Below are 56,678 nucleotides of genomic sequence, written 5' to 3'. Positions count from 1 at the left end.
CCGCCGGTCGCGGTCATCAGGATCAGCCGGCCCTGTCCGGTGCCGGGCAGCGCGGGCGCCGGGTCGCCCGCGTGCCGCACCCCGGTCACCTGGTACCGCTGCTGGCCCTGGCCCGTCGTGACGGTGATCGGGTCCCCGGCCTTCAGCTCGTCGATGTGGTTGAACGGGCTGCCGTAGCCCCACTGACGGCCCATCACGATGCTGGTGCCCGGCTGGCCCGGCAGCGGGGTGTCCCTGCGGTGCCCAGGACCCGACCTGAGCACACCGGACGTCGTGCCCTGGAAGACGACCTCCTTGAGGCCGATCGCCTTGATGTGCAGCACCGCGACCGGCGAACCCAGCGGCACGGGCTCGCCCTTGTCGTCCAGACGGCCCACCGGGGCCGTGCCCTTGGCGAGTTGGGCGCGCAGGTCGGCGTAACCGGTCTGCTGGGCGCGGGCGTGCTCGACGTGGCCGAGCAGCGTGAGATTGACGACGAATCCGAGCAGCAGCGCGGCCAGCAGGGTCAGTGCCGCGCCCGGGATGACGAACCAGGCGGCGGGCGGCTGTTCGGCCGCCCGACCTTTCTGCGGCTCGGCCGGTTCCGGCGGCGGCCCGGCGGCCTCGCGGGACGGTGACAGTACGGCCACGGGTGGCGCTCCTTCGCGTGCGTGCGTTTCGCTGACGTGCTCGGACGGGGGGGTCGGCGCCGCGGTCTCGTACGCGGCCCCGACAGCGGTCGTACGGACCGGTCGTAGCGGTCGGTCGTAACGGCCGGTCGTACGGCGGCAGTACGGCCGGTCGCCGGGCGGCGGACGGTCGGAACCGCCCGCCGCCCGCCGCCCGGCGTACCGCGTACCGCGTACCGCGTACGGTCAGTCGCGCGGCGTCGGACCGAAGGTGAGCAACTTGCCGTCCCTGCGCACCCGGTAGGCGGCATAGCCGCCACCGGTCACCATCAGGAACGCCAGCACGCTCAGCGGGACGACACCGGTGGCTCCGGTGGCCGCCAGCGGGCCGTTGCCGCCGCCGGAGCCGCCCGACGTCCCCGACGAACCGCCGCTGGACAGACCGCCGTTGGCCGCGCCGCCGTCGGTCGACGTGCCTCCGCCGTCCGCGCCGCCGGTGTCGGTGGGAGTGTCGGTCGGGGTGTCCGTGGGCTCGTCGGTCGGGGTGTCCGTGGGCTCGTCGGTCGGCGAGGTGCCCGCGCCCGCCGTGAACGCGAACGTCTGCTTGATGCCGCTGGTCGCGCCGGTCAGCACCAGGGAGTGGCTGCCGTCGGCGAGGTCGGCGGGCAGGGTCACCGCGTAGTTGGCGATCTTGCCGCTGTTGTCGGCGGTCGCGTCGGCGGCGGCCGGGGACCCGTCCAGCGCGAAGGTGATCTTCTCGCCGTTCCCGCCCGTGGGGCCCGGCAGGAACCCCTCCGCGGTGACCTTGATCTTCTGGCCCTTGGTGAGCGCCGGGGTGTCGTGCAGTTCGGTCCCGGAGTCGTCGAGCACGGTCAGGTCGGGCTCGGCCACCACGGGATACGACACCCCGTTCTGGCTGGCGGCGAACTTGAGCGGGTCGCTGGGCGTGAACTGCGCCGAGAGCGTGATGACGCCGGGGTTGCCGATCCCTGGAATGCTCGCCGTCGCCACGCCGTTGACCAGCGGAATCATGTTCCCGCCGGTGACGGGCACGGCGCCCTGCTTGAAGGTCACGGTGCCTTCGGCGGTGTCCGGCGTTACGGTGGCCTTGAGGGTGATCTTCTTGTCCGCCACGGCCCGGCCCGCCGGGTCGACGGTGAGAACGACGGAGGTCGACGTCGGCGGGGTGACCGTCTTCACCGCCCAGTCGGAGCCGGTGATCTCGATGAACGTGGTGAAGGTCGGCAGGTCCCCGGCGGACGGGTCGGCGGACTTGCAGACCACGTCGATCGGATACGTGCCGTCGGCGAGTTCCACGCTTGACGCGTCGAACGCGGAGCTGATCGACCGGAGGATCGTGCCGTTGCCCCCCGAGGCCGGGAGCCGCGCGGTGATGGGGGCGGTCGAGAACGGGGCGCCGTTGGTCAAGTGGGTCGCCAGAAGCGACTCCGCGCCGTCGAGGACGATGTACACGCTCACGGCGTCCTGGTAGTTCGCGGGGCATGCCTGGTCGACCGAGACCGACGCGAAGGCCGGGGAGTCGTCGACGGTGCCGGCGGCGGGCGACAGCGTCACGTTCCCGGCCAGATCCGCGTTCGCGGTCCCCGCGGTGGTGAGGACCAGGGCCCCGGTGCCCAGGACCAGTGCGAGCACGCTCAGCAGCGCCGCGTGCATTCTTCGTTTCATGTCTCCTCGTCCCCTCGGGGATATGCGTCGGTCGTACGAGTCGTGCGGGTCGTGCGGTGGCGGTGCCGGTACTGCGGTGATGCGGTGCTCAGGTCGTGCGGTGGCGGTGCCGTTCCCGCCGTGTCACGGCGGCAGCCGGGCATCTGGACGATGCCCGGCCGGTGGTACGTCTGTGCTGGTCAGCGCTGTTTCGCGGTCACTTCGTGGTGAAGGTGAAGGAGACCTGGACGAAGCTGCACAGACCGGTGAGGGTCAGGGTGTGGGAGCCGCGGGCGATCAGCTTCGGCACCGTCAGGTCGTAGCCGGTGACCGAGCCCCGCGCGTCGGTCGCCACCGGGGCGAAGAGCGCGAGGGCGTTGGACACGAACGGCAGCACCTGCTCCTGGCTCTGCGGCAGGAAGCCCTGCGCGGAGACCTTGATGTGCTGTCCGGGGGTCAACTGCGGGCTGTCCCCGAGGGCGTTGCCGTCCGCGTCGGTCACCGTGACGGACGGCGCGTTGACGAACGAGTAGCTGAGGACCGAGTAGTCCTGCGCGTAGGCGAGTTGGTCGGCGGGGATGAAGACCGCGATGTAACTGCGGACGTTCGGCGCGGTGTTGGCCGGCGGCTGGAAGGTGGCCACGCCGTTCACGACCGGCACCGGGGTGTCGTACACGGTGACGCCGTTGTCCGCCTCGAACTGGACGGCTCCGGGCACGCCGCCCGCGACCTTCGCGGTGAGCGTGAAGGGCTTGCCGACCTGGACGTGGTGGGCCGGGTCGGCGCTGAGCCTGACGCTGGTGGCGACCGGGGCGGCGTGGCCGGAGACCTGCCAGGTGTCACCGGTCACGTCGATGAAGCCGGTGAACGTCGGGTGCTCGGGGAAGTTCGCCCGGTCGGCGTTCGCGCAGGTCACGTGGATCGGGTAGGTGCCGTCCGCCACCGGGACACTGGCGACGTCGAAGGCGGTGGCGATCGACCGGACGATGGTGCCGTTGCCCGACGCCTCCGGGACCTGCGCCGTGACCGGGGCCTTGGCGTACGGGGCACCGCCGGTCAGGTGGGAGGCCAGGAGCGACTCCCGGCCGTCCGGTACCACGAGCGACACCGTGAGGGCGTCCTGGTAGTTCGCCGGGCACGCCTTGTCGACCGACACCCGCGCGAACGGCGAGTCGTCGTCGATGCCGGTGCCGCGGGCGGTGAGGGTGACCGTGCCCGAAGTCGCCGTCGGAGTACCGGTGGTGGCGTCTGCGGTGGCCGCCCCCGCGAGCAGCGCGCCCGTGCCCATGGCCAGTGCGAGCGCGCCGACCAGAACGCCGCGCAGTCTTCGTCTCGTCATTGTCTTCTCTCCCCCTGAAGGAGTCCGGTGTGTACGTGGCACCGCGTCGCGGTGCCGGGAGCGGCCGGGCGCCCCCGAGGGACGCCCGGCCCGGCGGACGGTGGTCCGCCGCTGTGACGGGTCAGACGACGGGTCAGACGAGGTCGCGGCTGACCAGGGTGGTCGCGTTGCCGCAGTTGGTGTCGGTGCCGAAGCCGTACTTGTTGATCACCGTGGTGGTGGAGTCGTACTTGGCGGTGCACACCTTGGAGGCGCTGCCGACGAAGGTGTTCTTGATGAGCGTCTCGCCGGTCACCCGGCTGTCCGGGATGACGTTGTAGACCTCACGCGTGACCGGGAACGCGGTGTTGAGGTTCCCGCTCGCGTTCAGCGGCGCGGTGGAGTTGACGGTCTTGAGCACCGCGCCGTTGCGACGGTCGGTCACGCCCGGCAGGGAGCGGCCCTGCGCGATGTGCTGCGCGATCGAGAACGGCATGAGGTCGTTCGGGCCCTGGAGGGCGCTGCCGTTGTGCTCCTGGACGGCGGCGCCGTTCGCGGCGGTGTCCTTGACGCAGGACGGCAGGGTGGTGGCGTTGAAGCCCAGCGTCGAGGCCCAGAACTTGCGGGTGCCGGAACCGGCCTGCGGCACCAGCGGGTGGACGGTGACGCCGCCGATGGTCGGGTACGTGCCGGCCGGCAGCGGGTTGCCCGCCGTGTCCAGGCAGTTGTAGACCCGGGTCAGGTCGGACGTGGCCTTCTGGGCGTTCGTCAGGGAGGAACCGCCGGCCAGGTAGGTGAAGTTGGCGGGCAGGTTGGTGGTGGTCGCCGTCGCCGCCGTCACCGCGTCCACGGCGAACGGGATGAAGGTGAACTGGCCCGTGGCGTTGGGGGTGGAGGAGGACCGGGCGAAGTCGATGCAGTGGCTGCCGGCCGCGATGTCGGCGCGCAGCGCGTTGACACCGGCGCCCGAGCCGTCGGGGCGGGTGACCGACGCACAGGTGGTGTCCCGCGTCGAGATCGTGGAGGAACCGGTGGCGTCGTAGGACGCGATCAGGTTGCCGTCCGAGGAACCGGTCGGGTTCGGGTCGGCGATCTTGTTGCCGAGGCCGTTGAGCACGTCCTGCGTGGTGTCGGAGCCGACCGCGACGAGCGTGCGGTGGACACCGGCCGCCGGGTCGGCCTGAGCCGTACCGGCCACGATGGTGACACCGAGGGTCGCGGTACCGACCACGATCGCCGCCCGCTTGGCGAATTTCACGTTCACTGTATTTCCTCCGAGTCGATGCGGATGGAATTTCCAGACGTGTGACACGCAAGGAGAATTAATAATTCCCCCCAAAAGACCTGACCTGTCGGTCCGGCCATGAATGATCCTGCCGATCCCCCCAAGAAGTGGCAACCAAAATTACCGCCCCGCAAAAGTGAACAACGGGTATTCCAAATTCTCTTTTATTTTCCTTCCAAGGGGCGCCCAAGTACCCGTCACACCGGTTTCCTGCCGCGGACGACGCCCGCGCGCATCAGCAGGGGCCCGGCCAGGGAGCCCGCGATGCCCGCGATGAGGACGATCAGCAGCACCCAGCGGACGGCGCCGAGAATCGCCTGGGGGGTGGTGCCGCCGGTCTGGGCGACGTTGCTGACGGGGGGCGAGGCGGCGGGTCCGCCGGTGGAGCCCTTGGTCGTACCGGCCGCGGGGGCCGACGACGACGGGGACGCGGGCGGTGCGCCGCCCGGACCCGGTCCCCCGCCGGTCGCCCCGTGGCCGGCGTCGCCGCCCGTACCGCCGCCGGTCGTTCCCGTACCGCCGGGGCCGGAGCCGGAACCGCCGTTGGAGGACGTGTCACCCGGTCCCGTGGCCGGGGGCACACCGGCGATCAGCGCGGACGCGGCCGTGAGGGCCTGTTCGCGCAGGGTGGCGGTCAGGGGTGCGTAGCCGAGCGGCAGCAGGCCGAAGCCGATGCCCTGTCGCTGGCCGGAGCCCGCCGCGTACCGGATCAGCGCGGCGTAGGTCTTGCGGTCGGCGGCGTCCAGCGAGGTGGAGGCGGCGGCGTAGGTGACGGTGGTGAGCGGGTAGGCGCCCGGTGTCTTCGCGGAGGGGTCCGCGTCCAGGACGCCCGGGGCCTTGGCCGCCTTCATCCCGTTCACCGCCCTGGTCATCGAGTCGACCGTCGGGGCGACGAACTGGCCGTCGGCGTTGAGGAGTTCGGCGGTGCCGAGCCGGTAGCGGGCGGCGCTGGCCGCGTCCGTCAGGCCCATGATGAAGTTCGAACCCGCGGGCTGCGTCTCGGCCTTCGTCAGCGCCGGGGGCGTGGACGTGGGGTTGAAGCCGGTGATGCCGCCGTTGTTGGCCTTGCGGACCGTCCTGGCGTCGTCGCTCAGACCGCTGCCGTACGGGTTCACGCCGACGGCCGTCAGCCGGATGTCGGGGAAGCGGCTGTCGGGCGCCCACACCGTCGGGTCCGGCTTGTCGAAGCCGGACGGCGGGGTGCTGACCGGTGCCAGCTCCAGGAAATACGGATTGATGACCGTGCCCCACGGGTCGGGTTTTCCGGAAAGGAAGCTGCGCGCGTCGGGGTCGGAGAGCAGCCATTTCCACAGCTGCCCCGCCGAATCGCTCGCGCCCTGCGGGACCCCGATACCGAATCCGCAGGAACTGCCCACGGGGTAGGGCACACCGGCGTTGAGCCGCGCGAATTCGGGGTCGCGCTCGATACCGAACGGGTTCTTCGCCGGAAGTCTGCCGCGCGGGAAGTCGTTGCCCGGCAGGTCGCACTGGTAGGACTCGGTGAGCATCTTCGCCACGAGCCGCGCGTTCAGCCGTATCCGGGGCACCTGTTGGGACGATCCGGCCACCTGGACGCTGTAGCCGATGACGAGCCCGGAGACCGCGACCGGCGCGTGGACGACCGGTGCCACGTCCGGCTGGGGCAGCACCGGGTTCTCGATGAAGGCGAGTCCGGCCGAGCCCGTGCCGGGGCTGCTGACCTGCGTACGGGAGAAGTCCTCGAGCTGCGGAACGTATCCGTAGGTGACCTTCTGCGAGGTGCACAGGGTCGGCGCCCAGGAGCTCATCGCCTCGAAGATCATCTCGGAGCCGATGGTGGGCTGTTCGTCCTGGCCGATCGGGCAGGGCGAGTCGGTCGGGGCGAAGTCGAGGCGGAACACGATGCGTTGGGCCCAGTTCCCCGCGGACAGCGGGGAGCTGATCAGTCCGTTGGGCGGCGGCGCTTCGGAGCCGTCGGGTTCGTGGGTGCCGCGGGGCACGACCACGAGCCAGCACGGCTCGGGCGCCTGACCGGTCCTCGCCACCGTGCCGCACCCCAGGATCGGCGAGGTGTCCGCGTCCTCCGCCTGGAAGATCGTCTGGCCGCTGCCGTCGACGCCGGTCGTGGCGAGGTCCTGCTCATTGGTCGCGTACTGCGTGAAGAACTGGTTGACGTCGGTCGAGCTGGCGCCCTTCACCGTGGTGAAGGGCACGGTGTGCTGCGCCGGCTCCAGCGGGTCCAGATTGCCCACGCTCCGCCCGACGTTGAGCACGCCCGTGTTCGGCGGCGGGTTCCCGTACTCGCACTGCTCCGGGGTCGGGCCGGTCGCCGCGTCACCCCAGCACTGCATGAGCTGGAGGTAGTTGCCCGCGTTGTTGGGCGAGCTCTTCACCCCGCCCGCCCATGAGACCTTCAGTCCCTGCGTCCGCAGATTCCTCGTCTGCTCGACCGTCACCCTCAGGTGCGAGAAGTCGTCGTAGGGACCCTTGGTGCCGGGCTTGGTGACGGCGGAGCCGGTGTCCGTGCCGGTGTCCGCGTGGGCCTGTCCGCCGCCCGCCGACGGCGGCAGCAGGGTCAGGCCGACGGCGGCGAGCAGCGAGGTGAGGAGCGCGCCGAGGCGGACCGACAGGACGCGGCCTCGGGCGGCTCCGGGGTGGTTACGCGCGGCCATCACGCCTCCCGTTCCTGGTCAGCCGCCTGGCGAGGGTGGGCGGGGCGAGGACGACCAGCAGCAGCGCCAGGGCGGAGAGCCCCATGAGCCAGGTCCGCATGCCCCAGAAGGTCTCGTTGCCGACGCCGACGCTGGAGGCGACGATGTCCTGGTTGCCGCCGGTGCCGCCGGAGTCGCCCGCGGGCAGTCCGGTGTCGGGGTCGACGCTCTGGCCGGTGCCGCCCGTGGCGGTCGTACCGCCGGTGGCGGCGCCGCTCGTACCGGCCGTGGTGCCGCCGGACGTGGTGCCCGTACCGCCGCTCGCGCCCGCCGTGGTGCCGGACGAGCCGCCGCCCGTACCGCCGGAACCGCCCTTGCTCCCACCGGAGTTGCCGCCGTTGGAGCCGCCGCCGGAGGCGGCGTTGGCCTGCGGCTTGACCGAGGTGGGCTGCCTGGACGCGCCGCCCGTGCCGTCGGAGCACTGCTGCGTGCCCTGCCGGTCGCACGCCTTGGGGAACGGCGCGTTCTTGGCCAGGGTGTTGGTGCCGTCGCTGGAGAAGGTCGGATTGTGGCAGCCCGCCAGATTGATGGTCTGGGCCTGCACACCGGGGACGCGTTTGAGCTGGTCGAATCCGGCCTGCACGAGGTTCTTCGGCAGCGGCGAGAAGCCCAACGGCTGTGCCTGCGACTGGCCTTGGCACAGGAAGTAGTAGCCGAACGCGCCGAGCGTTCTGCCCTTGTCCTCGGTCAGCGGCGAGTCCAGCGAGGTCGGCAGGATCATGTAGCTGTAGCTGGACAGCGGATACGTCCGCGCGTCCTGGTACGCGTAGACCTTGTCGAGGATCTGCGTCAGATACTGCGAGGAGTTCTCGTCCTGGTTGATCTGCGCCTGGGTCAGCGCCACGGCGACGTTGGAGGCGGTGGGCTCGGTGTAGTAGCCCTTGGCGTTGAGCACCTTGGCGACCGGGAAGCCGGTGGTGACCGCGTAGGAGTACTCGACGTAGGTGATGGCGCCCTCGGCGTAGTTCTGCCGGGTGTAGCCGGACACGCCGAGCGAGCCGGACTGGGCGATGAAGCCGGAGCCGGGGATCACCGGGTAGTACGACGTCAGGCCGCACGGGGTGGGCTTGTTGGCGCGCTTGCAGTAGTCGTTCCACACCGCGCCCTGCTGCTTGGACATCCACAGCGTGAACTGGGCGGTGGTGCCCGAGCCGTCGGAGCGCACCACCGGGATGATCTTGCGGGGCGGGAGGGTGAGGCCGGGGTTGTCGGCGGCGATCTGCCGGTCGGACCAGTTGGTGATCCGGCCGGTGAAGATCTTGGCGACCGTGCCGCCGCTCAGCCGCAGATTGGTGACCCGCTTGCCGCCGATCTTCAGGTTGTACATGAAGGCCGTGCCGCCCGCGACGATCGGCATGTACGCGTAACCGCGCTTGGGCGGAGGTTCGCGCACCCCGAACTCGGTCATGCCGTAAGGGATTTCGGACACCGCGAAGTCGACGGTGCCGTTGGTGAACTGCTGGCGGCCGTCGGACGAGCCGCTGCCCGTGTAGTCGACGGTCATCCCGTACTTCTTGACGCTCGCCCGCCACTGGTCGACGGCGTTCTGGCTCCAGGTCGAGCCGGCGCCGCTGATCCTCGCGTACGAGTCGGCCTTGGCCGGCGGTGCCTGGCCGAGGAACAGCAGCGAGACCAGCAGCGCGGCCATCGCCCCCGCTGCCGCCCTCGCCGCCCTCACCGCCCTGAGGCCCGTCCAGCCGATCCTCTTCACGATCCGTCAACTCCCTGTGCAGGTTGGATTGTTGTCGTGCGGAAGGCCGGGGCGGCCGACGCCGACGAGTAGCCGTCGCGCGCCGCGGCGCGCTCGGTGAAGCGGCGTGTGTCCCGGCGGGAGGCGACGACCCTGCGGTGGGTGCCGCGCCTGCTCAACTGGCCCGCGTCGCGCCCGCCGAGGACCCGGGCGAGGGCGAAAAGCACCAGGACGAGCACCAGCAGCACCGACGCCGCGCCGAACCCGCGCGCGATCATGGTGGGTTGGGGGGACTTCACGAACTCGAAGGTCGCGAGCGGCAGCGACACCATCGGGTTCTGCGAGGGGTCGTAGTTGGTGCTCGCGCCGAAGCCCGCCGTCAGCAGGACGGGAGAGGTCTCGCCGATGCCGCGGGCGGTGCCGAGGATGACCGCGGTGGTCAGCCCCGACCGGGCGGTGGGCAGCACCACATGCCATACGGTCCGCCAGCGCGGCGACCCCAGCGCGTACGACGCCTCGCGCAGGGTGCCGGGCACCAGGCGGATCACCACGTCGGAGGCGCGGATGATGATCGGCAGCATCATCACGGAGATGGCCAGCGACGCCGCGAAGCCCGACTTGGGGACGTTCAGCGCGAGGATCACGGTGGCGTAGATGAACAGACCGGCCACGATCGACGGCAGCGCGGTCATCGCCTCGACGACCGTACGGACGAAACGCGCGTAGCGTCCGGGCACCTCGTTGAGGAACACCGCGCACAGCAGTCCCGCCGGGACGGTGAGGACCAGGGCGATGCCGATCTCGATCAGCGTGCCGACCACGGCGTGCTTGATGCCGCCCGCGCTCAGCGGGTCGAGCGGCCCGGTGACGGACATGTCCCGGGTGAAGAAGTTCAGGTGCGGTATCGCCCTGCGGCCGGACCACAGCGTGTAGACGACGACGAACAGCAGCGCGACCAGCAGCAGCACCGCGATGCTGTGGACCACGGCGGAGGCGATCTTGTCCCGCACCACCGGGCCGTCCTCGTCGAAGGAGACCAGCAGCGCGTACAGCGCGATGAACAGCGCGTACCAGAAGACGACGAAGCCGAGGGCCCCGCTGAAGGGGGCGATCCTGGCGAAGAACAGCCAGGTGAGGGAGAGGGAGGCGGCTGCCGAGCCGAGCAGTCCGAGCAGGTCGGTCTGGCGGACGGTGGAGGTGGAGCGCCGGCGTTCCGCTGCCGCGGGGGGCGGGCCGGGGATGACGGTGCCGGTGCCGGGGGCCTTCGTGGCCGGGTGCGCCGGGGCCGGGTGCGCCGGGACGGTGGCGGTCCCGGCGGATTCCGGCGCCGTGGTGACGGAGTCCGGTGCGTCCGTGGTCATACGAGGGGGTCTCCTGGTTCCGCCGATCGCTCGGCCTACGGCGTGCGTGCGGCTGACGGATGCGGGCTGACGGCTGCGGGCTGACGGTGGGGCGGCGGCTCGGCGGCTCGGCTACTGGGCGGCTTGGCTGTCGGCTGCTCGGCGGCTACTCGGCGGTGGCGCCGGACCGGCTGCGGGCGACGATCGACGAAGCGGCGAAGTTGACCACCAGCGTCATGAGGAAGAGGGCCAGACCCGCGGCCATCAGCGCGGACATGCCCAGCGGGCTGGCCTCGCCGTACCGCAGCGCGATCAGCGACGAGACGGAGCTGGTGCCGCTCTGGAGGATGTGCGGCTGGATGACGAAGATCGGCGAGATGACCAGGTAGACGCCGATGGTCTCGCCGAGCGCGCGGCCCAGGCCGAGCATGGTGCCGCCGATCATGCCGCCCATGCCGTACGGCAGGACGACCGAGCGGATCATGCCCCAGCGGGTCGCGCCCAGCGCGTACGCGCCCTCCCGCTCCCCCACCGGGGCCTGCGAGAACACCTCGCGGATGATCGAGCAGATGATCGGGGTGACCATCATGGCCACGACGATTCCGGCGACGAAGGTGGACGCGGTGTAGACGGTCGCGGTGGCGAGCGGGTCGTGCGGGTCGGCGCCGTCCACGTGGAAGAGCGGGATCCAGCCGAAGTACGTCGACAGCCAGCGGGCCAGGCCGATCACCTTGCCCTGGAGGAAGAACAGCCCCCACAGGCCGTAGACCACCGACGGCACGGCGGCCATCAGGTCCACGGTGCTGACCAGCGTGCGGCGCAGCCTGGCGGGGGCGTACTCCGAGATGTACAGCGCCGTGCCGATCGCCATCGGCACCGCGATGACGATCGCGACCGCCGCGATCAGCACCGTGCCGATGATGACCGCCGCGATGCCGAAGTGCCCGGCGTCCGGGTCCCATTCGGCGGTGGTCAGGAACGCCGGAACGCCCACCTTGCGCAGCGCCTGCCACGCCCGGTACAGCAGGAATCCGCCGACCAGCAGCATCACGACGAGCACCAGGCTGCCGCCGCCGCGCGCCACTGCCCTGAACACCCGGTCGGGCAGCCCCGAGTCGGCGTGCAGCCGCCGGGCGCTGTCGGCTCCGGGCCCGTCACCCTGGTCCGGCTCGCCGGTTCTCGCCAGTGTTCGCATCGTCACGCATTGACGCTCATGGTCCGCGATGGCCGCATTCGCAAGCCGATGTGAACGACAGCACCCGTAGGGGCAACTTCGGTTTCCGTACGGAATCACGTGGGCCGTACAGCCGTACGGGTCGGGGGCGGCGGGCGGGGCGGGGCGCGGGGCGGACGCGGGGCGCGGGGGCCGGGCGGGCGGGCGGGCGGGGAAACACGGCGGCCACGTCCCGCCGCGCGTCGGCGCGGCACGGAACGTGGCCGTTGAGGTTCTTCGGTCAGCTCGCGTCGTCCCAGGGCACGGATTCGGCGGCGCCGAGCCCGAGCAGTGTCAGACGGAACCGGTCGTACGCGGCCTGGCACGTCGAGTGGCGCTCGTACGCCCGCGCCGACACGGCCTGCACACGACCCTCACTGTCCCGTAACCGCCAGATCCATCCATTGGACTCGGCGGCGTGCTGTACTCCGCCCGCCAGTCCCTCCGCGCTCTCGCACAGCCCCTCGAAGGACGCCCTGCACGCGGCGTCGTCCGGATACGCGTTCGCCCCGAGAGCGATCACCCGACCGTTGTTCGCCGTCAGTCGCCACGAGTGCCACCCGTTCTCGTCGATGTCGATCTGACACCGTGTCCCCACCACACTGGCCCCACCGATCTCTCCTGCCATCTGCCGCAACCCCACCCCTGATGACCTCTTTGTCGCCCCACGTCGAGGAAGGCCGCACGCGCGGTAGATCGTGCGGCACGGGCAATGTATGTGGCCTCAGATAATTGAGGGTTGTCTCACAGGTTGCCCACGGCATCCTTCACCGCGAAGTTGCCCCTTGTTCACGGACGGTCGCTAGGGGTGACGTTCGCAGGGCGCGCAGGGCGGCGCGGCGGCCTTCGCAGAGCTCAGGGGGCCTCGGGGGGAGGGTCAGCCGCCGATGGCGAGGAGGACGACGAGGACGACGAAGCCGGCGACGGCCGGGGCGATGACCTCGTAGGCCCAGCGGATCTCGGGCTTCGGGGGCTCGGAGCCGTCGTCGGCGCCGTGCCGCTCCTTGAGCTCGCGCAGCTCGTGGATGGCCTGGTCGGAGGGCGAACGGTAGGCGCCGTCGTCGTCGACCGGGAGGCCGGGGCGCGGCTTGCGGCGCGGGGGCGCGCCGAAGGGGTCGTCGCCCGCCGCCTTGGCGCGCATCTGCTGCTTGGTCGCGCGCTTGCGCGCGCGCAGCGAGACCGGGATCGCCCAGATCTGGTACTTCTTGCCGCCCGCGAACAGCTCGTTCGAGAACGACGCGCGCAGCGACTCGACGCCGGCCCACGCCACCGAGATCGTCCTGAACGGGTTGCGGACCTTGAGCCGCTGCTCACCGGCGTAGACGGCGGGCCGCAAGGTGAACGCCACGATCAGCGGGATCGCCAGCAGCAGTGAGGCCAGCGCCAGCCACGGCGCGTGTCCCTTGCCGTGCACCACGGCGTCGCCGCCCAGCCACAGCGCGAGCACCAGCAGCAGCACACCGGCGCACAGTCCGGCCACCGAGCGGTAGACCCGGTCGGGGTACTGCGGTGTCCCGCCTGCCGGGTCGGGCGTGGTGGCCTGCGCGGCCGGGCGGTTGTGGTGGCTCGTCATAATCCCCGATTCTGCCCCACCGAGCCGCCGCCCTCGCCCCCCGCCCTGTTGCGTTCCCGCATCTTTCCCCCAAACCCGCACTTCCCGCCAGGCGCGCGGGGAACTGCGCGAGCAACCCACCACCGGCCGGTGACCGGAAAACAACCGGACTGCCCAGCCGGGGCCGGTGGCGACCTGCGCGAAGCGCCATGGCTGGCCGCGCAGTTCCCCGCGCCCCTCAAACGATCGGCCCGCCGCCCGGGCGAAAGGGGGCCCGCCCCGCCAGGGGCGCGAGGAACCGCGCGAGCAACCCACCACCGGCCGTTGGCCGGGAAACAACCGTGCTGCCCCGCCGGGGCCGGTCGCGACCTGCGCGGAGCGCCATGGCTGACCGCGCAGTTCCCGCGCCCCCCAAAAAGATCGGCCCGCCGCCCAAGGCGAGAAGCGTTCAGAGGGGAGCCCCGGGAGATCGGGGGCCGTCGAGGGTGGGGGAACCCTCGCCCGGAGGGGGGTGGCGGGTTGCTACGCGCGTAGATATGCTGAGGTGGTGACCATGTCTTCGCCGCCGCCTACGCCGGTAGTCCCCGCCTATGATCCCGATGCCGCGCGCCGTACGGCGACAATGTCGGATGTGACCGCTTCGGACAGCGCCCTGCGCCGCTTCCTGCACGGACTGCCGGGGGTGGACGCGGTGGGCCTGGAAGGGCGGGCGGCGTCGCTCGGCACACGGTCGATCAAGACGACGGCGAAGGCGTACGCCATCGACCTGGCGATCTCGATGATCGACCTGACGACGCTGGAGGGCGCGGACACGCACGGCAAGGTCCGGGCGCTGTGCGCGAAGGGCGTGCGTCCCGATCCGACCGACCGCACGACCCCGAAGGTCGCGGCGATCTGCGTGTACCCCGACATGGTGGCGACGGCCAAAAAGGCCCTGGGCGACTCCGGCGTGCACGTCGCCTCGGTGGCGACGGCCTTCCCGGCCGGCCGGGTCGCGCGCGACGTGAAGCTGGCCGACACCGCCGACGCGGTCGCGGCCGGCGCGGACGAGATCGACATGGTGATCGACCGCGGCGCGTTCCTGTCCGGCCGCTACATGGACGTCTTCGAGGAGATCCGCGCCGTCAAGGAGGCGTGCGCCCGCCCCGACGGCGAGAGCGCCGCCCACCTGAAGGTGATCTTCGAGAACGGCGAGCTGGCGACGTACGACAACATCCGCCGCTGCTCCTGGCTGGCGATGCTGGCGGGCGCGGACTTCATCAAGACCTCGACCGGCAAGGTCGCGGTCAACGCGACCCCCGCGAACACCCTGCTCATGCTGGAAGCGGTCCGCGACTTCCGCGCGGCCGTCGGCGTACAGGTCGGAGTGAAGCCCGCGGGCGGCATCAGGACCTCCAAGGACGCCGTGAAGTACCTGGTGATGGTCAACGAGACGCTCGGCGACGACTGGCTGTCCCCCGACTGGTTCCGCTTCGGCGCCTCCAGCCTGCTCAACGATCTGCTGATGCAGCGTCAAAAGCTCAGCACCGGCCGGTACTCCGGTCCCGATTACGTGACGGTGGACTGAAAACCATGACCGACCAGAGCACCGACCAGAGCACCGGCCAGAGCACCGGCCAGCCCGGCGTGCGGCCCGGCCGGAATCCCGGCCAGCGACCCGGCCAGAAATTCGCGTACGCGCCCGCGCCCGAGTCGCGGTCCGTCGTCGACATCGCGCCTTCCTACGGCCTGTTCATCGACGGCGAGTTCACCGCCGCCGCCGACGGCACCGTCTTCAAGTCCGTCTCGCCGTCCAGCGAGGAAGTCCTCGCCGAGGTCGCGCGCGCGGGCGAGGCGGACGTGGACCGCGCGGTGAAGGCGGCCCGCAAGGCGTTCGAGAAGTGGTCCGCGCTGCCGGGCGCCGAGCGCGGCAAGTACCTCTTCAGGATCGCCCGCATCATCCAGGAGCGCTCCCGCGAACTGGCGGTGCTGGAGTCGCTGGACAACGGCAAGCCGATCCGCGAGACCCGCGACGTCGACCTCCCGCTGGTCGCCGCGCACTTCTTCTACTACGCGGGCTGGGCCGACAAGCTGGCGTACGCGGGCTACGGCCCCGACCCGCGCCCGCTCGGCGTGGCCGGCCAGGTCATCCCGTGGAACTTCCCGCTGCTGATGCTGGCCTGGAAGATCGCCCCGGCGCTGGCCGCGGGCAACACGGTGGTGCTCAAGCCCGCCGAGACCACCCCGCTGTCCGCGCTGTTCTTCGCCGACGTCTGCCGCCAGGCGGGCCTCCCGCGCGGTGTCGTCAACATCCTGACGGGGTACGGGGACGCGGGCGCGGCCCTGGTCGCGCACGAGGGCGTGGACAAGGTCGCCTTCACCGGCTCCACCGGGGTCGGCAAGGCCATCGCCCGTACGGTCGCGGGCACGGACAAGAAGGTCACGCTGGAGTTGGGCGGCAAGGCGGCGAACATCGTCTTCGACGACGCCCCGGTCGACCAGGCCGTCGAGGGCATCGTCAACGGCATCTTCTTCAACCAGGGCCATGTCTGCTGCGCGGGCTCCCGGCTGCTGGTTCAGGAGTCGGTGCAGGACGAGGTGCTCGACGCGCTCAAGCGGCGGATGGCGACGCTGCGGGTCGGCGACCCGCTGGACAAGAACACCGACATCGGCGCGATCAACTCGGCCGAGCAGTTGGCCCGGATCACCGCGCTGGCGCAGGCCGGTGAGGAGGAGGGCGCCGAGCGCTGGGCCCCGGCGTGCGAACTGCCCGACGCCGGTTACTGGTTCGCGCCGACGCTGTTCACCGGCGTCACCCAGGCGCACCGCATCGCCCGCGAGGAGATCTTCGGCCCGGTCCTGTCGGTGCTGACCTTCCGCACCCCGGCCGAGGCGGTCGAGAAGGCCAACAACACCCCGTACGGCCTGTCCGCGGGCATCTGGACCGAGAAGGGCTCGCGCATCCTGTCGATGGCGAACAAGCTCCGGGCCGGTGTGGTGTGGGCGAACACGTTCAACAAGTTCGATCCGGCCTCCCCCTTCGGCGGCTACAAGGAGTCCGGTTACGGCCGCGAGGGCGGTCGGCACGGCCTGGAGGGGTACCTCGATGTCTGACGTCCGCGACGCTCGGCTGAGCGTGTTCAAGACCTACAAGCTGTACGTCGGGGGCAAGTTCCCCCGCAGTGAGAGCGGTCGGGTGTACGAGGTGACGGACTCCAAGGGCGGCGCCTGGCTGGCCAACGCGCCGCAAGCGTCCCGCAAGGACGCGCGGGACGCGGTGGTCGCCGCCCGCAAGGCCGTGTCCGGCTGGTCGGGCGCGACCGCGTACAACCGCGGGCAGGTGCTGTACCGGGTCGCGGAGATGCTGGAGGGGAGGCGCGAGCAGTTCGTCCGCGAGGTCGCGGAGGCCGAGGGGCTCTCCAAGACGAAGGCCGGGGCCGCCGTCGACGCCGCCGTCGACCGCTGGGTCTGGTACGCGGGCTGGACCGACAAGATCGCCCAGGTGGTAGGGGGCGCCAACCAGGTGGCCGGTCCTTACTTCAACCTCTCGACGCCCGAGCCGACCGGTGTGGTCGCCGTCCTGGCTCCCCAGGACTCGTCCTTCCTCGGCCTCGTCTCGGTCCTCGCCCCGGTGATCGCCACCGGCAACACCGCCGTGGTCGTCGCCTCCGAGCGCTCGCCGCTGCCCGCGCTCTCCCTCGGCGAAGTCCTCGCCACCTCCGACGTGCCGGGCGGCGTCGTCAACATCCTCTCCGGCCGCACCTCCGAGATCGCCGCGCCCCTCGCCGCCCACCAGGACGTCAACGGCCTCGACCTCACCGGCGCCGACGCGGACCTCGCCGCCGAGTTGGAGCGGGGCGCGGCCGACAACTTGAAGCGGGTGCGCCGTCCGGCGCCGGAGGACTGGGGGACGGACCCCGGTCTCTCCCGCCTCACCGCGTGGCTCGAGACCAAAACCGTCTGGCACCCCATCGGCGCCTGACGGCTCCCCCGCAGGGGCGCGAGGAACTGCGCGACAAGCCACGACGTGCGTGCACGTCACCACCCGCCCCGGCGGGGCAGATCGGTGGTCTCCGGACCACCGGCCGGTGGGGGCGGGCAGCGCAGTTCCCCGCGCCCCTGAAAAAACCGGCCTGCCGTCCCCGGCAAAGGAACCGCTCAGTGCGGGAGGAGTCCCGTGACAGGTCCCACCAGGGGAAGCGTGCCGAGGGAGCCCCCGTTGGTGATCGGAGCGGTCACGGCGGAGGTGGAGACGGGGTGGAAATCGGCGACCTGGGAGCCGACGGCGTTGTCGAGCGGGTCGACACCAGTGTTGCTCAACGGATCGATCGTGAGGTCGCGGACGGGGGCGACGCCCGCGCCGAGTGCGCCGGTGACGTACTGGGTGGGGAGCGCGGAGGTGACGTCGGACGTCGGGAGGGCGTCGGTGGCGCTCTGGGCCGCCGCGAGGGGATCGGCGGCGGCGACACCGGCCGGTACGACGACGGCGGCCGCGGCGGCGGTGAGGGTCAGGGCGAGGGCGGTACGGAGCGAGGGCATGGACCGGTTCCTGTCGACGGGAGTCTTCCTGGCGCAGCGTAACGCAATGACCGCGCAGGGTAGTTGTCCTACGGCGGGTCGTCCCCCGGCCGGGGATACGGGACAATTGTTCTCCGTGAGTTCATCCCCGGTGTCGCTTCGCTCCCGTGTGATCCTGCTGACCGGCCCCTCGGGGTCCGGCAAATCGTCCCTCGCCACCCGTGCCGGACTGCCGGTGCTGGCCCTCGACGACTTCTACAAGGCGTGCGACGACCCGACGCTGCCCGCCCTGCCCAGCGGCGCGGGCACCGACTGGGACGCCCCGGGTTCGTGGAACGCGGACGCGGCGCTCGCGGCCGTGGCCGCGCTCTGCGCGGACGGCGCCGCCGACACCCCGGTCTACGACATCGCGACGAGTTCGGTCACCGGCCGTACCCGCCTCGACCTCGGCGGGGCGCCCGTCTTCGTCGCCGAAGGCATCTTCGCCGCCGAGATCGCCGAGCGCTGCCGGGAGCTGGGGCTGCTCGCGGACGCGCTGTGCCTGCGCGGACGCCCGACGACGACGGCGCGCCGGCGTTTCGTACGGGATCTGCGCGAGGCGCGGAAGTCGGTGCCGTTCCTGGTCCGCAGGGGCTGGAACCTCATGCGCGCGGAACGCGCGATCGTGGCCCGTCAGACCGCTCTCGGCTGCCACCCCTGCGGCCGTGACGAGGCGCTGGAACGTATCGCCGCGGCCGTCACCCCCGCGCCCCCGCTGCCCCGCGTCCCGGCCGAGGCGTAACGCCGTAGAGCTATAAAGCCGCAAAGCTGTAGAGCTGTACGGCAGCGGACGTACGACAGGGCCGGACGGCATTCCCCTGGCCGTCCGACCCTGCTCCCCCGTACCCCCCCGGTACCCCCCCGTTTCCCCCCTGCTCCCCCGTGTCCCCCCGACCGGCCCCCGTACCGGCGTGTGGAAATCCTTGGCCTTGAGCCGGGCCTCGGACGGCCCTCAGGCGACCAGTTCGCCGAAGGCGTCCTCCTCGTCGCGGCCGAAGCTCAGGGCCTCGTCGTCGCGCATGCGGCGCAGGGAGCGCCAGATGCTGCTCTTGACGGTGCCGACGCTGATCCCGAGGATGTCGGCGATCTCGGGGTCGGTGCGGCCCTCGTAGTAGCGGAGCACGAGCATGGTGCGCTGCTGCTCGGGCAGCCGGGCGAGCGCCTGCCACAGGACGGCGCGCAGTTCGGTGCCGCCCATCTCGTCGGTGTCGCCGACCGTCTCGGGCAGCTCCTCCGTCGGGTACTCGCTGAGCTTGCGCCGCCGCCAGGCGCTGATGTGCAGATTGGTCATGGTGCGCCGCAGGTAGCCGCCGACGGCCGCCTTGTCGCTGATCCGGTCCCAGGCCCGGTAGGTGGAGAACAGGGCGCTCTGGAGCAGGTCCTCGGCCGCGAAGCGGTCCCCGGTGAGGTGGTACGCGGTCGCGTAGAGCGACGCGCGGCGCTCCTGGACGTAGGCGGTGAAGGCCGCTTCGGCCTCGGCCCGCGCCGGGGTGCGGGCGGCGGCGCCGTCGAAGGTGCCGGACGGCTGGTCGGCGGTGGTCGCGGACGGTACGGGCTTCGCCTGGTGCTCGGCGCCGCTGTCGACCGCTGCCATGAACGGCGGGCGGTGCCGGGCGCTCGTCGGGTACGAGGTGCCGCGTACGGCGCCGCGGACGTACCCCCGTCCGTTCGCGGCGCCGGACTTCTCCGTGGTGCGGACGGCGCAGGTCCCCGTGGAGTGCGCCGAGTGCGTGTGCGTCGCATGAACCGCGGTGTCGGTGGTGATGTGCAGTGTGTTCATGTCCCGCCCCCGTCGTTGGAACCTGATGCGTGGTCTTCGGCGTCGCATCCGGTACGGCGTGCGCTCTTCCGATGTGACAACAGACTGCCGGGCCAGTTTCATGACGCTGTCCGCCGAGTGTCACAGGCCCGTCACAGAGGCCGCGCGCCGCGTGACCGGCCGGTCGGCCCGGGTGCGGCACCGCCGGTCAGCAGGTCACGAGCAGGTCACGCGGACAGGGTCATGTCAGGGCGGAAGGTCCCCGCACTTCATGCGGACGCCGTCGTTAGGCAACAATGACCGGCGTGCCTTTCCTGTTGCTTATCGAGGATGACGACGCCATCCGTACGGGCCTCGAACTCGGCCTGTCCCGTCAGGGTCACCGCGTGGTGGCCGCTGCGACGGGCGAGGACGGCCTGAAGCTGCTCAAGGAGCAGCGCCCCGACCTGATCGTGCTGGACGTGATGCTGCCGGGGATCGACGGGTTCGAGGTGTGCCGGCGCATCCGCCGTACCGACCAGCTCCCGATCATCCTGCTCACCGCGCGCAGCGACGACATCGACGTGGTGGTGGGGCTGGAGTCCGGGGCCGACGACTACGTGATCAAGCCGGTGCAGCCGCGGGTGCTCGACGCCCGCATCCGGGCGGTGCTGCGGCGCGGCGAGCGGGACAGCACCGACTCCGCGGCCTTCGGCGCGATCGTCATCGACCGCAGTGCCATGACGGTGACGAAGGACGGCGAGGACCTTCAGCTCACGCCGACCGAGCTGCGCCTGCTGCTCGAACTGAGCCGCAGGCCGGGACAGGCGCTGTCCCGGCAGCAGTTGCTGCGTCTGGTGTGGGAGCACGACTACCTCGGTGACTCGCGTCTCGTCGACGCGTGTGTGCAGCGGCTGCGCGCCAAGATCGAGGACGTGCCGTCGTCACCGACCCTGATCCGTACGGTCAGAGGCGTGGGATACCGCCTGGACACGCCCCAGTGACATCGCGGTTCGGCGACGGGAACGGCGGGCACGGCGGGCAGGAACGGCACGACCGGCAGGACCGGCACGACGACCCCTCTGAGAGCGGCCCGACCGACAACGGCCCTTCGGACGACGGCGGTTCCGACGGCACCGGCACCGGCACCGGCACCGGCTCCGCCACCGGCCAGGAACGCGACCGGGGCTGGAACTGGTCGCCCGGCATGGTGCGTTGGACGAGTCTGCGGCTGCGGCTGGTCGCGGTCTTCGCGGCCGTCGCGCTCACGGCCGCCGTCTCCGTCTCCGGCATCGCGTACTGGCTCAACCGCGACGCGGTGCTGACCCGCGCGCAGAACAGCGCGCTGAACGACTTCCGTGACTCCTTGCAGCGCAACGCGGCCTCGCTGCCGGTCTCGCCGACCTGCGAGTCGCTGAACACCGCGGCGGGCCGGATCGGCGGACCCGACACGTACCAGGTGGTGCTGATCGACACGACGCGGGACAACGCGCCGTGCGCCGCGCCCTCCAACCGGGACGTGTTCACGCTGGACGACGTGCCCGCGCAGTTGCAGCGGGCGGTCAACACCCCGGACGCCAAGGACCACAACCGCTACCACCTGCGGTGGATGCGGATCTCGTTGCAGGGCCGCCCGTATCTGGTAGCGGGCGCGCGGATCAACGACGACGGCGCGACCGGCTACATGCTCAAGTCGCTGGACGCGGAGCGCAAGGACCTCAACTCCCTCGCCTGGTCGCTGGGGATCGCGACCCTGCTCGCTCTGGTGGGCGCCGCGCTGCTCGCCCAGGCGGCGGGCTCGACCGTCCTGCGTCCGGTGCGGCGGCTCGGTGAGGCGGCGCAGCGGCTCGGCGAAGGCCATCTGGACACCCGGCTGAAGGTGTCGGGCACCGACGAACTCGCCGAGATGTCACGGACGTTCAACAGCGCGGCCGAGGCGTTGGAGAGCCGCGTCGAGGAGTTGAGCGCGCGGGAGGCGGCCAGCCGCCGCTTCGTGGCCGACATGTCGCACGAGTTGCGCACCCCGCTGACGGCCATCACGGCGGTCACCGATGTGCTGGAGGACGAGGCGGAGGCGCTGGACCCGATGATCGCCCCGGCGGTACGGCTGGTGGTCAGCGAGACGCGGCGGCTGAACGAGTTGGTGGAGACGTTGATGGAGGTCACCCGCTTCGACGCGGGCACCGCGAAGCTGCGGGTCGACGAGGTCGACGTCGCGGACATGGTGATGGCCTGCATGGACGCCAGGGCGTGGGTCGACTCGGTCGAACTGGACGCGCCGCGCGGCCTGCTGGCCACCCTGGACCCGCGACGGCTGGATGTGATCATGGCGAATCTGATCGGGAACGCGCTCAAGCACGGCGGTTCCCCGGTCCGGGTCAGCCTGCGCAGGGAGGGGGGCGCGGACGGCGACGTCGTCATCGCGGTCTCCGACCACGGCCCCGGCATCCCCGAGGACGTACTCCCGCATGTCTTCGACCGCTTCTACAAGGCCGACGCCTCGCGCGCCCGCTCCGAAGGCAGCGGTCTCGGCCTGTCGATCGCGATGGAGAACGCGCACATCCACGGCGGCGACATCACGGCGGCCAACTCCCCGGACGGCGGCGCGGTCTTCACGCTGCGGCTGCCGGTCAGGCCGCGCACCGACGAGGACGAGGACGACGCGGACGGCGACGGGGGCGCGAACGGCTCGGGCACCACGGGCACGTCGCAGGGGCCCGGCGGTGACGCGCGATGAGACACCGCCCGACGAAATACCGCCCGACGAGACACCGCCCGACGAGATACGGCCCGACGAGATACGGCCTGATGAACCACCGCTCGATGAGACGCCGCCCGATGAGCCTCGGCCGGATGAGACATGCGCCACGCAAGGTGCTGGCCGTCGTCCTGCTCGCCGCGCTGCCGCTGATCGGCGGCTGCGGCATCCGGTCGACCACGGTCCCGGTGGACGCGGGGCCCGCGCCGTCGCGGGTGTCGTGCGCGGTGCCGCGCGACGGCAAGGCGCCGGAGACGGACACCGTCGTACGCCAGGTGTATCTGGTGTGCAGCATGCAGACCACGCCGGTCAAGCGGAACGTGACGCTGCGGCCGGGCAGGATCGACCGGCTGACGCAGGTCAGGGAGCTGGTCGCGCAGTTGCAGCGCAGCCCGCTGTCGGCCGAGGCGCAGGCCGGTTTCTCCACCGAGGTGCCGGGCAGCCTGGAGATCCTGGGGCCGTTCAAGGGCGATCCCGAGAACGCGCTGCGGCTGAACCAGCCGGTGGACGAGCTGCCGTCGTTCGCGCTCGCGCAGATCGTCTGCACGCTCGTCGACGACCCGTCGGTCACCGGCGACGGCGGTGTGGTGCTCGGCGGCGACGACCCCGACAGCAAGCCGCGCCGCTACGCCTGCACGCCCGACCTGCGGACCCGCCCGGACGCCGCCGACAGCGCGGGAACCGCGGTGGGGTGAAGCCGCGTCTTGGAGGGCGTGCGGCACGAAGGCTCCAGTTTCAGGGTGCGCGCGGCCGGGCTGCTGCTCACCGCCGCGTACCTCGCTTTCGTCGCCTGGCTGCTGCTGCGTCCGCATTACGTGGCGTGGGTGCCCGCGCCGAATCTGCGGCCGTTCGGTACGATCCGCGCCGACCTGGCGATGAGCGCGGGCGAGGCGGCCCGGCGGATCGCCGAGGGCCTGGGTCTGCTCGCGCCGCTGGGCGTGCTGCTGCCGATGGCGGGCGGCCGGGTCCGCACCTCGGGCTTCGCGTCCTTCGCGCGGACGGTCTTCGCCTCGCTGATGGTGTCGCTGACCCTGGAATTCCTTCAGACGATGGTGCCGGGCCAGCTCTTCGACGTGGACGCGCTGCTGCTCAACACGGCGGGCGTGGCGCTGGCGCACCTCCTGGTGGTGCCGCCCGCGCGGCGCGCGCTGCGCAGGCGCGAGGCACGCAAGCGGGCCGCACCCCCTGCCGAGGATCGCTCGGCGGGGGCGCGGCCCGTGGGGGTCTGACCGGTCGGCCGACGTACCGAGGCGGTACGCGCGGAGGCGGTACGCGCCGAGGCGGTACGTACTCCGGCCGGTGCCTGCCTGCTTGCTCCGTGCCGACGTGCCGACGTGCGTACGTGGAGACGCGCCGACGTGTCCGCGTATCTCCGCGCCGACGTGTCCGCGGCCTACTTGCCGGTGAGGCCGCCGACCGGGAGGCCGCCGAGGAGGCCGTTCGCCGGGCTGACCTGGTTGCCGGAGGGCAGCAGCTTGCCCGGGTTGCCGGGGAGCGCGGAGGTGCCGTTGGTCAGCGCCTGCTGCGCGCCGTTGGCGCTGTCGGCGGCGCCGGGCAGGAGCTTGGCGGCGGTGCCGACCGGAGTCCCGTCGAGCACGGTGGGCGAACCGGCGTGGCCGAGCAGCGAACCGGCCTGGTCGGTGATCGGCAGGGCCGGGAGGGAGGCCGCGGAGGCGGTGCCCGCCGCGGCGGCGGCGAAGGCGAGGCCGAGCACGGTGGTGGCGAGGGTCTTCTGGGTACGGGTCTGCATGACTTCGGAACGTAGTCAGATGTTGACCGGCCGTGCAAACGGCGTGGCGCGGCCGTCACCCCTCGGGCCGGCCGCGCCGTGAAGGTGTTCCGTCAGCCCTCGTCGGGCACGGAATCGCTGGCCAGGGTCGGTGCGGCGGCCGACTGCCGGAACAGCCACTCGGCCTTCAGCTCCGCGTACCCCGGCTTGATCACCTCATTGATCATGGCCAGACGTTCATCGAAAGGGATGAACGCTGATTTCATCGCATTGACGGTAAACCACTGCATGTCATCGAGGGTGTAGTCGAACGCCTCCACGAGGTGCTCGAACTCCTGACTCATGCTGGTGCCGGACATCAGCCGGTTGTCGGTGTTGACGGTGACCCGGAAGTGCAGCCGCCGCAGCAGACCGATCGGGTGCTCGGCGTACGAGCTGGCCGCGCCGGTCTGGAGGTTGGAGGTGGGGCACATCTCCAGCGGCACGCGCTTGTCGCGCACGTACGACGCCAGGCGGCCGAGCTTGACCTGGTCGCCGCGCCCGTCGGAGGAGATGTCGTCGATGATCCGCACGCCGTGCCCGAGCCGGTCGGCGCCGCACCACTGGAGCGCCTGCCAGATGGACGGCAGGCCGAACGCCTCGCCCGCGTGGATCGTGAAGTGGTTGTTCTCGCGCTTCAGGTACTCGAAGGCGTCCAGGTGCCGGGTGGGCGGGTAACCGGCCTCGGCGCCCGCGATGTCGAAGCCGACGACGCCCAGGTCCCGGTAACGGTTGGCCAGTTCGGCGATCTCCTGGGAGCGGGCGGCGTGCCGCATCGCGGTCAGCAGCGCGCCGACGCGAATGCGGTGGCCGTCCTCGCGCGCCCGGCGCTCGCCTTCCCTGAAGCCCTCGTTGACCGCCTCGACGACCTCTTCGAGGGTCAGGCCGCGCTCCAGGTGCTGCTCGGGCGCGTACCGGATCTCGGCGTAGACCACGCCGTCGGCCGCCAGGTCCTGCGCGCACTCGGCGGCGACCCGTACCAGCGCGTCCCGCGTCTGCATCACGGCGCAGGTGTGCGCGAACGTCTCCAGATACCGCTCCAGCGAACCGGAGTCGGCGGCCTCGCGGAACCACGCGCCGAGCTTGTCCGGATCGGTCTCGGGCAGCGCGTCGTAACCGGTCGCGCGCGCGATGTCCACGATCGTGCCGGGGCGCAGGCCGCCGTCGAGGTGGTCGTGGAGCAGCGCCTTGGGGGCGCGGCGGATCTGTTCCGGGGTGGGAGTGCTCGGTTTGGGGTTCTGCATGCTCAAACGATAGCCCCTACGCGCGTAGATATCGCGCTGCGCCCAACAATTTTCCGCCCGGCCATACAGTGCACACCCCTGCGTCTGCCATCGTTGCGCCATGGCTTCCCAAGCATTACCGGCGCGTGGCGCACGACTGGGCCGCCCGGTGCCGTCCGGGCTGGTGCCCGCGCCGAGGCAGCGCGAACACGATACCGGCGCCACGGTGCGCGCCGTCGTGCTCGCCCTGCCCGGCGGTGACGCGCTGAGCACCCGGCGCCGCTCCCCGGTGGCGGCGGCCGTCATGTGGCCGCTGGCCCGCCATCTCGTCCGCGAGGGGGCCGCCGACGGGGTGGCCGCGCACGTCGTGCACTACCGCTTCCGCGGCTGGAACGGCGGGCACGCGCATCCGGCGGAGGACGCCGAGTGGGCGGTCGGCGAGGCCGTACGGCGCTACGGTGACGTGCCCGTCTGCCTCGTCGGCATGGACATGGGCGCGCGGGCCGCCCTCCACGCCGCCGGTCACCCCGCCGTGACCTCCGTCGTCGCGCTCTCTCCCTGGCTGCCGCGCGGTGCCGAGCCCGAGCCGGTCAAGCAGCTCATCGGGCGGCGCGTGCTGCTCGTCCACGGCACCGAGGACGAGTCCACCGCGCCCGACATCTCCTACGGCTTCGCCGAACGCCTCAAGAAGGTCAACCGCGACACCTGCCGCTTCGAGGTGCACTCCGACGGTCACGGCCTCCACCAGCACCGCAGCGAGGTCTTCGCCCTCACCTCCGATTTCGTCCTCGGCTCGCTTCTCGACCGGCCCCACGCCCGGCCCATCGCCGACGCCCTCGCGGCTCCGCCGCCCCTCGGCCTCCGCATGCCCCTGGCCTCCGGCTTCGGCAAGTCCCTCCGCGTCTGACCCGCCCCCCCCCGGGAGGTCGCCCCCCACCGGGCCGCACCACCTTTCGCCCGGGGCGAGCCACGTGCTTTTAGGGGCGCGGGGAACTGCGCGGCCAGCCCACCACCGGCCGGTGGTCGCGAAACACACAGCGTCTGCCCCACTGGGGCGGTTTTTTACCCGCGCCGCCGTCGTGGCTGAGCGCGCAGTTCCCCGCGCCCCTAAAAACATGGGCTGGCGTCCCACGCCAAGGAACCGTACAGGGGCCGCGCCCCAAAGACGTCGGGCCTCGCCCTCCGCAGGAGACCGGCTCAGGCCGGCAGAAGGGTGCCCGTCTGGGCGAGCAGGAAGGCACGGAAAGCCGCGACCGGGGGCGGGGCCGGGGCACCGTCGAGCCAGGCGAGGCCGATCTCACGGACGGCTCTGCGGCCGGTGAGGTCGAGTTCGGCAACGCCCGGGCGGGGCACGGCGGGTGGCGGGAGGACAGCGACGCCGAGACCCGCGGCGACCAGGCCGCGCAGCGTCTCGGCCTCCTCGCCCTCGAAGGCGACCCGCGGGGTGAACCCGGCCTCGGCGCACAGGGCGTCGGTGATCCGCCGCAGCCCGAACCCCGGTTCCAGGGTGACGAACGCCTCCCCTGCGGCCTCCGCGAGCCGCACCCGCTTGCGCCCCGCGAGCCGGTGCCCGGCGGGCACGACCAGCCGCAGCCGCTGCTCGTCCAGCTTCCGTACGACAAGTCCCGCCTCGTCGGGCACCGGTGAGGTCAGACACAGGTCCAGCTCGCCCAGCCGCAGGCGTTCCAGCATGGCCTCGCCGTACGTCTGCACGAGCTGGAAGCGGACGCGCGGATACTCGGCGCGGAAGGCGCGCAGGAGGGAGGGGACGGTCTCGGGCCCGAGCGTGTGGAGGAACCCGAAGGCGACCCGCCCGCTGTCGGGATCGGCGTCGAGGCGTACGGACTCGGCGGACCGTTCCACCTCGGCGAGCGCCCGCTCGGCGGCGGCGCGGAAGGTGACCCCGGCGCGGGTGAGGCGGACGGCGCGGCCGTGGCGGGCGAAGAGGGCGACACCGAGATCGGCTTCGAGACGGGCCAGCGCGCGGCTGAGCGTCGACTGCGGCATGCCCAACTCCTGGGCGGCGCGCGTCACATGCTCGTGCCGCGCCACGGCCGCGAACTGCGCGAGGCGCGGCGCCAGCAGCGCGCCCCAGGACTCCGGGTCGGGCCCCGTACCGGCTGTGTCGGCCACCGTATATGCCCCCTCCACCTGCACTCATGCACCAGTGCATCAATCATGCACGATCTGTGCATTGGACGCATAAATGTGGACGCCCCTACGGTCGTGACATGTCACCCGCCGATACCGGGGCGGTCGCCGCGACCCGCGCGAACGCCCGAGCCCGAACGCAGGCCGCCACCACGGCCGATGACCGGCTCCGCCCCGGCTCCCCCGGCTACCGCCGCGCCAACCTCGCGCTGTTCGCCGCGGGACTGGCCACCTTCGCCCTGCTCTACTCCACGCAGGCGCTGCTGCCCGCCCTGTCCTCCGGCCTGTCGCTGAGCCCCGCGCGGGCCAGCCTCACCGTCTCGGCGACGACGGCCGCGCTGGCCGTCGCGCTCCTGCCGGTCAGCGCCCTCAGCGAGAAGTACGGCCGTACGCCGGTGATGACGGCCTCCGTCTTCGCCGCCTCGCTGCTCGCCCTCGCCGTGCCCTTCGCGCCCAACCCGGCCGTCCTCGTCGCGCTGCGCGCCGTGCAGGGCGTGGCGCTCGCCGGGCTGCCCGCGACCGCGATGGCGTATCTCGCCGAGGAGGTCCACCCGGCCGCCGTCCCCTCCGCGATCGGCCTGTACGTGGCGGGCAACTCCATCGGCGGCATGAGCTCGCGCGTCGTCGGCGGGGTCCTCTCCGAGGCGTTCGGCTGGCGCGCCGCGCTCTTCGCCGTCGGCCTGTCGGCGCTGGCCTGCGCGGTCGCCTTCCGGCTGCTCGTGCCGCCCGCCCGGCACTTCACGCCGGGACCCGTGCATCCGGCCGCGCTGTGGCGCACGGTCACCGGGCACCTCGGCGACCCGCTGCTGCGCGGCCTCTACGCGATCGGCCTGCTCTTCATGGCGGTCTTCGGCGCCGTCTACACCGTCCTCGGCTACCGGCTGACCGCCGCGCCCTTCGGCCTCTCCCAGACCGCCGTCGGCGCGATCTTCCTCGTCTACCTCGTCGGTACGGCCGCCTCCGCCGCGTCCGGCGCGCTCCTCGCCCGTACGGGCCTGCGCGGCGCCTTCACCGTCGCCGCCGTACTGTGCGCCGCCGGGCTGCTGCTCACCCTGTCCTCCCTGGCCCTGATCCTGCTCGGGCTCGTCCTGGTCACGGCCGGTTTCTTCACCGGCCACTCGGCCGCCTCCGGCGCGGTCAGCCGGACGGCCCTCACGGGCCGCGCGCAGGCGTCCGCGCTCTACCTGACCGCGTACTACATCGGCAACAGCCTCGGCGGCACGCTCGGCGCCGGCGCGTTCCACGCCGGGGGGTGGGGCGCGACGGTGTCGCTCGCGCTGGCGACCGTCGGCGCCGTCGGGCTCGTCGCCGGTCTCGCGCTCAGGCGGCCGGGCGCCGCCACGCCGTGACGTCCAGCTTTCCGGTGGTGCCCAAGTCGACCATCATCGTCACGCGTTGGGGCGGGGCGTCCTTGACCGGCGTGATCTCCAGGTATTCGCCCGTGCTCGCCGCGACCGTGATGTCCGTCACCGTGTTGCGCCACACCAGCACTGTCAACGCCCGCTGTCCCGGCCGCAGTTCGATACGTGTCGGGGCCGGGTCGTCGATGCCGGTCGTGATCGACAAGCCCTGATGGACCGTCACCTTCAGGCGCTCGCGCGCCTTGTCCAGGACATACGTCCGCGGGTAACCCTCCACCGTGCGCGGCGACTTCCCGCAGTTCGTCACGTAGACGGCCATCGCCCGCAGGCCCATCGCGGCGTCCGGTTCCTCACCGGTGACGGCCAGGCCGCCCTCCGGACACGGCGGTTCCGTCACCACCGGCGCCGGCGCGGGGGGTGCCGCGTCCGTCGGCAGCCCCGCGGCCGCCTCGGACCCCGCGTCCGTCCCGCACCCGCCCACCGCCAACACCGTTGCGGCCGCCGCCGCCACCGCCCACGTCCTCATCCCCACCATCCGCCGATCCTGACACATCCCCGGGGAGCCCCTCCGGGGCGGTGAGCCGATCTTCTACGGGGCGCGGCCCCGACGCCCCTTCCACCCGGGGCGGTGGGCCGATCCTTTAGGGGGCGCGGCCCCGGACGCCCCCTTCGCCCAGGGCGGTGGGCCGATCCTTTAAGGGGCGCGGCCCCGGACGCCCCCTTCGCCCAGGGCGGTGGGCCGATCCTTTAAGGGGCGCGGGGAACTGCGCGGCCCGCCCCCACCGGACCGGTGGTCCGGGGACAACCGAATTGCCCCGCTGGGGCCGGTGGTGACGTGCACGCACGTCGTGGCTTGTCGCGCAGTTCCCCGCGCCCCTAAAAACCAGGCCCTGCGCAAAGGCACCGCGCCCCCGGCGCCCCTAAAGGCCAGGCCCTGCGCAAAGGCACCGCCCGGTGCCGGGGCCTAGACGATGCGGTCGAGGATGATCGGGCGGGGGGAGAAGGAGGCACCCTCCGGGGCAACGGAGAAGGAGCCGTCGAGAGCTTCCTCCGCGTACGGAAACTTTTCCGGCGTGTCGGTGTGGAGGGTCAGGAGGGGCTGGCCCGCTACGACGGAGTCGCCCGGTTTGGCGTGCAGCTCGACCCCGGCCCCCGCCTGGACGGAGTCCTCCTTGCGGGCGCGGCCGGCGCCGAGCCGCCAGGCGGCGACGCCGACGGCGTAGGCGTCGAGGGAGGTGAGGACGCCGGAGGCGGGCGCGGGGACGACGAGGGTTTCGCGGGCCACCGGGAGCGGAGCGGAAGGGTCACCGCCCTGGGCGCGGATCATGCGGCGCCAGACGTCCATGGCGGAGCCGTCGGCGAGCGCCTTGGCGGGGTCGGCGTCGGGAAGCCCGGCGGCGGCCAGCATCTCGCGGGCGAGCGCCAGGGTCAGCTCGACGACATCGGCGGGGCCGCCACCGGCCAGCACCTCGACGGATTCGCGGACTTCGAGCGCGTTGCCCGCGGTGAGCCCGAGGGGTACGGACATGTCGGTGAGCAGGGCGACCGTGCGGACGCCGTGGTCGGTGCCGAGCCCGACCATGGTGGACGCCAACTCCCGTGCGTCCTCGAGGGACTTCATGAAGGCGCCGGAGCCGACCTTGACGTCGAGCACGAGCGACCCGGTGCCCTCGGCGATCTTCTTGGACATGATCGAGGAGGCGATCAGCGGGATGGCCTCGACCGTCCCGGTCACGTCGCGCAGCGCGTACAGCTTCTTGTCGGCGGGCGCGAGCCCGTCCCCGGCGGCGCAGATGACGGCGCCGACGTCGTCCAGGACGGCCAGCATCTCCTCGTTGGAGATCGAGGCGCGCCAGCCGGGGATGGATTCGAGCTTGTCGAGGGTGCCCCCGGTGTGGCCGAGGCCGCGCCCGGAGAGCTGCGGGACGGCGGCGCCGCACGCGGCGACCAGCGGGGCCAGCGGCAGCGTGATCTTGTCGCCGACGCCGCCGGTGGAGTGCTTGTCCGCGGTGGGGCGGGTGAGCGCCGAGAAGTCCATCCGCTCACCGGAGTTGATCATCGCGGCGGTCCAGCGGGCGATCTCGGCGCGGTCCATGCCGTTGAGCAGGATGGCCATGGCGAGCGCCGACATCTGCTCGTCGGCGACGGCACCGCGCGTGTAGGCGTCGATGACCCAGTCGATCTGGTCGTCGCTCAGCCTCTGGCGGTCCCGCTTGGTACGGATGACGGAAATGACGTCCACGAATAGTCCTAGCGGTCTAGCGGTTCAACCGCGTCAGCGGTTCAGGTCTTCCGGGCCGAACGCGTCCGGCAGGATCTCACTCATCGGCCGGATGCCGCCCGCGGTGTCGACCAGCAGGCCGGGCCCGCCGTTCTCCCACAGCAGTTGGCGGCACCGCCCGCACGGCATCAACAGGTTGCCGCGCAGGTCGGAGCAGGTGAAGGCGGTCAGTCTGCCGCCGCCCGAGGCGTGCAGCGCCGAGACCAGCCCGCACTCGGCGCACAGCGCGACCCCGTACGCGGCGTTCTCGACGTTGCAGCCGACGACCGTACGGACCGTGCCGTCGTCGGCGACGGCCAGCGCCGCGGCGCCGACCGGGAAACCGGAGTAGGGCGCGTACGCCTTCTCCATGATCTCCCGGGCGGCGGACCGCAGGCGGTCCCAGTCGACGGCGGCCGGGTCGGTGACGGGAGGCGTCATCCGCCCTCCCCCTTCCGGTACGGGACCCCGTCCGCCTTCGGCATGCGCAGCCGCTGTGCGGACAGGCCCATGACGAGCAGCGTGGCGACGTACGGCGTGGCCTGGACGACCTCGTCGGGGACGGAGTCGGTCAGCGCGTACCAGACGGCCAGCAGCACGGCGAAGCCCAGGGCGACGGCGGCGGGCACGTAGGACTTGCGGAAGAACTTCCAGGCGGCCATGGCCAGCAGCAGCAGCGCGAGCAGGAGCAGCAGGGCGTGCACGGAGGAGCTGCCGTTGCGGAGCTGGAGGCTGTCGGCGTATCCGAACAGGCCCGCGCCCATGGCGAGTCCGCCGGGGCGCCAGTTGCCGAAGATCATGGCGGCGAGACCGATGTAGCCGCGTCCGCCGGTCTGGCCCGCGAGGTAAAAGTGCGTGCCGATGGCGAGGAAGACGCCGCCGAGTCCGGCGAGGCCGCCGGAGACGATGACGGCCATGTACTTGTAGAAGTACACGTTGACGCCGAGGGATTCGGCGGCGACCGGGTTCTCGCCGCAGGACCGCAGCCGCAGGCCGAAGGCGGTGCGCCACAGCACGAAGAAGGTGGCGACGAAGAGCACCAGCGTGAGGATGGTCAGCGACGAGATGTGTGTGACCAGGCCGCCGAGGATGCCCGCCACGTCGGAGATCAGGAACCAGTGGTGGTTCTCGACGGTGGCCAGCCAGTGCGAGAGTCCGGGCACGGTGAAGGACTTGATGGAGTCCATCGGCGGGGACTGCTTGGGGCTGCCGCCCTTGGAGGCCGCCTCGCCGACGGTGAACCAGCGCTTGGCGAGGTACGCGGTGACGCCGGTGGCGAGGATGTTCATGGCGACACCGGCGATGATGTGGTCGACGCCGAAGGTGACGGTGACGATCGCGTGCACGAGGCCGCCCGCCGCGCCGCCGAGCACACCGGCCAGGACGGCGAGCCACGGGTCGGTCTGCCAGCCCACCGCCGCGCCGAAGAAGGCGCCGAGGATCATCATGCCCTCGAGGCCGATGTTGACCACACCGGCCCGCTCGGACCACAGGCCGGCGAGTCCTGCCAGGCCGATCGGTACGGCGCCGGCGAGCGCTCCGGCGATCTGGCCGTCGGAGGTGATGTCGTTCGCGCCGGTGATGATCCGGACCAGGGAGACGACGATCAGCGCGGCGGCGATCATCAGCAGGATCACCGGGAAGGTGAGCTTGAGCCGGGGCGCCTTGCCGCCGTTGGTCACGCGCGGCGCGGCCGGCGGCGGGGTCTGGGTAGCGGTGGCAGTCACGCCGTCACCTCCTGCTTGTCGTCGGGGCCGGAGTCGGGGCCATTGCCGTTGCCGTTGCCGTTGCCGGTGCCGTTACCTGAACCGTTGCCGGTGCCGGGGCCTGTTCCGTTGCCCGGACCGGACGCCGCGGCGAGTTCCGCGCCCACCTGGCGCTGCTGGCGGGTGATGCCGTAGCGGCGGACCAGTTCGTAGGCGATGACGACGGCCAGGACGATGACGCCCTGGATGACGCCGACGATCTCCTTGTCGTACCCCTCGAACTCCAGGCCGTTGGAGGCCCGCTCCAGGAAGGCCCAGAGCAGGGCGCCGATGCCGATGCCGATCGGGTTGTTGCGGCCGAGCAGGGCGACCGCGATACCGGTGAAGCCGATACCGGTCGGGAAGTCCGTGCCGTACTCGTACGACTGGTTGAGCAGGGTCGGCATGCCGACGAGTCCGGCCATCGCGCCGGAGATCAGCATGCTGGTGACGACCATCTTCTTGACGCTGACGCCGCTGGCCTCGGCGGCGGACTCCGAGCGGCCGACCGCGCGCAGGTCGAAGCCGAAGCGGGTGCGCGAGAGCACGAACCAGTAGATGACACCGGCCAGCACCGCGAAGACGATGAAGCCGAAGACCGGGTCGGTGGAGGTGGTGAAGTTGAACAGGTGGCTGGAGGACGGCAGCGGCTTGGTGGAGATCATGTTCGCCGCTTTGTCGGTGACGCCGAGCCGTCCGTCGCGCAGGAAGTAGCCGATCACGATGCCCGCGAGGGAGTTCAGCATGATCGTGGAGATGACCTCGCTGACCCCCCGGGTCACCTTGAGGACACCCGCGATGGCCGCCCACAGCGCGCCGACGACCATGGCGGTGAGGATGATGACCGGGATCTGGATGATGCCGGGGATCGACATCGCGCCGCCCGCGGCGGCGGCGAAGAAGGCCGCGAGCCGGTACTGGCCGTCCACACCGATGTTGAACAGGTTCATCCGGAAGCCGACCGCCACCGCGAGACCCGCGAGGTAGTACGTGGTCGCCTTGTTGAGGATGTAGACCTGGCTGTCGGTCTTGCTGCCGTAGTTCACCATCACGTCGAACGCGTGGAACGGCTCCTTGCCGGTGGCCAGCAGCACCAGGGCGGTGACCACCAGCGCGCCGACGACGGCGAGCACGGGGGCGGCGACGCCCAGGGCCAGCCGGTCCTTGTCGAACTTCTTCATCGGTCCTCTCCCCCGAGCTTCTTGGGCCGGTCCTCTGAAACGGCCGAGGTGTCGGTCCCGGCCCCGTGTTCGAGATGGCCGCTGGCGGCACCGGTCATCGCGGATCCCAGCTCTTCCGGGGTGATGGTGGCGGGGTCGGCGTCGGCGACGAGCCGTCCCCGGTACATGACGCGCAGAGTGTCGGACAGGCCGATCAGCTCGTCGAGGTCGGCGGAGATCAGCAGCACCGCCAGACCCTCGCGGCGGGCCTCACGGATCTGGTCCCAGATCTGCGCCTGCGCGCCGACGTCCACGCCCCGGGTGGGGTGCGCGGCGATCAGCAGCTTGGGCAGGTGGCTCATCTCGCGGCCGACGATCAGCTTCTGCTGGTTGCCGCCGGACAGCGAGGCCGCGGTGACCTCGATGCCGGGGGTACGGACGTCGTACTCCTTGACGATCCGCTCGGTGTCGCGGCGGGCGGCGCCGGAGTCGATCAGGAAGCCGCGGCTGTTGGGGCGCTCGGTGACATGGCCGAGGATGCGGTTCTCCCACAGCGGCGCTTCCAGCAGCAGGCCGTGCCGGTGCCGGTCCTCGGGGATGTAGCCGATGCCGTCCTCGCGCCGCTTGCGGGTCGGCACGTGGGCGATGTCGCTGCCGTCGAGCACGAGGCCGCCGGAGTCCAGCTCCCGCATGCCCATGATGGCCTCGACCAGTTCGGCCTGGCCGTTGCCCTCGACGCCCGCGATGCCGAGGATCTCGCCCTTGTGGATGGTGAAGGAGATGTCGTCGAGCACCTTGCGCTCGATGCCGTCGAGGTCGACGGTGCCCAGCCGCAGCCCGTCCACGGTGAGCATCGGCTCGGTGGTGACGGTCGACTCGCGGGTCTCGGGCGAGGGCAGTTCGCTGCCGACCATCAGCTCGGCGAGCTGCTTGGCCGTGGTGGTCCCCGGGTCCGCCTCGCCGACGGTGGTGCCGCGCCGGATGACGGTGATGACGTCGGCGACCGACAGCACCTCGCCGAGCTTGTGCGAGATGAAGATGACGGTCAGGCCCTCGGCCTTCAGTCCGCGCAGGTTCTCGAAGAGCGCGTCGACCTCCTGCGGCACCAGGACTGCGGTCGGCTCGTCCAGGATCAGCGTGCGGGCGCCGCGGTAGAGGACCTTGAGGATCTCCACCCGCTGCCGGTCGGCGACGCCCAGGTCCTCGACCAGGACGTCGGGGCGTACGCCGAGGCCGTAGGCGTCGGACAGCTCCTTGATCCGGGCGCGGGCCTTGCCGCCGATGCCGTGCAGGCCCTCGCTGCCGAGGACGGTGTTCTCCAGCACGGTGAGGTTGTCGGCGAGCATGAAGTGCTGGTGCACCATGCCGATCCCGCGGGCGATGGCGTCGCCGGGGTCGCCGAGCGTCACCACCTCGCCGTCGATGGCGATGGTGCCCTCGTCGGGCTTCTGCATGCCGTAGAGGATCTTCATCAGGGTGGACTTGCCGGCGCCGTTCTCGCCCACGAGGGCGTGCACGGTGCCGCTGCGCACAGTGATGTCGATGTCGTGGTTGGCGACGACGCCGGGGAACCGCTTGGTGATGCCGCGCAGTTCGACGGCGGGCGGCGCGGCGGACCGGCCGGGGGCCGGGGCGGCGGGTGGACTCGTGGACGCGTTGATGACGCACTCTCCTGGGGGGAAAGGCTCGGAGCGGCAGGGCGGGTGGGGTGAAGGTATCGCGTGAACGTATCGCGGAAATGGCACTCTACGCGCGTAGTTGTGTTCATTCCACAGGCTGGGGACCACGGGATTCCGACAGGACGGTTCCTGGGATTTCCGGGTGTTCCCGGATGGTTCCGCACAGTGATCGAGGCCCGGCGGGGGGCGCCGCAGCATCCCCCCGCCGAGCCTCGCGAACCGGTTGTCGTACCGCCGGTCCAGCGGGGACCCGTGGCCGGGTCCCCGGCTTACGTCACGGCTTCGAGCTCACCTTGATCGCGCCCGAGACGATCTTCTGCTTGGCCGCGTCGAGCTGCGACTGGATGTCGGCGATGAAACCGCCGGACGTCGCCAGCGACACACCGTCGTTGGCCAGGTCGTACGTGTTGGTGCCGGTCTTGGCCTTGCCCTCGTGCACCGACTTGATCAGGTCGTACGTGGCCACGTCGACGTTCTTGACCGCCGAGGTCAGGATGTGGTCCTTGTACTTGGCCAGGGCCGGGTCCTCGTACTGGTCGGAGTCCACGCCGATCGCCCAGGCGCCGGCCTTGCCCGCCACCGCCTGGATCGCGCCGTCACCGGACAGACCGGCGGCGGTGTAGATCACGTCCACGCCGCTGTCGAGCATGCCCTGCGCCTTGCCCTGCGCCGACGTCGGGTCGTTGAAGCCCTTGGTGTCGGTCTCGTACAGGTACTGGCGGGTGAGCTGGACCGACGGCTTGGTGTCCTTGACGCCCTGGGCGAAGCCCGCGTCGAAGGTGCCGATCAGGGTGTTGTGCACACCGCCGATGAAGCCGACCTTGTTGGTCTTGGTCTTCAGGGCCGCGGCCACACCGGCGAGGTACGAGCTCTGCTCGGTGGCGAAGACCATGGAGTCGACGTTGGGCAGGTCCACGACCGAGTCGACGATGCCGAAGGTCACCTTGGGGTACTTCTTGGCGATCTTCGTGACCGAGTCGCCGTAGGTGAAGCCGACCGCCACGACGGGGTTGTAGCCGCCGCCCGCGAGGAGGTCGAGGCGCTGCTCGCGGTCGGACTCCGTCTCGCCGTTGCTGGCGGTCTGGTCCTTCGACCCGATCTTGAACTCCTTGACGGCCTTGTCCATGCCGCGGGCCGCGGAGTCGTTGAAGGAGTGGTCGCCACGGCCGCCGACGTCGAAGGCGAGACCGACGCCCTTGTCCTTGCCGCTGTCCGAGGAGCTGCTGCTGCCGCACGCGGTGGCAGTGAGCCCCAGAGTCGCGGACACCATACCCGCGACGATGATCTTGGATACCCGGCGCAAGAGGGTCCCCTTCAGTCTGAAGCGCCCCGTCCGGCGCTGGCTAAGCGGGAGCTTAACGCGCGTAGATGTCAGGTAAAGACCGAATGACGGCCCGTTATCGGATCGACGCATTTCAGCCAGGTGACGGACCGGTAGCGGGGGGTTCACCCGGTGTCAGGACAGCAGGACAGCCGCCGTGAAAAGCTCCACGCCGACCGCGATCGCCCCCTCGTCCACGTCGAAATCGCCCTGGTGCAGATCGCGCTTGGCGGTGTCGCCGACCGGCCGCACGCCGAGCCGGGCCAGCGCGCCCGGCACCCGCTCCAGATACCAGGAGAAGTCCTCGCCGCCCAGGCTCTGCTCGGTGTCCTCGACCGCGTGCAGGCCGTAGCGCGCGGTCATCGCGTCCCGCAGCAGCTCCACCGAGACCGCCTCGTTGACCACCGGCGGCACACCGCGCTGGTAGGTGATCTCGCACTTCGCCCGGTACATCGCCGTGATCTGGTCGATCACCTCGTGCACCAGGTCGGGTGCGTCGTGCCAGGCCGTCAGGTCCAGGCAGCGGACGGTGCCCTCCAGCTCCGCGTACTGCGGGATGACGTTGGCCGCGTGCCCGGCCTGGATGCGGCCCCACACGATGCTCAGCCCGGACCTGGGGTCCACGCGCCTGGCCAGTACGGCGGGCAGTTCGGCGGCGAGCTTCGCGGTGGCCATCACCAGGTCGGTGGTCAGATGCGGGCGGGCGCTGTGTCCGCCGGGGCCCTCCAGCGTCAGGGTCAGCCGGTCGGCGGCCGAGGTGATCGGCCCCTGGCGCAGCCCGATCCTGCCGACCTCCACCTTGGGGTCGCAGTGCACCGCGAGGATACGGTCGACGCCGTCGAGCACGTTCGCCTTGATCGCGTCCAGCGCGCCGCCGGGCATGATCTCCTCGGCCGCCTGGAACACCAGCCGCACCGGGCGCGGGAGCGCGCCCCGCTTGTCCAGCTCCGCGAGGACCAGGCCGGCGCCGAGCACGATCGTGGTGTGCACGTCGTGGCCGCACGCGTGCGCCCGGCCCTCGACCGTCGAGCGGTACTCCACGGTCTTGGTGTCGGGCACCGGCAGCGCGTCCAGGTCGGCGCGCAGGGCGAGGCGGGGGCGCTGGGAGCGTGCCGCGCCGGTGTCTTCGCCGCTGCCGCTGCCGCTGTCGTCCGTGTCGCCGATGTCGCACACCAGTCCGGTCCCGCCGGGCAGCACCCGCGGACTCAGCCCCGCGCGCTCCAGCCGGGCTCTGATCTGCTCGGTCGTCCGGAACTCCTGCCGCCCCAATTCGGGGTTCCTGTGCAGGTCACGGCGGAAGGCGATCAGCTCGGCGCGCAGTGCGTCGTCCACGACGGTCTCGGCGAGACCGGACAGCACAGCCGCGGTCAGCCCGTCGGACGGCGGTGTAGGTGAATCGTTCACCTCAGTCAGCGTAGGGCCCATCACCGGCTCCTCTTACGTGATCGGGAAAGTTTTTGTCCTGCGGGAGGAGAAGAAGTCGCCCGATCGGCGCATACCCAGTCACCCTCGGGGGTAAGAAAACTTTTTAGGTCTCTTACACCCATACTGGCTCAACGAGCCGTCCCACGCGAGGCAACGCGACCGTCTCCGACGACCCCCGCCTCACGGGTGAGACCCCTCACCTTACGACCCTCGTGTTACGGCAACGTGTGCCGCCCGAGTGTTCCGCTCCCCACGCCCCCGTGCCCCGCACCTCCGCCGCCCACCGCGCCCTGCTGCGCGCCCAACGCGGCGGTTACTCTCGCGACATGGGCGACTTCCTTCAGGTGAGCACTGCTACGGAAACTCGTGACCAGGCGGTGGAGTTGGCCGCGTCCGCGGTGCGTGAGCGTCTGGCCGCGGGGGCGCAGGTCGTCGGGCCGGTGACATCGGTGTTCTGGCACCTGGGGAAGTTCGGTACCGGGGAGGAGTGGCGGTTGCTGCTGACCACCCGGGCGGAGCGGTACCAGGCCCTCGAAGATCATCTGTTGCGGCACCATCCGTGGGACAACCCCGAGGTGTCGGCGGTGCCGGTCGTCGCCGGTTCGGAGGCGTCCTTCCGGTGGATCGAGACGAACACCACGCCCGAAGCGGCTTCGTAACCCTCAGACCGCTGCCTTCTCCAGCACGTCCGCCACCGCGGCGACATCACGGTGCCGCGCGAGCCGCTCCACAAACGGTGCGAGGCGCTGCTTCGGACGGACGGATGCGACCCCGTTGGCGAGGTCGAGCGCCCGGCCGGTGACCTTGGCGGCCTGTTCGATCTCTCCTGCGGTCAGGTAGGAGGCGGCCAGCCACGACAGGTAGAGCGCTTTGTCGCGGGCGTGGCTGTCGTCGTACCCGGCCAGTGCTGCCTCCAGCACGGGCACGGCGCGCAGCGGACGGCGCAGTTCGCTCCAGCAGCGGCCGGACATGATCTGGAGTTCGTTGCTGTCGACCCATGCCACCCAGTCGGGTTGGGGCGCGGCGCCGAGGTCGGCCAGTGCTTCCTCGGCGCGGCTGAGCGCCTTCTCCGCTTCCGTGGCGAGTCCCGCGACGGCGCAGGCCCACGCCAACCGCTCGTGGAGCAGGGCTCGCACCCCCGGCGGGGGCGTCGGGTGTGAGGGTTCGGCAGGAACGCGCGGCGATCTCCACTCCGGCTTTCCGGTCGCCGGCCACGGTCTGGTAGGCGGTGTGGCGATCGCTGGGGTCGTTCGCGCTCACCGTCGCCACGCCCGCCCGCGTGTATCTCTACGAAGCGCGCGGCCTGAGTTGTGGTCCGCAGGAACTCGCGGAGAGCGAAGCGGACTTCGCGCTCGGGTGGTGGTCCATGGGAGAGGCTTTGCGCGCCGCCGGGGACGGTCGGTTTCTGTTGCCCGCGGGGCCGCTCGCGCTGTTGCTGGCGGACCGGGCGGGTGGTCAGGGGGCTCAGGTGTCGGAGGGGCGGGGGCCCAGGAGGCGGGTGTAGAGGTCGAGGAGGGGGGCGGACTCGGTCTGCCAGGACCATTGGCGGAGGATGTCGGTGCGGTCGTATGCCTTGCGGTAGCGGCGCGGGTTGGTGAGGACGGCGCCGACCGCGCGGACGAAGTCGGCGGTGTCGCGGGCGCGGAAGACCTCGCCGTTGCCGAGTTCGAGGGTGGCGGCGGCCATGGCGCGGACGTCGCTGACGACCACGGGCAGCCGGGCGTGGGCGTATTCGAAGTAGCGGGTGGCCAGCACCGTTTGGTGGTGCGGGAGTTGGTGGACGGGCAGGACGCCGATGTCGGCGGAGGCCAGGAAGCGCGGGATCTCGGCGACGGGGACGTACGGGAGGACGTGCAGCCGTCCGTGGACGCCGAGTTGGGCGGCGCGCTCGCGCAGCTCGCGCAGGTGCGGGTGGCCGGGGTCGGGCACGACGAAGGCGGCGTGCAGGTCGTACAGCTTGGGCAGCGCCTCCACGACGGTGGCCGGGCCGCGGTCCGGGGTGACGGGTCCTGTGTGGACCAACAGCGGGATGTCGGGCGCCAGATGGCAGCGCGCCCTGATGCCCGCGGGGTGCGCGGCGACGGAGGCGGCGGCCAGCGGCGGGGCGTTGCGGACCACGGCGGGCGTGGCCGCCAGCCGGTGCCGTGCGCGCAACTCCCTTGCCAGGCCCTCGCCGACGGTGACGACGCCGTCGGCCTCGGGCGCGAAGGTCCGTTCGTACGCCTCGCCCGCCACGGCCGCGCGGCGGGAGGCGGCCGGGGTGCGCGGCGGCGCGTCCCACACGACCTCGATACGGTGCCCCGCCCCTTCGGCCCGCAGCGCCGCGCGGGTGGCGACGCCGAGCGCCCGGTGGCCGAGCGCGTGGATCAGATGCGGGCGGACGGCGTCCAGCACCGGGCCGTACGCGACCTCCTCGTCCAGCAGGCCGGGGTCGAGGCGGCGCCACGCGCGGCGGCCGAGCAGCAGCCGCAGCGTCTCGGTGACGAAGTTGTCCAGCCGGGCCGTCGGGCTTTTGCGGCGGCGGACCGCCGCCAGGTACTGCGCCGCGCGCAGCCGTGTCCATCCGGCCCGCAGTCCGTGCCGCAGCCACGCCAGCGCGTGGCCCGTGCGGGCCGCCGCGAGCAGCGGCAGCGCCCGGTGCACGACGTCCAGTTCCGCGGTGCGGGTGACGAGCACCGCGCGCTCGGCCGTCACCAGTGCCGTGCGGTGGTCGTACGCCGCCGCGCTCCGGTACGCCAGTGGCCAGCGCAGCCCGGGTCTCGGCCGCCGCACCCGGTGCGCGCCGAGTACGCCGCGCACGGCGACCTTCCGTACGTCCACGCCCTTCGGCGTCACCGTCGCCGGTGCCCTGCCGATCAGCGTGACCCGATAGCCCGCCGCCCGCGCCGCGTCCGCCACCCTCAGGGCACGCGAGTCGCCGTCCAATCCACCGGGGTCGCCTCCGGCGAGGATCGCTACGTGGGCCGGGGCCCTTAAACCCTCCGTCATTCCCGAAGCCAACCTCACGGGGGTGATCATTTGGTTACGTCAGCCTTGACGTAAGGCGAACGAGGCTGAAGCGCCGCCCGTTGGCCCCGCCGGCCGGTGGTCAGACAACAGCCGAATCGCCCCGCTGGGGCCGGGGGTGACGTGCAGCCACGTCTCGGCCGGCCGCGCAGTTCCTCCCCCGGCTACCGCTGGGAGGTGCCCCCAGCGCCCGAAAGATCGGCTCGCCCCACAGTGTCAGCGCGGCTCGCGGCGTCGCGGAGTGGTGGCCGCCCAGAGGAGGAGGGCGGCCAGGCTCAGGGCGGCGCCGAGGGCGCAGACGGCGGGCCAGCCCGCGGCGGCGTAGAGGGTGGTGGCGGCGAAGGCGCCGGAGGCGCTGCCGAGGGAGTAGAAGACCATGTACCCGCCGATGAGGCGGCTGCCGGCTTCGGGGCGGAGGGCGTGGACGAGGGTCTGGTTGGTGACGTGGACGGCCTGTACGGCGAGGTCGAGGACGATGACGCCGACGGCGAGGGCCCAGAGGGACTGGCGGGTGAAGGCGAGGGGGAGCCAGGAGGCGGTGAGCAGGGTCAGGGCGATGCCGGTGGTCCGCTGGGACAGGCCGCGGTCGTTGAGGCGGCCGGCCGCGGTGGCGGCCAGGGCGCCGGCGGCCCCGGCCAGGCCGAAGGCGCCGATCGCGGTGTGGGACAAGGAGAGCGGGGGTTCGCTGAGCGGCAGCGCGACGCTGCTCCACAGGACACTGAAGGCGGCGAAGACCAGGAGCGCGAGCAGGGCTCGTATCCGGAGCAGGCGTTCCCGCGCGAACAGCGTGACGGTGGAGCGCAGCAGCCGCCCGTATCCCCCGGACGTTCGCGGAGCGCCGGGACGGGACGGCAGCAGGCGGTGCAGGGCCAGGGCGAGCGCGCAGGTCAGGACGGCGGAGGTGAGGTAGACCGAGCGCCAGCCCGCGAGGTCGGCCAGGACGCCGGAGGCGGTACGGGCGAGCAGGATGCCGACGACCACGCCGCTGGTCACCAGGCCGACGACGCGCCCGCGTTCGCCGGGCGGAGCCAGCGACGCGGCGAAGGCGACGAGCGTCTGGGTGACGACCGCGAGCAGTCCCACGGCGGCGAGCCCCACGAGCAGGAGCGCCGCGTCGCCCGCGGTGCCGACCGCCGTCAACGCCCCTGCCAGGAACAGGAGTTGTGCCACGACGAGGCGTCTGCGGTCGAGCAGGTCGCCGAGCGGTACGAGGAAGAAGAGGCCGAGGCCGTAGCCGACCTGGGTCAGGGTCACGATCGCGCCGACCGTCGCCGTACCGATCGAGAAGTCGCGGCCCAGGGTGACCAGGAGGGGCTGCGCGAAGTAGACGTTGGCCACGGAGGTGCCGCAGGCGACCGCGAAGAGCAGGGTGACGCCTCGGGTCAGCGTGAATCCGGGTTTCGCCGCGCCGGGCCCCGCGACCCGCGCCGTATCGACGGGACCGGCCTCCCCCACGACCTCGCACGCTCGTCCCACGCCAAGCCCTCCCTCGCTGGTTTCATCTTGCTACCAGGTGGACCATAGGCCGATCCGGTAGCATGATGCAACCAGGACGGAACACGTCACAGAGGGAGGGCGAGATGGTGGAGCGGACCCGCTTCGACGACAGCGACTGCCCCGTCGCGCGCTCGGTCGACACCATCGGGGACTGGTGGTCCCTGCTGATCGTGCGGGACGCCTTCGACGGCAGCCGCCGCTTCGGGGAGTTCCAGCGCGGTCTCGGCGTCGCGAAGAACATCCTCACCGCGCGCCTGCGCTCGCTGGTCGCCGCCGGGGTGCTCGACACCGTCCCCGCCTCGGACGGCAGCGCCTACCGCGAGTACGTACTGACGCCGAAGGGCAAGGACCTGTTCCCCGTCGTCGTCGCGCTGCGGCAGTGGGGCGAGCGCAATCTCTTCGCCCCCGACGAGCCGCACTCGGAGCTGACCGACCTCCGCCAGGGACGTCCCCTGCGCACGCTGGAGGTCCACGCCGCGGACGGGCGGCGGCTCGACGCCGACGACACCGCCGTCACCAAAGTCACCAAGGTCCCCTGAAGCGGCGGGACTTGAGCCGGACCCGGGGCCCTGGGACTCAGGCGGGACCCGGGGACCTGGGGCTCAAGCCGGGCTCGGGACTCAGGCGGGACCCGGGACTCAGGCCGGGCTCGGGGACTCGGCCGCGTTCAGGCCGTGCAGGTCACGGGCCGAGTGGTTGATGCCGGTCAGGAAGGTGTGGGCGCGCGGCGAGGCGGCGGCCGTCAGCCACTCCTGGTCGATGTCGATGACGACGATACGGACTCCCGTACCGCCGAGCGCGAGCGGCAGCGTGTGCACGACCGTGGAGGGGAAGGACAGGACGGTCCGGCCGATCGGGCCGCGGCGGGCGACGAGTTCGAGCGGGAGGTCGGGCCGGACGATCTCCAGGCCGGTCTCGGCGGCGAGCCGGTGGAGCTTGTCGACGGCCTCGCGGCGGTGGGCGAAGTACCGCTTGGCGCCGTGCCGTTCGGCGAGCGAGCGGACGACGGCGAGGTACCGCTCGGGGTCGACGACACCGGTCTCGACGAGGGAGGTGCCGATCAGGTCGGTGCCCGCCAGCGTGCGCGGCGGCCCGAAGCGGCTGCGGGTCCAGGCGAAGCGGTTGGTGCGCAGCGCCATCCCCGGAGGCGGCGTCGCGGGCATCGCGCTGAAGAGTTCGACATGGCGCCGCTTGCCGGGCGTCAGGCGGCGGCGGGCCGCGGAGGAGAAGATCCCGAAGGCCGCGTCGACGGGCGAACGGCGCCGCCCCGAGCGGTGCCAGCGCACCAACCGGCCGCCTCTGGAGAGGATTTCGGTGAACTCCATGGTCGCGGTGCCGTCGTCCACGACGGTCAGCTCACGGGCGCGGCACAGCGGGAGCAGCACCTGGACGAGGCGTGAGAACGGGTCGCCGATCACGAGGTGCCTGACCCGGAAGAGCAGCGGCGCGAGCGAGACCGCCGTACGCAGGAGGCCGCCGCGGCTGCCGCGGGCCTCGAACCAGCGGACCACCGCGCCCTCGTCGCGGGCGAGTTCGGCCATGCGGCGCAGTTGGCCGCGGCTGGTGGGGTCGACCGGGGACAGGACGACGACGGTGAGCGGTCGCGCGACCGGTTCCGGTTCGGCGGGTACCGCCGGTTCACCGGTGGTGCGGGCGGCGGGGACGGTGGGCGGATGGATGTGCGCCCACTCCAGGACGTTGAGGAGCTGGACGGGTGACTCGACGAGCGCGACGGCGCCGATACCCGGTGCGGGCACCTGCCCGGCCGCGACTGCGGGCTTACCGGTCATGGCCGTTCCCCTTTTCCTCTGCGATTGTGCGCGGGACCGGGAGACCCGAAGGTCCCGCGGTCCCGCCGGTCCTGGTCAGTGATCCCCGCCGCCCTTCCGGGGTCAGACGGCGGCGGGTGCCTCGACGCCCGCGGCCTCGGACTCGGCGACGACGCCCGCGACGCGGCGCAGCTTCTTCATCGGGCCGAGCTCGCCCTCGTAGACCTTCTTGACGCCGTCGCCGAGGGAGGTCTCGATGATCCGGATGTCGCGCACCAGGCGCTCCAGGCCGGTCGACTCGACCGAGGCGGCCTGGTCGGAGCCCCACATGGCGCGGTCGAGGGTGATGTGCCGCTCGACGAAGACGGCGCCGAGCGCGACCGCGGCGAGCGTGGTCTGGAGGCCGACCTCGTGGCCGGAGTAGCCGACGGGCACGTTCGGGTACTCGGACTGGAGGGTGTTGATCATGCGCAGGTTCAGCTCTTCGTGCTTGGCCGGGTACGTCGACGTGGCGTGGCACAGCACGATGTTGTCGCTGCCGAGCACCTCGACCGCGTGCCGGATCTGCTTCGGCGTGGACATGCCGGTGGACAGGATCACGGTGCGGCCGGTGCCGCGCAGGGCGCGCAGCAGGTCGTCGTCGGTCAGGCAGGCGGAGGCCACCTTGTGGGCGGGCACGTCGAACTTCTCCAGGAAGGCGACGGACTCGACGTCCCACGGGGAGGCGAACCAGTCGATGCCGCGCTTGCGGCAGTACTCGTCGATCGACCGGTAGCCGGCCTCGTCGAACTCGACGCGGTGCCGGTAGTCGATGTACGTCATACGGCCCCAGGGGGTGTCGCGCTCGATCTCCCACTGGTCGCGCGGGGTGCAGATCTCCGGGGTGCGCTTCTGGAACTTGACCGCGTCGCAGCCCGCGGCGACGGCCGCGTCGATCAGTGCGAACGCGTTCTCCAGGTCGCCGTTGTGGTTGATGCCGATCTCGCCGGTGACGTAGACGGGCTGTCCGTTGCCGATGTGGCGGGAGCCGACGCGGCGGAGGTTTGCGGGGATGGATGTGGTCACGAGGGTGTTCCTTACGGGTTGGGACTGTCGGGGGGATGGATGTGTGCCGCCGGCGGGGCCGGGGTCGGCGGTCGCCGGCGGCTGCTTGTCAGCGGGCGAGAGTGGGGCCCAGCAGCCAGGCGGCGATCTCTCTGATCGCGCCGTGACCGCCCTGGGCGGTGGTGATGGCGCGGGCCGAGGCGCGCACCACGTCGTGGGCACCGGCGACGGCGACGGGCCAGCCGACCAGGCCGAAGCACGGCAGGTCGTTGACGTCGTTGCCCGCGTAGAGCACCCGCTCGGGCGCGATGCCGTTCTCCTCGCACCATTGCTTGAGGGCGAGGTCCTTGCGGTCGATGCCGTGCAGCACGGGGACCTTGAGCTTGCGGGCCCGTGCGGCGACGACCGGGTTGGTCTCGGTGGACAGGATGAGGACGGGCATTCCGGCGCGACGCAGGGCCGCGACGCCGAGGCCGTCACCGCGGTGCACGGTGACCGACTCGTGCCCGTCGGCGTCGATCAGCACCCGGTCGTCGGTCTGGGTGCCGTCGAAGTCGAGGACGACCGCGTCGACGTCGCCCCAGCCGGGGGTCGTCGTGCGCGGGTCGAGCAGCGGGGCGAGGGCGCGGGCCCGTTCGAGGTCGGCGGGTTCGTCGATCTCCAGCACGCGGGCCGGGTCGGTGCGCACCAGCGCGGTCCTGCCGAAGAAGCGGTGGTTCGCGGCGCGGAAGCCGTCGGCGCGCATCGCGTACGCGGTGCCGGTCTCCAGCAGGTCCTGCGGCCGGTCCTGGCGGCGCGGCCGGGTGGCCTTGTCGTGGTTGACGCCGACGGCGCCCCCGGCGGCGGGCGCGGTGACGGCGGAGGCGGGTGCGGTGACGGCGGCCGTCCTGCCCGATGGGGCTTCCGCGGTCCCGTTCACGGACTCGTGCGACGTGTCGGCCGCCGCCGCGTCCCCGGCCTCGCGCCATATGAAGCCGTGGAAGGGGGCGACGGTGTGGGCGGTGTCCGCGCCGCCGTCCAGCACCGCGGCGGCGACGCCGTCGACCTCCTCCGCGGTGATGAACGGGCTGGTGCACTGGACGAGCAGGACGACGTCGGTGGCCGCGCCGCTCATCGCCTCATGGGCGTCCATCGCGTGCAGCACCGCGGCCTCGCTGGTCGCGGTGTCGCCCGCGATCGCCGCCGGGCGCAGGACGACTTCGGCGCCCGCGGCGCGCGCGACCTCGGCGATGGAGGGGTCGTCGGTGGAGACGACGACCGCGGTCACCCGCCCGGCCTCGACGCAGGCCGCCACCGCCCGCGCCACCAGCGGCACCCCGCCCACCGGCGCCAGGTTCTTCCCCGGCACCCCCTTGGACCCCCCGCGCGCGGGGATGACGGCAAGGACGCTTCCGGCCGGGGTGGTGGATCGGTCGCTCATCGGGTGACTCCTGTCGTCTTTCGGGCCCGGCGGCCCCGGCGCCCCGCTCCCGCGAGGGGCTCTGTGCTTTCGCCGCGTATGCGGAGGACGGCCGCTCCAGGGGCGCGGGGAACCGCGCGCTCGGCCGGGAATCGCGTGCGGGCCGTCACAGCTGGCCCCAGCGGCGGATGGTGGGGGCGACGCGCTGGACGCCCTGGCGGTAGGCGGTGCGGGCGGAGTTGCGGACGAAGTCGCGGACCGCGCGGCGGACGGGGCCGGGGTCGCGCGGGGCGAGGCCGCCGACGGGTTCGCCCTTGGGGTCGAGGCCGTGGCGGGCGAGGACGCCGGGGAGGTAACCGGGGGCGGTGCGCAGCGTGTAGTACGGCGTGATCCGCGGCAGTTCGGGTTCGGCGAGCAGTGCCTGGACGCGGGCGCGCAGGGCGGCGAAGGGCGCGAGGGCGGCGACGCCGTGGGCCGCGGTCCAGTCGGGGTGGGCGTGCGGCACGTGGCCGTCGTCCAGTTCGTCCCAGGAGGCGAAGCAGCCGGAGCCGAGGAAGTGGTGGTTGCCGAGCGATTCGCGGATGCCGAGGTCGGTGAGGATCGCGGTCGGGATGCCCCGGTGCAGCGATTCGAGCGCGGCGGTCGAACTGACCGTGACCAGCAGGTCCGTACGGTCCAGGACGTCGGCCATGTTGCCGTAGACCAACTGGAGGTTGTCCGGCGGATCGAGGGCGGCGACCAGCTTCTGGTACGGGTGTTCCTCGATGTGCGTGGTGTGCTCGCCGGGCTTGCTGCGCAGCTTGACCAGCACCTCGCGCTCGGTGTGCCGCCGCGCGTGGTCGACAGTGCGGCGCAGCAGGTGCGTCCGGTCGGCCCGGCCCTCGGGCGCGGACGGCTGCACGGCGAAGGTGACGGTGAACGGCCGCTGGTCGTCGGGCCGGTACGGCTCGCCGCCGAGGAACGGCAGCGCGGTCTCGACGATGCTCGTGGTGCGGTAGCCGACGCCTTCGTACACGTCCCTGAACCGCCGTGCGTCGTCGGCGCTGTTGGCGAGGACGACATCGGCCCCGGCGCGCAGCAGCAGACCGTCGGCGAGCTTCTCGTATACGACGCCGACGTATCCGGTGACGACCAGCGGTCGCTGCGGGCGGCCTTCCCAGGCGCGCGCGAAGCCGTGCAGGAGCGCCTGGACGGTGCCGCCGACGCAGGAGATGACGACCACGTCGCAGCTCTCCTCGTCGATGTCGGCCAGCATCTCGGCGGCGGTCGCCTCCTCCATGGAGTCGGCCGGGATACCGAGTTCCGCCAGTTGGCGGGGGGTGGGGGTGGCCCGGCCGCGCAGCAGCCGCGCGTCGAGTCGGGCCTCGGGGTCGATCCGGCGCGCGGTCAGCGCACCCCACTTCCACCGGGTGTCCGAGTCGGCGATCACAGTGACCCGCAATGGGCCGGGCTTACGTTTTGGCACGGCAAGACCATAGGAAGCCGTTGAGTTCATCGTGCTAATTGGCGACCAACAACAGGTAAACATAGAGCCGCCACTTAGCCGTCTGCCGTGGAGAGGCCAGGCGTTCTCCGAACGGCAGAAGAGCCCGTGCGGGGCCTGCTTCACCGCTCCGACATCTGTCGTTTACCCAGATGTACGCTCGACGCAAAGCAAAAGGACAGGCAAACGCCCTAAGGTACGGCGGGTGGTCAAGCTCACCGTTATCGTGCCCTTTTTCAATGTGCAGCAATTCGTGCCCGACGCGCTGCGCAGTCTCCGTGCCAATGCACGCTCGGATTTCGAGTTCCTGCTGATGGACGACGGGTCGACCGACCGGACTCCGGAGCTTCTGGAGCAAGGGGTCGGCTCGCTGCCCGGCGCACGGATCATCCGGCGTGACCACACCGGGGTGGCGAGCCTGCGCAACGCGGGCATCGACGCGGCCAGGGGGACGTATCTGACGTTCCTCGACGGCGACGACTGGATGGCCCCGGGCTATCTGCCGCAACTGGTGCGGGCGATGGAGGAGTTGGACGTCGACTTCATCCGCACCGACCATGTGCAGTGCACCGGCAGCACCCGCAACATCATCCGGGCGCCGTACGGCCGCCGCGGTCAGCGGCTCGACCCGCGCGCGACGATCCTGCCCGCCGACCGCCCGACGCTGGTCGACTACCCGTACTCCTGGGCGGGCGCCTACCACCGGCGGATCGTGGACGAGGGGCTGCTGCACTTCCCCGAGCACCTGCGCACCGCCGAGGACCGGCCGTGGATCTGGCGGCTGCACCGCGAGGCGAAGTCCTGCGCGGTGCTCGGCCTGCTGGGCGTCTACTACCGGCGCGGCGTGGCCAGTTCGCTCACCCAGATCGGTGACATCCGGCAGCTCGACTTCGTCCGCTCCTTCGACCAGGTCATCGCGGAGATCACCGCGGACCGGGACGCGGAGCTGTTCCTGCCCAAGGCGGTCCGCACCTACTGCGCGATCATCGCCCACCACCTCGACAACATCGACCGCTTCGAGCCCGTGCTGGCCCGCAAGCTCAAGGCGATCAGCGCCGCCGCGCTGAACCGGCTGCCGCACGACGTGCTCACCGACGCGCTGGACTCGATGGACCTGGAGCGCAGTGTGAAGATCCGCCGCCTGCGCTGGCGGGTGCCGGTAAGGACCGACGGCCTGGACGCCGATCCTTACCCGGAGCTGTCGCCCGCCGCACGGCGCACCGCGGCCTCCGCCTCCCCGGCCGCCGGAGCGGGGGCGGGCGCCGCGAAGCCCGAGGACGACGACGATCCGGACGCCACGGACAACGGATCGGCGGTCGCGTGATGGCACGTACCACTCAGCTCTTCATGGCCTCCACGCTGTACGGCGCCGCCACGCTGGCCGCCGGCCTGGACTCCGGGTCGTTCCCGCCCGCCGACCGCCGCATCCTGGTGGTCAGCAACAACGCGTCGGTGCCCGAGACCAATCCGGGGCTCGACCAGGCCCCCGGCTTCGAGGTGCTGCGCGACCGCTTCGACCGCATCGTGTCGTGGAACGAGACGATCACGCCGCTGCACCCGGGCGGCTGGGTCCCGCGCCCGGACGACGTGCCGCTGTGGGAGCGGCATCTGCGGATGCTGTGGAGCCTGGGCGACGACGCGGTGGAGCTGATCGTCGAGTCCCTCCAGGTCGCGCCCGCGCTCTCCTTCGTGCAGGTCTTCACCGGCGCCCCGATCAGCGTGTACGCGGACGGCCTGATGTCGTACGGCCCGACCCGCAACAAGCTGGGGCTGCTGGTCGACACCCGGATCGACCGGCTCTACCACCTGGACCTGGTGCCGGGGCTGCGTCCGCTGCTGCTCTCCGAGCACGGCGTGGAGCCGCAGGTGGTGCCGACCGAGGGCTTCACCAAGGTGCTCTCCGAGGTCGCGGAGGGCTCCGCCGACCTCGCCGAGGAGCATCTGGCGGACGTGCCGGAGGGCGCGGCGCTGCTGCTGGGCCAGTACCTGTCGGCGCTCGGCATCCTCTCCGTGGCCGAGGAGGAGGAGCTGCACCTGTCGATGGTGCGCGGCGCCGCCGCCCTCGGGCACCGCGCGATCGTCTTCAAGCCGCACCCCACGGCGCCCGCGCACTGGACGGAGCCGCTGCGCGCCGAGGCCGAGCGGCTGGGCGCGAGGCTGACGGTGCTCAACACGCCGGTGCTGGCCGAGGTGGTCTACCAGCGGGCCCGCCCCGCGCTGGTCGTCGGCTGCTTCTCCACCGCGCTGCTGACCGCGTCGGCGCTGTACGGCATCCCGGTGGCCCGTACCGGCACCAAGCTGCTGCTGGAGCGCCTGTCGCCGTACCAGAACAGCAACCGGGTGCCCGTGACGATCGTGCACGCGCTGCTGCCGGACCTGGCGGACGCCTCGGCCGTACGGTCCTGGTCGTCGCCGTCGCCCGAGCGGGTGGCGGCGGAGCTGACGCCGCTGCTGCACGCGGTGGGCTTCTGCATGCAGCCGAAGGCGTACCCGAAGCTGCGGGCCGGGGCGGAGGCGTATCTGACGGGTCATCTGAGCGCGGCGACCTGGCCGTACTTCAAGCGGCGGCGGCTGACCTCGCTCGGGCTGCCGGGCGCGGTACCGGCCCGGCTGGCGTTCGTGCCGCGCAATCGGACGGTCCGCAGGGTGGCCCGCAGGGCGCGCGCCCTGAAGAAGGCGACCATGGGGTGACATCCCTCACGATCGCCGCCGGTGGGGCATTCGCCCCTTTACCGGCGGCGTCGGACGGCGCATCGTGGAGGACTTCCGGGGGCCGCACCGGCCTGAGGGGCCGTACACCCACACGATGAGGACCGACACCGTGAGCGACTTCGCCGCACCCCGCCCGCACACCGAGCCCGGCACCGGCACGGGCGGGCCCAAGGACCGCAAGCACCTCATGGAGCAGGTGCTGGGCTGGACGCTCACCGTGCTGGTGGCGATGCTGATCACGCAGATCCACCTGCTCTGACGGCGCTCCCGGGGCCCGCGTGACGGTGTCAGCGGGCCCGGGCGCGGATCAGAAGGCGTCCGTGGGGACGTACGTGCCCCAGATCTCCCGCAGCGCGTTGCAGACCTCCCCGACGGTGGCGCGGGCCCGCAGCGCCTCCTTCATCGGGTAGAGGACGTTGTCGGTGCCCTGCGCGGCCTTCTGCAGGGCCGCCAGCGCCGCGTCCACGGCGTCCTGGTCGCGGCCCGCGCGCAGGGCCGCCAGCCGGGCGGCCTGCTGGGCCTCGATGGCCGGGTCGACGCGCAGCGGCTCGTACGGCTCCTCCTCGTCGAGCTGGTAGCGGTTCACGCCGACCACCACGCGCTCGCCGGAGTCCGTCTGGAGCGCGATCCGGTACGCGCTGCGCTCGATCTCCGACTTCTGGAAGCCGTTCTCGATCGCCGCGACCGCGCCGCCGAGGTCCTCGACCTTCGCCATCAGCGCCAGCGCGGCGGCCTCGACGTCGTCGGTCAGCTTCTCCACCACGTACGACCCGGCGAAGGGGTCGACGGTCGCGGTCACGTCCGTCTCGTACGCCAGCACCTGCTGGGTGCGCAGTGCGAGCCGGGCGGACTTGTCGGTGGGCAGCGCGATGGCCTCGTCGAAGGAGTTGGTGTGCAGCGACTGCGTGCCGCCCAGCACCGCCGCCAGGCCCTGGACGGCCACCCGTACGAGATTGACCTCGGGCTGCTGCGCGGTGAGCTGCACACCGGCGGTCTGGGTGTGGAAGCGCAGCATCAGCGACTTCGGGTTCTTCGCCCCGAACTCCTCGCGCATCACCCGCGCCCAGATGCGCCGGGCGGCCCGGAATTTCGCGACCTCTTCCAGGATCGTGGTGCGGGCGACGAAGAAGAACGACAGGCGGGGCGCGAAATCGTCCACGTCCATCCCGGCGGCGACGGCGGTGCGCACGTACTCGATGCCGTCGGCGAGGGTGAACGCGATCTCCTGCGCGGGCGAGGCACCGGCCTCCGCCATGTGATAGCCGGAGATCGAGATGGTGTTCCACTTCGGGATCTCGGTCCGGCAGTATCCGAAGATGTCCGCGATCAGCCGCAGGGACGGCTTGGGCGGGAAGATGTACGTGCCCCGCGCGATGTACTCCTTCAGCACGTCGTTCTGCACCGTGCCGGTCAGCGCGGACGCCTCGATGCCCTGTTCCTCGGCGACGAGCTGGTACATCAGCAGCAGGAGCGCGGCGGGCGCGTTGATCGTCATCGACGTCGACACACGGTCCAGCGGGATGCCGTCGAAGAGGACCTTCATGTCCTCGACCGAGTCGATCGCCACACCGACCTTGCCGACCTCACCGTGCGCGATCACCGCGTCGGAGTCGTGGCCCATCTGGGTGGGCAGGTCGAAGGCGACCGACAGGCCCATCGTGCCGTTGGCGATCAGGCCCTTGTAGCGGGTGTTGGACTCCGCCGCCGTGCCGAAGCCCGCGTACTGCCGCATCGTCCAGGGACGGCCGGTGTACATCGACGGGTACACACCGCGGGTGAACGGGAACGCGCCCGGCTCCCCCAGCTCGGCCGCGGGATCCCAGCCCTCCAACACGCCCGGCCCGTAAACGGGCTCGATCGGCAGTCCCGACTCCGACTCGCGTGTCATCTTCACGCCTCCGTGTGCTGCTGAATGGCTGTGTGGCTGGCGTAACGGACTGTAGCGGCGGCCCTGCGTGCGGTGCACCGCGGCGGCCTGGGACCTTCCTCACAGTCTTCCCCGCGGTTCGCGCAACCGCACGGCCGGGAATCGATGTCTAGGGAAGAACAGGAAGTACGAGCGGGGGGACGCAGGGGATGAGGACGATGACGGGGACGGGCAGCAGATCGCCGCTGGCGGTGGCCGCGGCGGTCGTGACGGCGGCGCTCTCGACGGCCGTGCTGGCGGGCTGCGGACCGCAGGACACCGGGGCCTCGGGCAAGGACAGGCCGCCGGCCACCTCGGCCGCGCCGTCGCCGACCGCGACGACCGCGCAGCCGTCGTCGGAGCCACCGGCCACCACCGCGCCCCCGACGACGTCGGCCGCGCCCACCACGACCGCACCGGCCTCGCCGACGGCTCCGGCCACGACCGCGCCGCCCGTCGTCCCCGCCGTGATCGCCACCGGCTCGACCAGCGCCAAGGTCCGCGAACTCCAGGCCAGGCTCGCCCAGCTCCACCTCTTCAGCCAGTCCCCCACCGGCTACTACGGCACCGTCACCCAGCACTCGGTGAGCGACTTCCAGGAGCGGCACGGCCTGGCCATCACCGGCCGCGTCACCCAGGACACCTGGACGAAGCTGCGCTCGCTGACCCACGCCCCGACCCACAAGGAGCTGTACCCGGTCGCGCCGCCCAAGCCCGCGGGCAAGCTCGACCCGCGCTGCATGACCGGCCGCGCCATGTGTGTGAGCAAGACCACTCGCACGCTGTCGTGGGTGGTCGACGGCAAGGTCAGGGCCACCATGGACGTCCGCTTCGGGTCGCAGTACACCCCGACGCGCGAGGGGCTCTTCCACGTCACCTTCAAGAGCCGCGACCACGTCTCGACGCTCTACAACACGGCGATGCCGTACGCGATGTTCTTCAGCGGCGGCCAGGCCGTGCACTACTCCTCGGACTTCGCGGCCCGCGGCTACGCGGGCGCCTCGCACGGCTGTGTGAACGTACGGGACAAGGCGGCGGTCTCCGCGCTGTTCGACCAGGTCAAGGTGGGTGACAAGGTCGTCGTCTACTGGTGACGCGGGCAGCGTCGATCCGTGTGGTGACGGGCGCGGCCGGGCAGGGGGAATGCGCCCGGCCGCGCCCTTTGCACGGACCCCGATACGGGGAGAACCGGGGTCCGCAGGACCGATGACCAGTCGGTCCACTTCCTACAGCGCACCGGCACCCGGAAGTGTCACCTGGCCGCACCCGCCCCGGCCGTCCCATGATTCGTCGGAGGGGTCGGCGGCCGGGGCCGCGGGTCCCGGAAGCGCCCCGCGCGGCGCCGTACCGAGCCCCGCGGGTCGCGTCACAGGGCCTTGGAGGTCGAGAAGGTCACGCCGACGTGGTCGGCGTCGGCGCGCGGGTCGTCGTCGTGTTCGAGGAGTTCGGCCAGGCGGCGCAGGCCGCGGTGGGTGGCCATCCGGACGGACCCGGCGCGCTTGCCGAGGACGCGGGCGGCGCTGGTGGAGTCCAGGCCCATGACGACGCGGAGCAGGACGGCCTCGGCCTGCTCGCGCGGCAGGGCGGCTATCGCGGCCAGGGCGCGGTCGGTGGCGACGGCGTCCAGCGCCTCGCCCGCGGTGTCGGCCCGGTCGGGGAGCTGGACGAGTTCGTCGACCCCCGCGCCGGAGACGGGCCGCCGGGCGCGGGCACGGATGTGGTCGAGCGCGCGGTTGCGGGCTATGCGCGCCGCCCAGCCGCGCACCGAGTCGCCCGCGCCGCGGAAGTTGGGGAGGTCGCGGGCGATCTGCAACCAGGTCTCGGAGGCGACGTCCTCGGCGTCCACCGGTCCGACCAGGCTGCGGACGTATTGCAGCAACTGCGGTTGCACAGCGCGGTACACGACGCGGAACGCGGCTTCGTCCCCGCGCTGCGCCCCGGCTACCGCGGTCTCCAGGTCCACCTCTGGCCCCACCCCCTCGAACACTCGCCCCATCCTGCCTCATGTGGGAGCGCTGACACTTTTGAACCATGGGAGCGGTGACACTTTTGAACGGGGATACGCCGTACAAGACGGCGGCCGGGGACGCTCCTGTGGGGGGAGGCGGCCCCCGGCCGTCGTCAACTTCCCCCACGCAGTCCCCTCATGAACGGTCGTTGAGGAGTCCTCCGATGTCATTGGACCGCCTCCTCGACGGGCTCCCGGGCGGACTGCCGCCGGGACGGCTGGTCCCCGGCTCCGCGCCGGGACTGTGGCTGAGCGACGAACCCGTGGTCGCACCGGGCCGGTTGTGGGCCCGCTACCAGGCGCAGCAGGAGGAGACCGGCTGGCGGCCGGTGCTGATGGCGTGGCCGTGCGCGAACGGCTTCGGGCACCGCGCGGCCGAGATCGACGCGGTGGACGCGGAGGCGTCGCTGCGCGAGTCGTGGGGGACGTACCAGGAGGCGCGGTCGCTGCTTCCGCCGCACCCGGCGATCGACGAGGTGTGGCCGGACGACGCGACGGCGCTGCTGGCGGCCGACCCGGGGCCGCCGTTCACCGCCTTTCCCGGGCTCGCCGCCGCCTCGCCGCCGCATCCCGGCCCTTCGCCCGACGCGGTGGCGCGCGCGGCCGTCGGGCAGATGCTGCACTACTTCACGACCCGTTTCATCGCGCACATCGCGCTGGTCCGCGCCGAACGCAGCGCCGACATCCCGGCGCTGGCGGGCTGGGAGACCGAGGCGCCCGCGCTGGAGCTGTCGGCGCTGCTGCGTACGTGGGAGGACCGGTTCGGGGCGCGGGTGATCGGCTTCGAGGGCTCGTCGGTCTTCGTGTCGGTGGCCTCGCCGCCGCTGGCCTCCGCGCACGCCGGGCACGTCGCGCTCGAACACGTGCTGACCGGGGCGTCGAATCTGAACGACGGGACGTTTCCGTTCCCGGACTACGCCGAGGCGCTGCGCGGGGAGCGGCTGTGGTCGTTCTGGTGGGACTGAGCGGCGCCGGGCCGGGGCGGGCCGACGGGGGGCGCGTCAACGGGGCTCACGTCAACGGAGGTCGCGTCAACGGGAGCGTGTCAACAGGGCGCGCGTCAACGGCGGGCGCGCCGCCTCACGTACGAGTGAAGTTCAAGGTCCCGTCGGACATGTTCGAACCGGCTGCCCCTAAAGTGGGAGCACTCCCCCTGCCGTACCTTCCCTAGCCGAAGCCGTACCGAATCCGCACCTGTCGTACCGCCGTGCCGATTCCGTACCCCCGGTCCACCCGATCCAGGAGCCCAGCGCTGTCCAGCGACACCCCGCCCGAGGGGCTGTATCTGCTCAACCGGGCCCCCTCCCTGGTCGCGGAGGCGGCGCTGCGCACCTGCTGCGGCAGTCACCGCTGGGCCCGCCGGGTGGC

At 71.9% G+C, this 56,678-nt stretch carries 51 protein-coding genes (2 of these 51 running past the window's edge); 18 read left to right on the top strand and 33 right to left on the bottom strand.

Features of this window, described 5'->3' with window-relative positions:
• From ACIO6U_RS33990 to ACIO6U_RS33945, 10 genes are all read right to left on the bottom strand, one after another.
• Positions 1 to 629, bottom strand: the 5' portion of a protein-coding gene (locus ACIO6U_RS33990) for a class E sortase (RefSeq protein WP_355336918.1). Its footprint begins 298 nt before the window's first position; the window shows 629 of its 927 coding nt (coding positions 1-629); it begins with the start codon at positions 627 to 629; its stop codon lies beyond the left edge, outside the window.
• A 225-nt stretch (positions 630 to 854) separates the two neighbouring features.
• On the bottom strand, positions 855 to 2,294 hold the full coding sequence (locus ACIO6U_RS33985) for a hypothetical protein (protein ID WP_401725019.1): 1,440 nt from the start codon (positions 2,292 to 2,294) through the stop codon (positions 855 to 857).
• 196 nt (positions 2,295 to 2,490) lie between these two features.
• Entirely contained in the window at positions 2,491 to 3,612 is a 1,122-nt protein-coding gene (locus ACIO6U_RS33980) for a hypothetical protein (protein WP_401725016.1), read from the bottom strand.
• 133 nt (positions 3,613 to 3,745) lie between these two features.
• A complete protein-coding gene (locus ACIO6U_RS33975; protein WP_355336915.1) occupies positions 3,746 to 4,855 on the bottom strand; it encodes a hypothetical protein in 1,110 nt (369 codons plus the stop codon).
• A 218-nt stretch (positions 4,856 to 5,073) separates the two neighbouring features.
• Positions 5,074 to 7,527 (bottom strand): hypothetical protein, encoded by a 2,454-nt coding sequence (locus ACIO6U_RS33970; RefSeq protein ID WP_401725013.1) that lies wholly within the window; start codon positions 7,525 to 7,527, stop codon positions 5,074 to 5,076.
• A complete protein-coding gene (locus ACIO6U_RS33965; protein ID WP_401725010.1) occupies positions 7,514 to 9,277 on the bottom strand; it encodes a phosphate ABC transporter substrate-binding protein PstS in 1,764 nt (587 codons plus the stop codon). Before ACIO6U_RS33965 ends, ACIO6U_RS33970 begins: the two co-directional genes overlap by 14 nt.
• A complete protein-coding gene (gene pstA / locus ACIO6U_RS33960) occupies positions 9,274 to 10,617 on the bottom strand; it encodes a phosphate ABC transporter permease PstA (protein ID WP_401725007.1) in 1,344 nt (447 codons plus the stop codon). Before pstA ends, ACIO6U_RS33965 begins: the two co-directional genes overlap by 4 nt.
• Before the next feature lie 145 nt (positions 10,618 to 10,762).
• The gene (gene pstC, locus ACIO6U_RS33955; RefSeq protein ID WP_355337214.1) at positions 10,763 to 11,791 is read right to left on the bottom strand and encodes a phosphate ABC transporter permease subunit PstC; all 1,029 of its coding nucleotides are present in this window, start codon (positions 11,789 to 11,791) and stop codon (positions 10,763 to 10,765) included.
• 259 nt (positions 11,792 to 12,050) lie between these two features.
• A complete protein-coding gene (locus ACIO6U_RS33950) occupies positions 12,051 to 12,437 on the bottom strand; it encodes a hypothetical protein (protein ID WP_355336911.1) in 387 nt (128 codons plus the stop codon).
• A 249-nt stretch (positions 12,438 to 12,686) separates the two neighbouring features.
• A complete protein-coding gene (locus ACIO6U_RS33945) occupies positions 12,687 to 13,382 on the bottom strand; it encodes a PH domain-containing protein (protein WP_355336910.1) in 696 nt (231 codons plus the stop codon).
• Between the two features lie 601 nt (positions 13,383 to 13,983).
• Between ACIO6U_RS33945 and deoC the strand changes: the two genes are divergently transcribed.
• Genes deoC through ACIO6U_RS33930 form a run of 3 tightly spaced genes read left to right on the top strand, consistent with a single transcriptional unit; the run spans position 13,984 to position 17,322 of the window.
• Positions 13,984 to 14,928, top strand: a complete 945-nt coding sequence (gene deoC, locus ACIO6U_RS33940) for a deoxyribose-phosphate aldolase (protein WP_401725003.1) — start codon at positions 13,984 to 13,986, stop codon at positions 14,926 to 14,928.
• Between the two features lie 5 nt (positions 14,929 to 14,933).
• Positions 14,934 to 16,454 carry an aldehyde dehydrogenase family protein gene (locus ACIO6U_RS33935; RefSeq protein ID WP_355336908.1) on the top strand — a complete coding sequence of 507 codons (1,521 nt, stop codon included), beginning with the start codon at positions 14,934 to 14,936 and terminating at the stop codon, positions 16,452 to 16,454.
• Positions 16,447 to 17,322, top strand: coding sequence for an aldehyde dehydrogenase family protein (locus ACIO6U_RS33930; protein ID WP_391123310.1), 876 nt, complete (start codon positions 16,447 to 16,449; stop codon positions 17,320 to 17,322). The genes ACIO6U_RS33935 and ACIO6U_RS33930 overlap by 8 nt, the downstream gene beginning before the upstream one ends.
• Before the next feature lie 176 nt (positions 17,323 to 17,498).
• Here ACIO6U_RS33930 and ACIO6U_RS33925 read toward each other — a convergent pair whose 3' ends face one another.
• Positions 17,499 to 17,879, bottom strand: a complete 381-nt coding sequence (locus ACIO6U_RS33925; protein WP_355336906.1) for a hypothetical protein — start codon at positions 17,877 to 17,879, stop codon at positions 17,499 to 17,501.
• A gap of 115 nt (positions 17,880 to 17,994) precedes the next feature.
• Between ACIO6U_RS33925 and ACIO6U_RS33920 the strand changes: the two genes are divergently transcribed.
• Positions 17,995 to 18,639, top strand: coding sequence for an ATP-binding protein (locus ACIO6U_RS33920; protein WP_401724998.1), 645 nt, complete (start codon positions 17,995 to 17,997; stop codon positions 18,637 to 18,639).
• A gap of 210 nt (positions 18,640 to 18,849) precedes the next feature.
• Here ACIO6U_RS33920 and ACIO6U_RS33915 read toward each other — a convergent pair whose 3' ends face one another.
• Positions 18,850 to 19,677 carry a SigE family RNA polymerase sigma factor gene (locus tag ACIO6U_RS33915; protein ID WP_391163304.1) on the bottom strand — a complete coding sequence of 276 codons (828 nt, stop codon included), beginning with the start codon at positions 19,675 to 19,677 and terminating at the stop codon, positions 18,850 to 18,852.
• A gap of 284 nt (positions 19,678 to 19,961) precedes the next feature.
• On the opposite strand from ACIO6U_RS33915, the gene ACIO6U_RS33910 reads away from it, so the two are divergent.
• The 4 genes from ACIO6U_RS33910 (at position 19,962) to ACIO6U_RS33895 (ending at position 23,622) form a co-directional block, all read left to right on the top strand.
• Entirely contained in the window at positions 19,962 to 20,639 is a 678-nt protein-coding gene (locus ACIO6U_RS33910; protein WP_188279231.1) for a response regulator, read from the top strand.
• A gap of 203 nt (positions 20,640 to 20,842) precedes the next feature.
• A complete protein-coding gene (locus tag ACIO6U_RS33905) occupies positions 20,843 to 22,372 on the top strand; it encodes an ATP-binding protein (RefSeq protein WP_401725045.1) in 1,530 nt (509 codons plus the stop codon).
• A 116-nt stretch (positions 22,373 to 22,488) separates the two neighbouring features.
• Positions 22,489 to 23,088: a hypothetical protein gene (locus ACIO6U_RS33900; RefSeq protein WP_391050533.1), complete on the top strand. Its 600-nt coding sequence runs from the start codon at positions 22,489 to 22,491 to the stop codon at positions 23,086 to 23,088.
• A 45-nt stretch (positions 23,089 to 23,133) separates the two neighbouring features.
• Positions 23,134 to 23,622, top strand: a complete 489-nt coding sequence (locus ACIO6U_RS33895; protein ID WP_355336902.1) for a VanZ family protein — start codon at positions 23,134 to 23,136, stop codon at positions 23,620 to 23,622.
• 164 nt (positions 23,623 to 23,786) lie between these two features.
• On the opposite strand, the gene ACIO6U_RS33890 is transcribed toward ACIO6U_RS33895, so the two are convergent.
• Both ACIO6U_RS33890 and ACIO6U_RS33885 read right to left on the bottom strand, forming a co-directional pair.
• Positions 23,787 to 24,143, bottom strand: coding sequence for an ATP-binding protein (locus tag ACIO6U_RS33890; protein ID WP_355336901.1), 357 nt, complete (start codon positions 24,141 to 24,143; stop codon positions 23,787 to 23,789).
• A gap of 92 nt (positions 24,144 to 24,235) precedes the next feature.
• Positions 24,236 to 25,405, bottom strand: coding sequence for an adenosine deaminase (locus tag ACIO6U_RS33885; protein ID WP_355336900.1), 1,170 nt, complete (start codon positions 25,403 to 25,405; stop codon positions 24,236 to 24,238).
• 100 nt (positions 25,406 to 25,505) lie between these two features.
• On the opposite strand from ACIO6U_RS33885, the gene ACIO6U_RS33880 reads away from it, so the two are divergent.
• Complete coding sequence (locus ACIO6U_RS33880; RefSeq protein WP_391050530.1) at positions 25,506 to 26,291, top strand: alpha/beta hydrolase; 786 nt, start codon at positions 25,506 to 25,508, stop codon at positions 26,289 to 26,291.
• Between the two features lie 290 nt (positions 26,292 to 26,581).
• On the opposite strand, the gene ACIO6U_RS33875 is transcribed toward ACIO6U_RS33880, so the two are convergent.
• Entirely contained in the window at positions 26,582 to 27,517 is a 936-nt protein-coding gene (locus ACIO6U_RS33875; protein ID WP_401724992.1) for a LysR family transcriptional regulator, read from the bottom strand.
• 98 nt (positions 27,518 to 27,615) lie between these two features.
• Here ACIO6U_RS33875 and ACIO6U_RS33870 point away from each other — a divergent pair, with 98 nt between their 5' ends.
• A complete protein-coding gene (locus ACIO6U_RS33870; RefSeq protein WP_401724989.1) occupies positions 27,616 to 28,884 on the top strand; it encodes an MFS transporter in 1,269 nt (422 codons plus the stop codon).
• On the opposite strand, the gene ACIO6U_RS33865 is transcribed toward ACIO6U_RS33870, so the two are convergent.
• From ACIO6U_RS33865 to ACIO6U_RS33830, 8 genes are all read right to left on the bottom strand, one after another.
• A complete protein-coding gene (locus ACIO6U_RS33865) occupies positions 28,856 to 29,431 on the bottom strand; it encodes a DUF4232 domain-containing protein (RefSeq protein ID WP_401724986.1) in 576 nt (191 codons plus the stop codon). The genes ACIO6U_RS33870 and ACIO6U_RS33865 overlap by 29 nt on opposite strands.
• Positions 29,432 to 29,860: 429 nt before the next feature.
• Positions 29,861 to 31,138, bottom strand: coding sequence for a thymidine phosphorylase (locus ACIO6U_RS33860; protein WP_355336895.1), 1,278 nt, complete (start codon positions 31,136 to 31,138; stop codon positions 29,861 to 29,863).
• A 33-nt stretch (positions 31,139 to 31,171) separates the two neighbouring features.
• Entirely contained in the window at positions 31,172 to 31,597 is a 426-nt protein-coding gene (locus ACIO6U_RS33855) for a cytidine deaminase (RefSeq protein ID WP_355336894.1), read from the bottom strand.
• A complete protein-coding gene (locus tag ACIO6U_RS33850) occupies positions 31,594 to 32,883 on the bottom strand; it encodes an ABC transporter permease (RefSeq protein ID WP_355336893.1) in 1,290 nt (429 codons plus the stop codon). The genes ACIO6U_RS33855 and ACIO6U_RS33850 overlap by 4 nt, the downstream gene beginning before the upstream one ends.
• Positions 32,880 to 34,082, bottom strand: coding sequence for an ABC transporter permease (locus tag ACIO6U_RS33845; protein WP_401724982.1), 1,203 nt, complete (start codon positions 34,080 to 34,082; stop codon positions 32,880 to 32,882). Before ACIO6U_RS33845 ends, ACIO6U_RS33850 begins: the two co-directional genes overlap by 4 nt.
• Complete coding sequence (locus ACIO6U_RS33840; RefSeq protein WP_391050579.1) at positions 34,079 to 35,779, bottom strand: ATP-binding cassette domain-containing protein; 1,701 nt, start codon at positions 35,777 to 35,779, stop codon at positions 34,079 to 34,081. Before ACIO6U_RS33840 ends, ACIO6U_RS33845 begins: the two co-directional genes overlap by 4 nt.
• 235 nt (positions 35,780 to 36,014) lie before the next feature.
• Positions 36,015 to 37,043 (bottom strand): BMP family ABC transporter substrate-binding protein, encoded by a 1,029-nt coding sequence (locus ACIO6U_RS33835; RefSeq protein ID WP_391050520.1) that lies wholly within the window; start codon positions 37,041 to 37,043, stop codon positions 36,015 to 36,017.
• 153 nt (positions 37,044 to 37,196) lie between these two features.
• The gene (locus ACIO6U_RS33830) at positions 37,197 to 38,486 is read right to left on the bottom strand and encodes an amidohydrolase (RefSeq protein ID WP_391163312.1); all 1,290 of its coding nucleotides are present in this window, start codon (positions 38,484 to 38,486) and stop codon (positions 37,197 to 37,199) included.
• Between the two features lie 260 nt (positions 38,487 to 38,746).
• On the opposite strand from ACIO6U_RS33830, the gene cutA reads away from it, so the two are divergent.
• Positions 38,747 to 39,145, top strand: coding sequence for a divalent-cation tolerance protein CutA (gene cutA / locus ACIO6U_RS33825; protein WP_401724978.1), 399 nt, complete (start codon positions 38,747 to 38,749; stop codon positions 39,143 to 39,145).
• Positions 39,146 to 39,148: 3 nt separating this feature from the next.
• Here the strand turns inward: cutA and ACIO6U_RS33820 are convergent, their stop codons facing one another.
• The 3 genes from ACIO6U_RS33820 to ACIO6U_RS33810 all read right to left on the bottom strand — a co-directional run bounded on the left by ACIO6U_RS33820 (position 39,149) and on the right by ACIO6U_RS33810 (position 42,878).
• Entirely contained in the window at positions 39,149 to 39,622 is a 474-nt protein-coding gene (locus ACIO6U_RS33820; protein ID WP_401724976.1) for a hypothetical protein, read from the bottom strand.
• A gap of 328 nt (positions 39,623 to 39,950) precedes the next feature.
• Positions 39,951 to 41,384: a glycosyltransferase gene (locus ACIO6U_RS33815; RefSeq protein WP_401724973.1), complete on the bottom strand. Its 1,434-nt coding sequence runs from the start codon at positions 41,382 to 41,384 to the stop codon at positions 39,951 to 39,953.
• A gap of 324 nt (positions 41,385 to 41,708) precedes the next feature.
• Entirely contained in the window at positions 41,709 to 42,878 is a 1,170-nt protein-coding gene (locus ACIO6U_RS33810; RefSeq protein WP_401725042.1) for an MFS transporter, read from the bottom strand.
• Positions 42,879 to 43,072: 194 nt separating this feature from the next.
• Between ACIO6U_RS33810 and ACIO6U_RS33805 the strand changes: the two genes are divergently transcribed.
• Complete coding sequence (locus ACIO6U_RS33805; protein WP_355336887.1) at positions 43,073 to 43,528, top strand: helix-turn-helix domain-containing protein; 456 nt, start codon at positions 43,073 to 43,075, stop codon at positions 43,526 to 43,528.
• 99 nt (positions 43,529 to 43,627) lie between these two features.
• Here the strand turns inward: ACIO6U_RS33805 and ACIO6U_RS33800 are convergent, their stop codons facing one another.
• The 4 genes from ACIO6U_RS33800 to ACIO6U_RS33785 all read right to left on the bottom strand — a co-directional run bounded on the left by ACIO6U_RS33800 (position 43,628) and on the right by ACIO6U_RS33785 (position 48,666).
• Positions 43,628 to 44,779 (bottom strand): hypothetical protein, encoded by a 1,152-nt coding sequence (locus tag ACIO6U_RS33800; RefSeq protein WP_391163314.1) that lies wholly within the window; start codon positions 44,777 to 44,779, stop codon positions 43,628 to 43,630.
• Between the two features lie 102 nt (positions 44,780 to 44,881).
• Positions 44,882 to 45,823 (bottom strand): N-acetylneuraminate synthase family protein, encoded by a 942-nt coding sequence (locus ACIO6U_RS33795; protein ID WP_355336885.1) that lies wholly within the window; start codon positions 45,821 to 45,823, stop codon positions 44,882 to 44,884.
• A gap of 88 nt (positions 45,824 to 45,911) precedes the next feature.
• Complete coding sequence (locus ACIO6U_RS33790) at positions 45,912 to 47,222, bottom strand: cytidylyltransferase domain-containing protein (RefSeq protein ID WP_401724970.1); 1,311 nt, start codon at positions 47,220 to 47,222, stop codon at positions 45,912 to 45,914.
• Between the two features lie 145 nt (positions 47,223 to 47,367).
• Positions 47,368 to 48,666, bottom strand: a complete 1,299-nt coding sequence (locus ACIO6U_RS33785) for a DUF6716 putative glycosyltransferase (RefSeq protein ID WP_391163316.1) — start codon at positions 48,664 to 48,666, stop codon at positions 47,368 to 47,370.
• Between the two features lie 223 nt (positions 48,667 to 48,889).
• On the opposite strand from ACIO6U_RS33785, the gene ACIO6U_RS33780 reads away from it, so the two are divergent.
• The 3 genes from ACIO6U_RS33780 to ACIO6U_RS33770 all read left to right on the top strand — a co-directional run bounded on the left by ACIO6U_RS33780 (position 48,890) and on the right by ACIO6U_RS33770 (position 51,655).
• Positions 48,890 to 50,008, top strand: coding sequence for a glycosyltransferase family 2 protein (locus tag ACIO6U_RS33780; protein ID WP_355336882.1), 1,119 nt, complete (start codon positions 48,890 to 48,892; stop codon positions 50,006 to 50,008).
• On the top strand, positions 50,008 to 51,375 hold the full coding sequence (locus ACIO6U_RS33775) for an alpha-2,8-polysialyltransferase family protein (protein ID WP_355336881.1): 1,368 nt from the start codon (positions 50,008 to 50,010) through the stop codon (positions 51,373 to 51,375). The genes ACIO6U_RS33780 and ACIO6U_RS33775 overlap by 1 nt, the downstream gene beginning before the upstream one ends.
• Before the next feature lie 115 nt (positions 51,376 to 51,490).
• Complete coding sequence (locus ACIO6U_RS33770; protein WP_355336880.1) at positions 51,491 to 51,655, top strand: SCO1431 family membrane protein; 165 nt, start codon at positions 51,491 to 51,493, stop codon at positions 51,653 to 51,655.
• 48 nt (positions 51,656 to 51,703) lie between these two features.
• On the opposite strand, the gene ACIO6U_RS33765 is transcribed toward ACIO6U_RS33770, so the two are convergent.
• On the bottom strand, positions 51,704 to 53,284 hold the full coding sequence (locus tag ACIO6U_RS33765) for a methylmalonyl-CoA mutase family protein (protein ID WP_355336879.1): 1,581 nt from the start codon (positions 53,282 to 53,284) through the stop codon (positions 51,704 to 51,706).
• Between the two features lie 148 nt (positions 53,285 to 53,432).
• Positions 53,433 to 53,798 (bottom strand): hypothetical protein, encoded by a 366-nt coding sequence (locus ACIO6U_RS33760; RefSeq protein WP_355336878.1) that lies wholly within the window; start codon positions 53,796 to 53,798, stop codon positions 53,433 to 53,435.
• Between ACIO6U_RS33760 and ACIO6U_RS33755 the strand changes: the two genes are divergently transcribed.
• Complete coding sequence (locus ACIO6U_RS33755; protein ID WP_355336877.1) at positions 53,770 to 54,396, top strand: L,D-transpeptidase family protein; 627 nt, start codon at positions 53,770 to 53,772, stop codon at positions 54,394 to 54,396. The genes ACIO6U_RS33760 and ACIO6U_RS33755 overlap by 29 nt on opposite strands.
• Before the next feature lie 272 nt (positions 54,397 to 54,668).
• Here the strand turns inward: ACIO6U_RS33755 and ACIO6U_RS33750 are convergent, their stop codons facing one another.
• Positions 54,669 to 55,289 (bottom strand): RNA polymerase sigma factor, encoded by a 621-nt coding sequence (locus tag ACIO6U_RS33750; RefSeq protein ID WP_317452472.1) that lies wholly within the window; start codon positions 55,287 to 55,289, stop codon positions 54,669 to 54,671.
• 185 nt (positions 55,290 to 55,474) lie between these two features.
• Here ACIO6U_RS33750 and ACIO6U_RS33745 point away from each other — a divergent pair, with 185 nt between their 5' ends.
• On the top strand, positions 55,475 to 56,275 hold the full coding sequence (locus ACIO6U_RS33745; RefSeq protein WP_401724964.1) for a DUF4253 domain-containing protein: 801 nt from the start codon (positions 55,475 to 55,477) through the stop codon (positions 56,273 to 56,275).
• A gap of 242 nt (positions 56,276 to 56,517) precedes the next feature.
• Positions 56,518 to 56,678 carry the 5' portion of a 2-oxo-4-hydroxy-4-carboxy-5-ureidoimidazoline decarboxylase gene (locus tag ACIO6U_RS33740; protein ID WP_355336875.1) on the top strand. It continues 523 nt past the right edge of the window, so 161 of the gene's 684 nt are visible here — the first part of the coding sequence; it begins with the start codon at positions 56,518 to 56,520; its stop codon lies beyond the right edge, outside the window.

Source organism: Streptomyces sp. NPDC087422 (assembly GCF_044744145.1).
Classification (GTDB): Bacteria; Actinomycetota; Actinomycetes; order Streptomycetales; family Streptomycetaceae; genus Actinacidiphila.
This window is presented reverse-complemented; position numbering and strand designations above follow the sequence as displayed.

Excerpts from the sequence above, each read along its gene's own strand:
- ACIO6U_RS33985 (WP_401725019.1), bottom strand. The coding sequence starts at position 2,294 with ATGAAACGAAGAATGCACGCGGCGCTGCTGAGCGTGCTCGCACTGGTC.
- ACIO6U_RS33980 (WP_401725016.1), bottom strand. The coding sequence starts at position 3,612 with ATGACGAGACGAAGACTGCGCGGCGTTCTGGTCGGCGCGCTCGCACTG.
- ACIO6U_RS33970 (WP_401725013.1), bottom strand. The coding sequence starts at position 7,527 with ATGGCCGCGCGTAACCACCCCGGAGCCGCCCGAGGCCGCGTCCTGTCG.
- pstA (WP_401725007.1), bottom strand. The coding sequence starts at position 10,617 with ATGACCACGGACGCACCGGACTCCGTCACCACGGCGCCGGAATCCGCC.
- pstC (WP_355337214.1), bottom strand. The coding sequence starts at position 11,791 with ATGCGAACACTGGCGAGAACCGGCGAGCCGGACCAGGGTGACGGGCCC.
- ACIO6U_RS33950 (WP_355336911.1), bottom strand. The coding sequence starts at position 12,437 with ATGGCAGGAGAGATCGGTGGGGCCAGTGTGGTGGGGACACGGTGTCAG.
- ACIO6U_RS33945 (WP_355336910.1), bottom strand. The coding sequence starts at position 13,382 with ATGACGAGCCACCACAACCGCCCGGCCGCGCAGGCCACCACGCCCGAC.
- deoC (WP_401725003.1), top strand. The coding sequence starts at position 13,984 with ATGTCGGATGTGACCGCTTCGGACAGCGCCCTGCGCCGCTTCCTGCAC.
- ACIO6U_RS33935 (WP_355336908.1), top strand. The coding sequence starts at position 14,934 with ATGACCGACCAGAGCACCGACCAGAGCACCGGCCAGAGCACCGGCCAG.
- ACIO6U_RS33930 (WP_391123310.1), top strand. The coding sequence starts at position 16,447 with ATGTCTGACGTCCGCGACGCTCGGCTGAGCGTGTTCAAGACCTACAAG.
- ACIO6U_RS33925 (WP_355336906.1), bottom strand. The coding sequence starts at position 17,879 with ATGCCCTCGCTCCGTACCGCCCTCGCCCTGACCCTCACCGCCGCCGCG.
- ACIO6U_RS33915 (WP_391163304.1), bottom strand. The coding sequence starts at position 19,677 with ATGAACACACTGCACATCACCACCGACACCGCGGTTCATGCGACGCAC.
- ACIO6U_RS33905 (WP_401725045.1), top strand. The coding sequence starts at position 20,843 with ATGGTGCGTTGGACGAGTCTGCGGCTGCGGCTGGTCGCGGTCTTCGCG.
- ACIO6U_RS33900 (WP_391050533.1), top strand. The coding sequence starts at position 22,489 with ATGAGACATGCGCCACGCAAGGTGCTGGCCGTCGTCCTGCTCGCCGCG.
- ACIO6U_RS33890 (WP_355336901.1), bottom strand. The coding sequence starts at position 24,143 with ATGCAGACCCGTACCCAGAAGACCCTCGCCACCACCGTGCTCGGCCTC.
- ACIO6U_RS33885 (WP_355336900.1), bottom strand. The coding sequence starts at position 25,405 with ATGCAGAACCCCAAACCGAGCACTCCCACCCCGGAACAGATCCGCCGC.
- ACIO6U_RS33880 (WP_391050530.1), top strand. The coding sequence starts at position 25,506 with ATGGCTTCCCAAGCATTACCGGCGCGTGGCGCACGACTGGGCCGCCCG.
- ACIO6U_RS33870 (WP_401724989.1), top strand. The coding sequence starts at position 27,616 with ATGTCACCCGCCGATACCGGGGCGGTCGCCGCGACCCGCGCGAACGCC.
- ACIO6U_RS33865 (WP_401724986.1), bottom strand. The coding sequence starts at position 29,431 with ATGGTGGGGATGAGGACGTGGGCGGTGGCGGCGGCGGCCGCAACGGTG.
- ACIO6U_RS33855 (WP_355336894.1), bottom strand. The coding sequence starts at position 31,597 with ATGACGCCTCCCGTCACCGACCCGGCCGCCGTCGACTGGGACCGCCTG.
- ACIO6U_RS33845 (WP_401724982.1), bottom strand. The coding sequence starts at position 34,082 with ATGAAGAAGTTCGACAAGGACCGGCTGGCCCTGGGCGTCGCCGCCCCC.
- ACIO6U_RS33830 (WP_391163312.1), bottom strand. The coding sequence starts at position 38,486 with ATGGGCCCTACGCTGACTGAGGTGAACGATTCACCTACACCGCCGTCC.
- ACIO6U_RS33805 (WP_355336887.1), top strand. The coding sequence starts at position 43,073 with ATGGTGGAGCGGACCCGCTTCGACGACAGCGACTGCCCCGTCGCGCGC.
- ACIO6U_RS33800 (WP_391163314.1), bottom strand. The coding sequence starts at position 44,779 with ATGACCGGTAAGCCCGCAGTCGCGGCCGGGCAGGTGCCCGCACCGGGT.
- ACIO6U_RS33790 (WP_401724970.1), bottom strand. The coding sequence starts at position 47,222 with ATGAGCGACCGATCCACCACCCCGGCCGGAAGCGTCCTTGCCGTCATC.
- ACIO6U_RS33775 (WP_355336881.1), top strand. The coding sequence starts at position 50,008 with ATGGCACGTACCACTCAGCTCTTCATGGCCTCCACGCTGTACGGCGCC.
- ACIO6U_RS33770 (WP_355336880.1), top strand. The coding sequence starts at position 51,491 with ATGAGGACCGACACCGTGAGCGACTTCGCCGCACCCCGCCCGCACACC.
- ACIO6U_RS33765 (WP_355336879.1), bottom strand. The coding sequence starts at position 53,284 with ATGACACGCGAGTCGGAGTCGGGACTGCCGATCGAGCCCGTTTACGGG.
- ACIO6U_RS33745 (WP_401724964.1), top strand. The coding sequence starts at position 55,475 with ATGTCATTGGACCGCCTCCTCGACGGGCTCCCGGGCGGACTGCCGCCG.